Origin of the sequence: Sulfurovum sp. (genome assembly GCF_036568385.1) — a bacterium.
Taxonomy (GTDB): Bacteria; Campylobacterota; Campylobacteria; order Campylobacterales; family Sulfurovaceae; genus Sulfurovum.
This window is the reverse complement of sequence record NZ_DATCSP010000026.1, coordinates 1-55,514: the sequence shown is the minus strand read 5'-3', so window position 1 is coordinate 55,514 and position 55,514 is coordinate 1. Positions and strand designations below refer to the sequence as shown.

The following is a 55,514-nucleotide window of genomic DNA, read 5'->3' as shown; positions in this document are numbered from 1 at the left end:
ATCCACTCTACATCTTTTAGTCTAACTTTCACGTGATCACTTAGTCTGCTTTTGACAGCTTCGATAAAAATATTTCTGTAAATCGTTACATAACCATAAAATATGATCAATAGGAAAAAAGCAAAATAGCTTTCGTACATTAAACTGACTATCGGAGGGAACAGCACGACAAAAGAACCAGATACGATCAAGGTGTACTTTCCGACGCTCTCTGAAACATTGAACGCACGGACAAGTATTTTTATCATTTTTGCTGCAAATTCAGCCAAAGGATCCAACACTTTTTTTGCAACGATCATATTGTTTTTGGAGAGCCTGTCTCTGAATACATAAAAGTATAAATAAAGTCCATATGCTATAGTTGCAAACCCATTTAATACAGTGAATATACTGCTGTAAAATGCAAGATCGACCCATGACGTATATTTGTCTAGAATGATCAACTGATAAGACAATACTGTTATGATGATCCATGCCAGTTGCATGCCCATCAGGATATATAAACCTTTTAGATATTTTCTTTTTGTATTATCCATTGTTTTTCCTCACAAATTTTATTAAAAAATATTAGTATAGCATAGTTAAAGCTATTTGTCTCGTCTTGTTTTTATTCTACTCGTTTCCTCCCGACATTAACAGTTTGGAATGACCCCTCTTTGATGGACACTTATTTAGAACAAACATCAAATCATGCATTTGTTGTAACAAAATTTAAAAAAGTGATTTATATACGGTATATACGGTATATAGGGGATTAAAGTGGCGGACAGTGAGGAATTAACAAGTGGCCACTTGAAGCCCTGTTTTAGGGTATATAGTTCAAACAAAGTCAAAATCAGCCATTTCAGAAGCCACTTTTAATTTTTAAAATTTAGCTCATATAGGTAAAAATCTTTACATAATTTTCTAGCTAGATATTAGTGAACAACTGATGTAAAAATCTAGTATAACCTCGAAAAAGTGTCAAAATATAAATAACAGTTTACTTAATCATCTTTCTTTTTTTTGTCTTTAAAAGCCTTACCAAGTTCTTGGAGTTTCTTTAGATAATCTTCATCAATACTGTATGAGTTATTAACTTTTATATTATAAAAGTCTTTTAATGACTTTAGATAATCTTCATCAATACTGTATGAGTTATTAACATTTAGATCATAAAGGTCTTTAAATAACTTTTGATAAATATCTGAGTCATATATATTATCAAGGTCTTTTTTTAATGACTTTTGATATTCATCAAGACTAGATGTCTTAGAAATATATTTCTCTAATTCAGTATATCTATCAGCAATTTCAGAAATAGTTCTATATTTATCCCTTTCATTTTCAAACTTCTTTTTAGTTTCATTAATAGAGTCACTTGTAATAGTTGTATCTAAAAACTTATTACCATCTTCTAAAAACATTGTTGTATTTAATATTTCAAAATTATTTATATCTGTCTGATTACATATTTCTTCACGTAATTCAGCTCTTGCTCCAATCCTTTTTGTACCATTAGAGTCTATGATGTACCACCAATCTTCCTTTACATCATCTGTAATAAAAATCAAATTTTCATACTCACTGTTTTCAGCTTTTTCTATAATTTGCTTCCAAATAATTAAGTCACCATACATAGGAATATAATTTAATCCGTCATATGAAAAACTTTTATGATCCTTTTTCTCTTTTTCATCTTCATAGCCAGGTGGAAATTTATTAGAATATCTTTTTTCACCTTCTTTATATAGCTTGTCTAACCATTCTTGGTTTTCAGGCTTTTCACCAACTTTTTCTTCAAATAATGTATCTATTACGGTTCTTATCTTATCATGTGATCTAACATCAGGTTGTAATTTATTTACAGATACGACTTCTTTCTTATATATTTTTAAAGTATCATGAATTTTTTTTACCATATTTTCTGTTTCACTTTCTAACTCTGGAAAACGTTGATGTAATTTCAATTCTTTTATTTTCTCAAGTGATGATACTTTTTCAATATTTTCTATATATTTATTTATCTGATTAAAAATACTTTTTTCAATTTTTATAATTGATAGTCTGTTTTTTTGATATTCTAATCCTACATGGTAAGGTAGCCATATACGATCTGATACTTTATCCATAATTTTAAAAAAATCTTTTCTAGTATCCTTTGTATAAGCATAAAGGTTTAATAGTACATTTGTATCAAAGACAAATAAAGTCTTATCAGATTCCCACATACTTTTATAATTATGAGTTGATGGAGAATAAAAACCTTTAAATTGATTTTTCATTACTCTTCCCTTTTTAAATAAATTTAATTAGTTTATCATGTATAGCTTCAATCTTACATTTCTATTTCAATCAATTAGTTGCACCTTATCAATTTTATGGCGGTTAGTTAGGGATAGACATTTGACCACTTATGGGCTTATTCCCTGGGCATCAGTATTAAACAATGCTAATTTCGGCCACTTAATTGGCCAATTATAGTTAAAGTACCTATCTTATGAAACATAAAATATAGTGTTTATGTTGAAAGTGGCCGGAAAAATTATTATCTAAAGTGGCCGGAAAAGTTTAAACTATAAGATCAGCCACTTAATTGGCCACTTTTAGTCTAAATAAGTACAAATATTTAATTAATTATCATTAAATTGCTATTTTCGAAATTTAAATCTAATTAACTTATTTAGTACGATGTCAAGGGAATTTGATATATTATAAGGATTTTTATGAAGAATTATAAGTTTTTTTAATGGCGGACAGTGAGGGATTCGAACCCTCGGTACCCTTACGAGTACGCATCCTTAGCAGGGATGTGGTTTCAGCCAACTCACCCAACTGTCCGTGTGTTTTGTGGATGAGATTATAATAGGAACGGGGTAAATGGAAGCTTAAAATAATATCAATCTTGTCTAAATTGATTTTTTTTCACTTTGATCAATTATTTTTTAGGAAAATCACTGAAAAACTGATTATCATTAGATACTATCTTTTTAAAACAAGGTTCCAACATGTTAAAAAAACTGACACCGATTATCATACTGGCACTCTTTGCTCTGGGCGCGTATTTCATGATGAAGGGGATGGATCAGGCCGTTGATCTGGCCAAACCCCAAAAAGAGATCAATAAGTAGAGATCAAAAAGTAACGATCTCCTTGAGGATCTCTTCTACTTTTTTCTTAGGGTCACTGTCTTTATAGATGGGTCTTCCTACCACAGGAAAGTCTACCCCCTCCTGCTTTGCAAGGTCCAGCGTTGCGACGCGCTGCTGGTCTCCCGCATCTTCGCCGAAGGGCCGGATACCCGGACAGAGCGTCAGGAACTCCTCGGACGTGGCCTTTTTGATGGCCCTGCTCTCATAGGCGGAACACACCACACCGTCCAGACCGTTCTCATAGCTCATCTTCGCGAACTGCTCGGCCTTTTCATCGATGCTTTTTTCGTAGACGCTCTGGAAATTCGCTTCGTCAAAAGAGGTCAGTGCCGTCACTGCCAGCACCAAAGGCCTTTTATCATAGGTGGAGAGACGCTCCATCACCGTTTTCATCGCCACCGCACCTGCAGAGGCATGGATGTTGAACATGTCTACACCCAGTCTGGTGATCTCTTCAGCCGCGTCCGCCATCGTGTTGGGAATGTCGTAGAGTTTGAGGTCTAGAAATATCTTGAAATCAGGGTTGATCGCTTTTAACGCTTCTATAAAAGGTTTGCCGTCACGGATGTAGGCACGGAACCCCACCTTCATCCAGACATTGTACGATTTGAGCGACCGGGCAAGTGCCAGGTTCTCTTCAGCCGACGGCAGATCAAGTGCTACACATAGTTCCATACTTAAAACCTCTAATCTTTTTTATTGAACTTTTTTTAATTGAACTTTCTTTGGGTATAATGATAACCTAATTTAAATATATAAGGACTAAACACTATGTTTGGAAGAGAAACAAAAAGATACGATATCGTACAATCTGTCATGGATACCTACAACTATGCCAAATTCACCACTTCTAAAGGGGTGATCTGGGCTAAACTGTTTAAAGATGAGGCACCGAACACGGTTGCAAACTTCGCGCACCTTGCAGAAACAGGATTCTACAACGGACTGAAGTTCCACAGAGTGATCCCAGGATTCATGGCACAGGGCGGCTGTCCTCACTCTAAAGACAATCCTGCTATGGCAGGTACAGGCGGACCGGGCTGGCAGATAGCCTGTGAAACGGACACCAGCACACACCCGCACAGAAGAGGTGTTCTTTCTATGGCACACGCAGGACCGAACACAGGCGGAAGCCAGTTCTTCATCACGTTTGTAGCAACTCCGCACCTGGATGGTGTACATACGGTATTCGGTGCGATCGAAGAAGATGATACGGATTCTTTCATGGTGCTTGACCAGATCCAGCAGAATGATGACATCCTCAGTATCGAAGTAGTTGAGTCAAGAGACTAATCTTTGTTTGCTTTATTTCCTATCATTTTGACTGAGGCGTTGTTTCTCTCTTCATTTTTTTAGAAAAAACGAAGCAAAAAATCGTCGTGGCTCTCGAATCGCTCCGCTGTCAAGGGCGTTCGCCACGACATATTTTTATTAATTGGAGTGAAAATGTACGGATACTATAGAGTGGCAGCAGCAGTCAACAAGACCATCGTAGCAAATCCGGCTCAGAATGCCGAAGAGATCATAACACTTATCCAGGAAGCACATGCCAAAGAGGTCAGTGTCGTTGTATTTCCAGAACTTACACTGACAGGATACACCGCCAGTGACCTTCACTTGAACCAGACCCTCATCGCATCTCAAAATGACGCACTCGAAACGATTTTGACTGCTACCAAAACCGTCAACACCATCGCCATCGTAGGTGTCGCACTGCTCCAGGCTGACAGGCTCTACAACTGCGCAGCCGTGCTTCAGAACGGAAAGATACTCGGTCTGGTACCCAAATCCTACCTCCCCAACAAAAAAGAGTTCTACGAAAAACGCCAGTTCGTAAGCGGCAGAGATATCAAGCAGACCACAGCCTTTTTACTTGACGAAGAGGTGCCTTTCGGCGTGGACCTTCTTTTTACGGACGCGAAGGACATGACCTTCGCTGTAGAGATCTGCGAAGACCTCTGGGCAGTGACCCCTCCTTCCAACCACATGGCCAGCAACGGTGCCAACCTCCTTTTCAACCTCTCGGCAAGCAACGAGCTGATAGGCAAGGCAGAATACCGTGAAGAGCTGGTGCGTACTCAGAGCGGGCGCTGTATGGCTGCCTATGTCTACGCCTCTGCCGGAGTGGGTGAATCCACGACCGATACGGTCTTTGGAGGGCATGCGCTCATCTGCGAATATGGTGCTACCCTGGCGCAAAACGAGCGTTTCAGTCTCGAGAACAGTATCATTACCGCCGATGTCGACCTGGAACGACTACGCTGGCTCAGGATCAACGAGACAAGCTACTCCGACGGAAGACGCAAAAGCACACGGCTGATCAAAGTCGGAACACTGCCAGACATCACCCGGATCGAGCGCGAGATCAACCCGCTGCCATTCGTTCCTTCACGCTATGCGGAGAAAGAGCACCGCTGTGACGAGATCGTGCATATCCAGGCCCATGGGCTCATCAAGCGTATGCGCCATGCACATATCAAAAAAGCAGTCATCGGCATCTCCGGCGGGCTGGACTCTACCCTTGCCCTGCTCTCTACCCATAAGGCCTTTGAAATGATGGGCTGGGATGTCAAAGACATCATTGCCATCACGATGCCCGGATTCGGTACCACCAGCCGTACGAAGTCCAACGCCGTCAAACTCTGCGAAGCCCTGGGTGTGACCTTCAAGACCATCGATGTGACAGAGATCTCCCACAAAGAGTTCGAAGCCATAGAACACGACGTCAATGAACACACAGTCACCTATGAGAATGTGCAGGCAAGGGCAAGAACCTCTATCCTGATGAACACGGCGAACAAGGAAGGCGGCCTGGTGATCGGTACGGGCGACCTCAGTGAGATCGCTTTGGGCTGGTCCACATACAATGGGGACCATATGAGCATGTATGCGCTCAACTCAGGCATCCCTAAAACACTGATCCAGTATGTGATAGCGTATTTCAAATCCAATGCCGCCATCGCGGAACTCATCGATGATATCCTCAATACCCCTATCAGTCCCGAACTGCTTCCGCATGTGGATGATCAGATCGTCCAGGCAACAGAAGAGATCGTCGGCGCCTATGAGCTGCATGACTTCTTCCTCTACCATTTCGTCAAGTACGGGGCGCATCCGACCAAGATACGCTACCTGGCGCAGCTGGCCTTTGACGGCAAATATGATGAAGAGACCATCACCAAATGGCTCAAACTCTTTTTAAGACGCTTCTTTACCCAGCAGTTCAAACGCTCGTGTATGCCTGACGGTCCGAAAGTCGGTACCATCTCTTTGAGCCCGAGAGCCGACTGGAAGATGGCCAGTGATGCGGATGTAGAGATCTGGCTCAAAAGCTTGGAGTAAAAAGCATATTTATCTCCGGATTGAAGAACTTAACCAAAAATATATTACAATGCGCCCATATCAACAGAAGCGGCCGCTTCAGAAGAAAAAAGGACAATCATGGCAATCATAGATCTAAAAACAGAACATACCCTATATGACGAAAATGCAGCGGATGGCGGTATCAATTACCAGGGTCACGGTGCAGCGTTCCTTAAAAAGGACTTGAGCGAACCCTTACAGTATTGTGAAGACCTGGAGAGAGAAGAGGCACAGGAACTTTTCGATGCACACGAGGATTACTATTTTGGAGATACCTCTTTGTCATGGGAGTTCACTTCCAAACCGCCTATGGGTAAAGGAAAAGTAGCGATGTGGTTTGCGAAGTATTGGAAGAACGGTTACTATGAAGAGCCGTATGAATAATCGGTAACCGATCTCTCCGGCTGCCGTCAAGGCGCTTCCTCCCCAAGACTGATCTTTCCCGTGCACCTCTCTCTTAAAAGGTCACTGGGAACACTTCATCCTGCTTTACCACGCTACTCCTTATGACCAGATACAAGCCAATTTAGTGTAAACTATCTTTCATCACCATCTAAGGAACTCTATCCATGAACTACAAACTGATCAAACACTTTTTACAAACCGCACTTCAGGGTTTTTTCGGACTGCTGCCCGTAATTATCGTCGTCACCGTACTGCTTTGGCTCTATGGCAAGATCGAACTGCTGACAAAATGGATGTTCGAATGGGTCGGCTTTGTACCCGAGAACCATCAGTTCATGTGGATATTGCTGGCCCTGAGCATCTTCCTCTTTCTTCTGTATATCATGGGGCACCTGATGAAGACAAAACTGATCGGATTCTTTGAATCCATACTGAGGAAGATCCCGGGGTACCAGACGATCAAAGACATCATCAATATCTTCAACTCCTCCAAAGATGGAGAAAATAAAGTGCTCGTTGTTGCGATCAGAGGGTTTGCCAATGAAGGCTACAACATAGGTCTGATGTACTCACAGAAAGAGAGCATCATCAAAGACCACTATACCGTGACCCTTTCGATGACCCCTATTCCCAATGGCGGATATATGTTCGAGGTCCACAAGGATAATATCTATGTCATAGATAAAGCCACCTTTGATGACAATCTGCAGTACCTTCTCTCTATGGGTGTCAAAAGTTTAGCCGATGTGTTAAGAACAGAACCGAAACATTTGGATGAACTCGAACCATTGGGCCGATGGCTTGAAAGAGATAAATAGAAGCGCAGCCTCTTAATCGATCACATAAGACCAAATTATCATGCTATAATAATCAAAATGATCACAGCAGAAGGAGTCAGGAATGAAAAAAGAGTTTAAAGCGCTTATCTCAGAGTCTCAAAAGTCACTGGAGAAAGCGGAAGAGAAGATAGAATCGTTCAGTGAAGATCTCAGCGAAGATGCGACCGTGTTTTGGCTTGATCTGAAAAAGCGTCTTTCGCGTGTCAAAGGCAAACTTGAAGATGCCTACGATCATTTTGAAGAGGAAGCCGAGCTCAAAGCGCATTTGGGCGTGATGGAAGCACGAGACCAGATAGAGAAGCTTAAAGGCACCATGGACAATTTCACGCATAAGGTTTCCAATGGTCTGCAGGAAGAGCTGGACATTGCGGCACTGAGAGCACATCTTGCCAAAATGGAAAGCGAAGATCTCTGGTCAGAGAAACAAAAAGATCTTACCCAAATGTATGACAGATCTAAAGATGAGGTCCAGAAACTGGCAAAGAGATCGCTGGAAGAGATGAACCAACTCTTTTTGAAATTGACAGAACTACGATAATGATCACGCAATAAGGGGGCATTTGCCCCTAATCGACCCTATAAAATAAATTTAAATAAATATATTTTTTTATGTAAGCTTATATCTTAAAAAATAAGCTACAATATATTTGATGAAAGATAGGTTCGAGTTCATCTATCGTGTGTTAAGTGTTATTGCTAGACCCCCGAAAGACTCTCTCCGATTTTAGATTCCGCTTGAATAGGGAAACCCTAGAAGTGTAAATTTTACCCAAAGGTATAACAATGGCAGAAACAGTCAACGGTACAGTTAAATGGTTCAATGATGAAAAAGGTTACGGATTCATCCAACAAGAGAATGGTGGAGATGATGTATTTGTACATTTTCGTCAAGTAAACAATCCTAACGGCGGGCGTGTAACACTTGCTGAAGGTCAAGCAGTAACATTTGAAGTTGGTGAAGGTCAAAAAGGCCCACAAGCTGAAAACGTAACTCCACTCTAATAGTGATTTGCAGGCGCTTCGCCTGCAACTATCCCCTTCTATTCCCCTCTTTTAATAATCCACTTTCAACTCTTTATCATGCGATATCTCGAAACGTACCTCTATCACTTTGGTCTCATAGGGTGCCAGCGTAAGTTTCATCTCTATTTTCCCCTCTTCCAGTGACCGATAGTCTACTTTTTTCTCAGAAGTGACAGCCAGCAGTTTTGACCGGATCTCTTCCGTCGTTGAAGTCGGTATGCGTTCTATGACCGTGAAACTTTTTTCTTTATCGGATTTGTTGGTGAGCGTCAGTGTAAAACCGTCTTTTTTACGTACGGTACCGCCAAAAATACCTGTCTCCCGTTCTTTTTCTACTATCTTTTTGCGCACGATCTGGAGATCCTCTTCCGCCTTGGTATAAAGCTGGTATTGCCCCTCCCTGTACTCCCCTGCCGCATTTTCATTGATGACCGCTTCAGCTGATCTCACTTTCCATTCGTGGCGGTCTATCTGATATTTCGGCTGAAAGGAACAGATATGAAAGGCCTTGCTCCTCTCATAGGGATAGGCACGCACTTCACAGGATACAGGTGCTTTCCACTTCAGTACCTCCACCTCGATCGGAACTCCGGTCGAAGGGAGGCTGAGATCGTTGATCCTGTACTCTCTTGCATCTTCATATAGAGCGATCGGTGCCAAACCATACGCTCGATCTTCCGCCATCACTGCCCTTTCCATTTTTGCTTTTTTGGCCAGAGGCGCCGGGGAAGCTGCGTTTGCTGTGGGTTCATACTTTCTGACGATCCAGGGACGGAAATGTACCGGAGACACATATTGACCGGCAGCACGGTAGTAGAACATCGCTGTCTGCGCTTTGATATCGATACCGCTTCTATTGGTGACAGAGAGGTATTGTGTGACCGAGATCTCATTTTGATCCTGGATCATTGCCTCATAGTGTGTAGAGAAAGAGACATACCCGTAAGGGATGACCAGTTCCACCTCCTTGCTGCATGCTTCTTGCATTTCCAGAGCCTGCTTGGCAGGTGCCTGTCTGAGAAAGGCGTTTTCTTTCAGTCGCACCTCCTCTTTCAGCAGGCTTTCCTGCATGGAAAGCCCGGCCTGAGCCTCTCCTATCTCTTTGGCTGCATCGATCATCACCTTCGCATCCAAAGCAGCCGGCCGGGGAATAGAGACAAGCTTTTCCAGGGCTTGACCGTTCGCCTGTACGGCTTTGAGCTTCTGTTCAGATGTTTTCAGCCCGGTCAGAAGTTGGCACAGTCTGTCATCCTGAGGACAACCGAGCTTTGGAGAAAGCGGAACGCTCCTGCCTTCACACCTGACCTGCATTCCCTTGGAAAAACCTATAAAGTTGTCTTTGGGTGTGAAATGATAGAAGGTTCTGTCCTGATAGACAGCAAGAGAGGAGGCATAGGAGACTTCTGCGGTTAAAAGCAGTACGGTAAGAGCTCTGGTAAATTTCATGCGTAACCTTTTTGATATGGAGTATTCAAAAAGATTATAACAAATTATCTATTGTATCGTATCACTTTCTGTGAGCTCTGACAGGTAGACTGTATTTTTCTTCTGCAGGTAGTCATAAATGGCTTTTACCTCTTCCTCTGTCAGATAGTAACGGGGCATCACTTTATGGTAGCTGTTGACCGCATTGATCATCTCGTCCAGCGTATTTAAGCGTATATCTGACCCTCTCAGTGCCTCTTTCCCATTTGTGTCCCTGTATTCAACGATCGTCTGACCTTCACCGCTTTTTCCATGGCACTGCATGCAGCTTATACCTCTGGGATTGGCATAAAGCATTTCACCGTATTCATAGTGTGAGATAAAATCTTCCTCTGCCCATAACATCAGCGGCAATAGCATCCATAAACGTTTCATGATCATATCTGTCTCTAACCCTGTTCCACGGCAAATCGGTCTTGCCTAAAGTATTTTAGATATAATACCCTAAAAACTATAAGGGTACTCTATGCAACTCATCGATGGTAAATCTTTATCCAGAAAAGTGCAGGATACGGTAGCTGCTGAAGTGGCACAACTCAAACAGGAAAAAAATATTGTTCCCGGACTTGCTGTGATCCTCATCGGTGATGATCCTGCAAGCCATGCCTATGTCAAAATGAAAGCAAAGGCGTGCGAAAAAGTCGGTTTTTACTCTATCACGCACCATATGCCCGACACGATCAGCCAGGATGAGATCATCGCTACGATCGAAATGATGAACCAGAACCCCCGCATAGACGGCATCCTGGTGCAGCTTCCTCTGCCCAAACATGTAGAAACGAACAAGATACTTGAAGTGATAGACCCCAAAAAAGATGTGGACGGTTTCCATGCCTACAATGTGGGGCGTCTGGTGACCGGACTTGACAGCTTTGTCGCATGTACACCGCTTGGCGTGATGAAGATGTTCGAAGAGTATGATATAGAACTGAGAGGAAAAGACGTCTGTGTCGTAGGCGCCAGCAACATCGTAGGCAAACCTATGGCTTCCCTGCTTCTCAATGCCGATGCCACTGTGACCATCACGCATATCCATACCAAAGACCTGAAAGCACATACCAGCAAAGCCGATATCGTGGTGGTGGGTGTAGGTGTGCCGGGGCTCATCAAGGAAGATATGGTCAAAGAAGGTGCCATCGTGATCGATATAGGTATCAACCGTATCGAAGACGGTTCGCTCGTAGGGGATGTGGATTTCAAAAACGTCAGTCCCAAATGCTCCTACATCACACCGGTCCCCGGCGGTGTGGGTCCGATGACCATCGCCATGCTTTTAAGCAATACCCTGAAATCTGCGAAAGCGAGAGACTAAATGAAAAAAGTACTACACGGTTTTGGCCGTTTCGCCAACTCGTGGACGGGTACGATCATCATCGTACTTTTCCTTATCTTTTTTGTTGCCCAGTCTTTTGTCATTCCCTCGGGATCGATGAAAAGAACACAGCTGATCGGTGACTTTCTGTTCGCCAAAAAATTCTCCTATGGAATCCCTACCCCTCACCTGCCGTGGCTGGAGATCCCGCTTTTGCCCGACTTTAACGGAAACGGCCACCTGATAGAAGGGCCCAGACCGCAAAGAGAAGATATCGTTATTTTCCGCTATCCCAAGAACAACCAGATACACTATGTCAAACGCTGTGTTGCCGTTGGAGGAGATGAGATCCTCTATGCAGATAAAAAACTGCTGATACACTTTCATGAAGGTGATGCCTATATGAAAGCAAACTATCCTGAAGAGAAGCTGGTCTCGCTTCGCGGAAAACTCTGGGTAGAGAACCCGTATATGGAGAAGTACCCGGGCATCCAGTATGTGCCTGAAACTGTGAATCTCTTTGAAACGCTCTTGAGCTATTATGTCTATAACAAGGATATCGATATGACGCCTGTCTATGTACAGGGCCTTGACGCTCCTACCCACGAGATAGCAGGAAAAGGCATCAATGCACTCTATACCAAAGTAGAGGATGACCACTACTATATGATAGGTGACAATCGTGACAACTCCAATGACAGCCGTTTCTGGGGCGCGATACCCTACAGGCTGATCGTAGGGAAACCCTGGCTGAACTATATGAGCCTCGAGCACCGCTCCTATGAAAGTGTGCTCAATGGCGATGAGTATGGCGGAGGCAGGGACAATGCACAGCTCAGACGCATATGCGGTGATACGCCTATCGACAGCCCTGCCTGTGAGGAACTTTGGAACAAACAGCGCTATACCATACGCTGGGAACGTGTAGGAAGACGTATCGACACGCTCCAGAACGAGCCGCCGACAGAGTAGACCATACGGTTTAAGCAAGCGTATATTTAAGCAAACGTATATTTGAGATAGAAGGGAAAAGAGATGAAAAAGTTTTACATTGCAACGGACCATGCAGGCTATGCACTGAAAGCGTATGTCAAAGAGTTCGTGACCTCTCTGGGTCACGAAATTGTCGACCTTGGTCCGGACTCTGCAGACCGAGTGGACTATCCTGATTTTGCAAAAAAATGCGCCCATGCGGTCCTGAAAGACGAAGGCAGTTTCGGCATTCTGATCTGCGGTACGGGCATCGGCATCAGCATCGCGGCGAACAAAGTACCCGGTATCCGTGCAGCGCTCTGCCATGACCACTACACTGCCAAACTCACCAGACAGCACAACGATGCGAACATCCTTTGTTTTGGTGAACGTGTGGTAGGGAAAGGTGTCATCGAAGACATGATAGAGGTCTTTGCCAACACAGAGTTCGAAGGCGGCAGACATGCAGAACGTGTAGGGAAGATAGAAGGCTGTTCTTATGGGGCTGATCTGGGCTGATCCAACGGCGTCCCCATGAGCTTACAGCCGCACCCACTCCTTTTTTACGCTCAAGGGGTACCTCCTTTTTACCTTCTTGCTATCTGAAAGAAAATAAGCCATCTTTATTATTCTATATATTTATACCAGAACATTAGAAAAATATCTGATACTGTCATTTTTTTAGAAAGAGTTAGATATTCTACTAATAGGAATACTACAACATTTACGGGAAGATCTGTTCCCTTGATAGATCGTTGGACGGATCGAGGAGGAAAGCGTGACGACCGAGCAATTGACCATCTTCGCGATTCTTGCGATAACGCTGGGTCTGTTCGTATGGGGTCGCTGGCGCTACGACATTGTCGCACTTCTCTCCCTGCTGGCCGTTGGGCTGTTCGGACTCATACCTCCCCAGGAAATGTTTGCCGGCCTGGGTCATCCTGCAGTCATTACCGTGGCCGCGGTGCTGGTGGTCAGCCGCGGGTTGCTCAATGCCGGACTGGTGGACACCCTTGCCCGCCATTTGACGCGGGTCGGTGAACAGCCCTGGATCCAAGTGGCGACACTTACGAGCATTGTCGCACTCAGTTCGGGATTCATAAACAATGTAGGAGCGCTGGCGCTGTTCATGCCCGTGGCCATCTGGATGTCGCGTAAGGGCGGAAGTTCACCTTCGCTTCTCTTGATGCCGCTGGCATTCGGTTCATTGCTCGGCGGGATGCTGACGATGATCGGCACACCACCTAACATCATCATCGCAACCTATCGGCAGGAGTCAGGAGGTACGCCGTTCGGGATGTTCGACTTTCTTCCGGTAGGTGCCGCTGTAACGCTGGCGGGACTACTGTTCCTTTCGCTCATCGGCTGGCGTCTCACACCGAAGCGCAAGGAAGAGCAGGATACTTCCAAAGACCTGTTCGAGATCAGCGCCTATTTGACGGAGCTGCGCGTTCCCAAAGAGTGCAAGTTCGCGGGTCGGACCCTGCACGATCTGATGGCCGCCGTCAAAGATGATGCGGACATGTCGGTGGTCGGGCTCGTGCGCAGCGGGAAGCGTAAGGCGCTCCCTTCCATTTTCGAAGTCCTGCAGGAAGAGGACATTCTGCTGGTTGAATCGGATTCGGACAGCCTCAAGACACTGCTGGACGTCACAAGCCTGGTGTTGGCCGCCGGGGAGGATCAGGATCAGGACCAGGACGAAGAGAAGAAGAAAAAGAAGGCAGGTGAGTGGAATCTTACCGAAGCCATCATCACGCACAAGTCGATCCTTGTGGGTAAGACGACAAGCGCACTCTCCGTACGCGAGCGCTACGGACTGAATGTGCTCGCCGTGGCACGTCAGGGACATCGTCTTCGGGAGCGGCTGGGCAAACTCCGCCTCGAAGCGGGTGATGTCCTGCTGGTACAGGGGCAGGAAGAATCACTGCAATCTACGCTGAATGAGCTGGGGTGCCTTCCGCTTGCCTCACGCGGTCTGCGCATCGGCAAGCCGCACAAGGTGCTGCTCTCCGGAGGGATCTTTACCGTCGCGCTGGCGCTGATCGCGCTCGAACTCCTCTCCGCGACTACGGCGCTGGTCGGTGCCGCCCTCGCTATGGTAATGACCGGCCTTGTTGCGAAGGACGAAGTGTACGATAGCGTTGACATGCCGGTGATCATTCTGCTGGCGGCAATGCTTCCCGTCGGTCAGGCGCTGGAAACGACCGGCGCGTCCGATCTCATCGCCCAGGCATTGCTGGAAATAGCACGATCGGCGTCACCGGCGATCGTGCTGGCCCTGCTGATGACCGCAGTGATGCTGCTGTCAAACCTGATCAACAACGCCGCCGCTGCGGTGATCGCTGCACCCATTGCCATCAAGATGGCACAAGGCATGGAAGCCTCTGCCGACCCTTTCCTGATGACGGTCGCGATCGGTGCATCCTGTGCCTTTCTAACGCCTATCGGCCACCAGTCGAACGCATTGGTGATGGTGCCGGGCGGGTACAGGTTCGGCGACTACTGGCGATTGGGCCTGCCGCTGTCGGTGTTGGTATTGGTCGTTGGCGTCCCGATGATCCTGTGGTTCTGGCCTCTTTAGCCGGCGTCGAATGAAGAGAACTCGGTTTCAGAGTGACCGCAGACGGTACTGCACGCCGCAAGTGATGCTATTCTAGTCTTCCACATAATCGATAGTAGTTCCTTAGGCCAGGCCTTTGCCTGCCACGTGCAAAGCGGGAACGGAGAAAAGCAGCTCAAACCGCTTCATGTCCTGCCTCACCTGTCGTCCATCAGATCATTTAACTCCGCATGCGGCAGATAGCTCCGGTAGATCTTTTCGAACGTCCCGTCACGTTTCAGTTCGTTTAGGGTCTCCCGCCACCGTTCGACGGTTTCCGCCGGTGTCCCCCTGGAGATGGCGATATAGAAATCGGACTGGCTGATGGTATATACCGGTTCCAGGTCATCCATGCTGTAGCCGGCTTCTTTCACGATCTCAGGGATCGTGAGGTTGGTAAAGATCGAAAGCTGCACTTCGCCGTTCATCAGTTTTTTGACATTGTCAACGGGTGTCTTGGAGCTGACCAGGTTGGTGAACCCCTCTCGCTTCAGGTATTGTTCCGTGAACCAGTCTGTAGTGGTGGCAATGGCTCCGACCTCCCTCACCTCCTGCAGTGTTCTTATCCTGATCTCCGAACCCTTTTTCGCAAACAGTATCGCGCTGTTCCTGCCAACTGGCCCGACCCAGTGGAACAGATCTTCCCTTTCGGACGTGCGATCGGCGCTGAACAGGACAACATTCGGATGCAGCAGGGCCATGTTGTAGGCGTTCTTCCACGAGGTGAGGCGGACATTATCGGGGATCGCATGGCGCTGCGCTATCTCCCGTACCATATCGGTAACGAACCCGGCAGGTCTGCCGTCGCGCATGAAGGTGATGGGCGGGTACTCCTCGGTGACCAGCTGGACGATCCCCGGTGGGATCTCACCGGGTAGCCATCTTGCATATATTTCGTTGAACTGCCCGTCACGCTTCATCGCATCCAACGCAGCCTGCCAGCGGGCGACCTGTTCGGGTGCGATCTCGCGGGAAAAGGCGAGATAGGTCATATCCGTCGAGACGGTAAAGACGTTCTCAAGCGCATCCATCCGGGCCCCCTGCTTTTCCAGTACCGACGGGAGGGTGATGTTACTGCCTACCAGCAGCTGCGCCTCACCGCGTAACAGGCTTTGTACGGCATCCTTCTCGTTCGCATGGCTTTGAAGGTTGGTGAAACCCTCCTGCTGCAGCATCTGCTCGGAATAGTAATCGGCAACCGTTGCTATCCGATCGACCTGCCTGGCATCTTCCAGTGTGCTAATGCGGATCCCGGAACCGCGAACGGCATAGAGATTGGTATCCAGTACCGTGATGGGACCGACCCACTGCAGCTGTTCCTTGCGTTTTGGCGTCATGGTGGTAGAAAAAAGTGCTACATTAGGCTTCTCATGTACTGCACGGATCCCCTCTTCCCAGGGCAATACCCGGATATCGCCTGTTGTGCCCGTACGTACCATCAGCTCCCGTACCACCTCGGTGGCCTGACCGCTGATATTCCCGTTCTCCGTGAAACTGAGCGGGAAGAATTCTTCCGACAGGATGGTCAGCTCCGCTGTCGCCTCGTCATGGTCTTGCGTCGCACTCGTACAGCCGCCCAGTAGCAGCGACAGCAGAATGTAGATGATCCATAAATGTTTCATAACCAGTCATCTCCTTTGCCTGTTGAGTCACTATCAGTATGTTATACCTTTTTATCTTCAATTACTACAGGTGTGCCTATATAGGTAATGAACAGGAAAGTTCCTTCGGGAAATGTGTGGGTTGCAGTACTGTGTTTCACACCGATGATCGCATTTGCTTCAGCTGGTGCACTCTCGATCAATTTATCAAGTGCTTCCTGATGTTCATCACGCTTTCTTTGTAAAAAGCCTTTGATCAATCCTTTTTGGGATATCTGGATCTTGTGTGTGATCTCTATCATCGAAAACATAGATCTGATCTTCATGTGTTCCGGCAGGGTTTCCGTGGTGGTTACTGTCATGATCAATTGCCTATTCCCCCTTTTTATAAGTATTAACAGTATACAGAAAATGTCCGGCTATTTCAAGAAAGATCACCCTGTCATCTTGAAGCTCTACCTTTATGGGATTCCTTCATTCAATACGTGGGAATCCATGATAGCATGATGAAACCGATCAGATAAGTATATAATAAAAATTTATGTTATCATATTATTTCAATATGTGTTTTTACGCATCGCGTGATAGTACATAAAATCAATACAGGAGTCAAACATGGATATCATGAGTCTTATCATATTTTTAGCGATCGGTGCACTCGTAGGCTGGCTTGCCGGCCTTCTGGTAAAAGGAAGAGGATTTGGTGTCATAGGCAATATCATCGTAGGGATCATTGGTGCTGTATTGGGCGGCTATGTATTCGGTTTGCTTGGTATCACGGCAGGCGGCTTACTGGGGTCGATCGTGATGGCCGTCATCGGTGCTGTGATCCTGTTATATATCATCAGCATACTCAAGAGGGCCTAGCCGGAAAGCGGCCAAAGACAGACCCTCTTTAACGACAGCTTCCGCCTCTCCCGAGGTGGAACGGGAAATTTCACTCTCCTGCATCGATCTCCTCTAAGAACATTCAAACAACCTGTGATAGAATAATCCTCACTACATAATCCAAGGAACGGCCATGACCCTCACATCGGAAGAAAAAGAGATCATACTAAACAGCATCAGAGACATCCCCGACTTCCCGAAACCCGGTATTATCTTCAAAGATATCAGTACCCTCCTCTCCAATCCTGCGGCATTCAATACGCTGATGGACCACCTGACGAACCGCTATTTGGGCTATGAGTTGGACTATATCGCAGGTATCGATGCCAGAGGCTTCATCTTTGGTGCCATCCTTGCAGACAGACTGGGGATCGGTTTTGTGCCGGTACGCAAAAAAGGCAAACTCCCCTATACGACCGTTGCAGAGAAATACTCTCTTGAGTACGGTTTTGATGAAGTGGAGATACATATCGACGCGTTTGTTGCCAAAGATAATCCTGATGGAAAAGGTGCAAAAGTGCTCCTGATAGATGACCTTATTGCCACAGGCGGTACGGCAAAGGCCGCGGCGAACCTTATAGACAGGGTGGGTGCACACTGTGTCGAAGCCTGCTTTGTGATGGAACTGGGGTTCCTTAAAGGGCGTGAAGGTATCAGTGCCCCTGTCTACTCTGTACTGCAGATAGACTGACCCTGCACCTGCTTTGCACAGCCGTCTGCTACAATAAATAAAAAAGTTGGTAATGATATGAGGGTAATGATGTTTTTCTCGATCTTTCTGCTGTTCTTCTTTGCTTTGCACTATCTCTTTTACTCCAGGGTCATCAAAAGGTTCCTGGTATCCGAGACGATCAAAAAAAGATTCACTCTGCTGCTGGCGCTGAACTTCATTTTCAATATACTCTATGTAGCAGGACGCTATACAGACCTTATCAACACGCCTTTGTATTATCTCTTCTCACTCTCCGTAGGTATCTCTTTTGTACTGCTTCTGTACCTGATCGTCCATGAGGTGCTGAATCTGTTCCATAAGACACTCAGGAACGTCGATATGTCAAAAAGAGCATTTATCAAGAACAGCGGAGACGCTGCGCTGATCGCACTCTCGACCTCCTATGTCAGTGCCGGTGCCTATGAAGGGATGAAAGAGCCGGTCGTCAATGTCGTGGAGTTCGACCGTTTTGATTTTTCCATTGTCCAGATCAGTGACCTTCACATAGGCGGCCTGATCGACAGGGAGTTTGTCAAAGCTTCTGTCACCAAAATAAATGCACTGGAGCCGGACATTGTCTGCATCACAGGAGACCTGATAGACACCGCGCTGGAAGAGATAGAGGACATTGTCAGGGAACTCGAAAACATCTCAGCCAAACACGGCATCTACTATGTACTGGGGAATCATGAATACTTCCATGAACCTCTGAAGCTCATAAATTTCATCAAAACCACCAACATGACCCTGCTGCTGAATGAACACATTACGATCGATGCACTGAAGCTCAACATTGTGGGCGTGACAGACCGTGTCGGCTACCGTATGGACCTGCTGGCACCCGATATAGACAAAGCATACAGGGGTGTCAATGAGAACTACAGGACCCTGCTCCTTGCCCACCAGCCGAAATATATAGAAGAGCTCAACACCTATACTCCTGACCTGATACTCAGCGGCCATACGCACGGCGGGCAGATATGGCCTTTTGAGTATCTGGTCAGACTGCAGCAGCCCTATGTGAAAGGGCTCCATAAACTCGCTAACGGCAGCCATCTCTATGTCAACAGCGGCATAGGTTTCTGGGGACCGCCCATGAGACTGGATTCGCAGGCAGAGATCGCCTATATCGTCTGATCTTCACCGCAAAAGGCGAATTCTAACCTCTCATTGGATATAATCCAGCTAATACTATATGAGAGAAACCGATGAACTTACATAATGAAATATACATCCCAAAACACAGCCCCCATGACCCCGATGGGCTAGGCCACTTCGGCAGCATTGAAAAGGGTCAGGTAGGCTATGGCGGCCGTTTTGTACCTGAGACACTGATGCCTGCACTGGAACAGCTTAAAAAAGATTATGAAGCGGTACGTTTTGATGAGGACTTCTGGTCGGAGGTCAACCACTACTACAAGCACTATGTCGGCCGTCCCTCTTCCCTCTACTTTGCTGAGAACCTCTCTAAAGAACTGGATGCGAAGATCTATCTTAAGCGTGAAGACCTGAACCACACAGGCGCGCACAAGATCAACCATACCGTGGCACAGGCGGTCCTTGCAAAAAGACTGGGCAAGACAAAAGTGATCGCCGAGACAGGTGCAGGCCAGCACGGCGTTGCAACCGCTACCGTAGCGGCACTTTTCGGACTTGAATGCGAGATATTCATGGGCGCCAAAGATGCAGCGCGCCAGGAACTGAATGTCTTCCGTATGAAGCTGCTTGGGGCAAAAGTACATGCGGTCGAGTCGGGTAGCAAAACCCTCAAAGATGCCATGAACGAGGCCATCAGACACTGGGTGACCCATGCACGTGACACCTACTATATCATCGGTACGGTGGCGGGGCCGCACCCCTACCCTATGATGATACGTGACATTCAGTCCATCATAGGCTGGGAAGCAAAGAAACAGCTCGATGCAGCAGAAGGATGTCTGCCGGACAAGGTCATTGCCTGCATAGGCGGCGGTTCGAATGCCCTTGGTATTTTCAATCACTTCTTGGAAGATGAGAGCGTAGAGTGTATCGGGATAGAAGCAGGAGGACTGGGACTGGACTCCAAACACGGCTGTTCCCTTGCCAAAGGAAGCCCGGGCGTGCTTCACGGCCAACTGAGCTATCTGCTTCAGGATGAAGACGGCCAGGTCCAGGAAGCACACTCGATCTCTGCAGGTCTTGACTATCCGGGGATAGGCCCCGAGCACTCGTTCCTGAAAGACGAAGGGATCGCGAAGTATGACTATATCACGGATGATGAAGCCCTGGATGCTTTTGTATGGCTTTCACAGGCGGAAGGGATCATCCCTGCTTTTGAAAGCTCGCATGCCATCGCCTACCTCAAAAAGATGAAACCCGAAGAGGTAAAAGGAAAAACGATCCTGATCAATCTTTCAGGACGCGGCGATAAAGATATGATACAGGCAAAAGATATTTTAAAAGACCAATTCAATTAAGACACAAGGAACTAAAATGAATTTCGAACTAACCGCACTTCCCGTAGCCGACCTAAGCAGCGATGTAGAGATCATCATCGTGGTGGACAAAGACACCAAACACCGTTTTGTCCAGGACAAAAAACTCTTAAAGAAAGCAGGTTTTGAGGCAGGACAGGATGAGACCTGTCTGCTTCTGGAGAAGAACAGGCTCTATGTCGGTGCAGAATCCTTGACAAGCAGCTCCATCAGACCGGCAGCTGCTTCGGCGATCAAAGCGTTGCAAGGGACCCAGTACAGATCTATCAAAGTGGCGACCTATACGAACAAGGGATGTACCTATACGCTGCGTGCCATGATCGAGGGATTCATCCTGGGAGCCTACAGTTTCCAAACCTACAAAAGCAAAAAAAAGAAAAACCCTGTGAAGCATATCACCGTATCGCTTGAAGAGTACTCTGAGCTGGAGATCGATATAGAAAAAGCCTCTGAAGCGATCCATAAGGCACAGATCACGGCAGATGCGACGAACTTCACGCGCGACATCGTCAATACCACACCGGATGACTGCTATCCGGAAGTCCTGGCAGGTATCGCGGAAGGTATGGCGGACGACACCGGCCTTGTCTGTAATGTACTCAAACCGAAAGAGCTTCGCAAAGAGAAGATGGAAACCCTGCTGGCTGTTGCACGCGCAAGCCGTCATGCACCGAGGGTCATCCACCTGACCCACAAACCGAAAAACCCTAAATGTGTGGTGACCCTGGTAGGTAAAGGTCTTACCTATGACAGCGGTGGGCTCAGTCTTAAACCTGCTGACTTCATGGTGACCATGAAAGCGGACAAAAGCGGCGGCTCAGCGGTGATCGGTGTCATGAAGGCCATTGCAGAGATGGACCTGCCTGTCGAGGTACACGGTTTCATCGGTGCAGTGGAAAACATGATAGGCGGAGATGCCTACAAACCCGATGACGTACTCGTGGCCAAGAACGGGAAAACGATCGAAGTACGCAATACGGATGCTGAAGGGCGCCTGGTACTTGCCGATACGCTCTGCTACGCACAGCAGGAGGTCAAAGCGGACTATCTCTTTGACCTTGCCACGCTCACTGGTGCCTGTGTCGTCGGTGTAGGAAACTATACATCGGGTGTCATGAGCAACTCTGAAGAACTCAGATCACTTGTCGTCAAAGAGGCAAAGAATGCCGGTGAACTGGCTACCGGACTGGACTTCAACCGTTATCTGAAAAAGACCCTCAAGTCAGAAGTTGCAGATATCTGCAACATCTCCAATACACGCTATGGCGGAGCCATCACCGCAGGTCAGTTCCTTTCTGAATTCATCGATGAGGACCACGCGGACAAATGGGCACACATAGACATCGCGGGTCCGGCCTTTGTAGAGCATGCCTGGGGTGAAAACCCATCCGGTGCTTCCGGTGCCGGTGTAAGAATGATGGTGAAGTTCATCGAAACACTTGCAGAGGATGAGAGCCACCAATAGCGGCTCACCGCTGCTGCAGCGACCACTAACGGCGGGCCGCTCTGCAGCGGAGGATCTGTCTGCTGACCCATGCTCCCGCCTGCCTCTCCCCGCATCTTCGGACTAATCCCTTCTTCACCAATATTCTGGTAAAATCGCGCTAATCATATTATCATATTTAAGGAATACCATGGGACTCAGTATAGGACTCGTAGGACTACCGAATGTAGGAAAATCTACCACTTTCAACGCACTTACCAAAGCACAGAACGCAGAGAGTGCAAACTACCCTTTTTGTACCATAGAGCCCAACAAAGCTGTCGTACCTGTTCCTGACGAAAGACTTGACAAACTTGCTGAGATCGTCAAGCCTGAAAGAATACAGCACTCCACCCTGGACTTCGTGGATATCGCAGGACTGGTCAAAGGTGCCAGCAAAGGGGAAGGTCTGGGGAACAAGTTTCTTTCGAACATCCGTGAGACAGAAGTGATCCTGCATATTGTAAGATGCTTTGACGATACGAACGTCGTGCATGTGGAAGGTTCCATCGATCCGATCAGAGATGTTGAGATCATTGAACAGGAGCTGCTCTTTGCCGACCTGGATGCGGTCGTCAAACGTATAGAGATGCTGAAAAAGAAAGCCCGTGGAAACGACAAGGATGCCAAGGAGCAGCTCGAAGTGGCGGAAGCGCTCCTGGCACATATCGAAGAGGGGCACCCTGTATCTACATTCGCAGACAAGGAGAGTGACGGTTTTCTGGCTATGAACAAAGATCTTCGACTCCTCACCTCCAAAGAGATCATGTACGGTGCCAATGTCGATGAGGACGGCCTTGCCGAAGACAATGACTATGTCAAAGTGCTCAAAGCCTATGCGGCGGAACGCAACAGTGAAGTGATCAAACTCTGCGCGAAGGTCGAGGAAGAGATGGTAGACTTCGAGGAAGAGGAAAAGCAGGAAATGCTCAATGATCTCGGTGTGAAAGAGAGCGGCCTTGACCAGATCATCCACAAAGGATTTGACAAGCTTGGATTGATGAGCTACTTTACAGCAGGTGTCAAAGAGGTACGTGCATGGACGATACGCAAAGGCACGACCGCACCAAAAGCAGCAGCGGTGATACACAATGACTTTGAAAAAGGGTTCATCCGTGCAGAGGTCATAAGCTATGAGGATTATATTACTTATGGCGGTGAGAGCGGAGCCAAAGAAGCCGGTAAAGCCAGACTGGAAGGCAAGGAGTACATCGTACAGGACGGCGATGTGATGCATTTTAGATTTAATGTTTAGTGATGAAAGGATAGTGATGAGAAAGTTGCTTGTACTTGGATTGATCGGTTTTGCCTTGCTTGGCTGTGACGCCAAGAAAGGCACATTTCTTGAAACCGTAGAGAGCGAGAACGACGTGCCTACAGCTGTAGCCAAACTGAAAAAGCTCATCGAAGACCAGGGCTTGACCCATTTCAACACGATAGACCATCAAGCCAATGCGCATGCAGTACAGATGAACCTGAAGCCTGAAACCGTTGTGGTCTTCGGGAATCCGAAAATGGGAACCGTGCTTATGAACTGCAACCCTTCCATAGGCCTGGACCTGCCTCTTCGCATCCTTTTTACGACCAACTATGAAGGTCAGACGACCATTACCTATACCAACCCTGAGTACTGGTCCCTCAAGCATAATGTCAAAGACCCGAAATGTCTCGAGATACTGAAAAAAGCAAAGATAGCTTTGGGTGCCTTGGCGGAAGAAGCAGGTAAAAAGTAAGATGATCATCAGCACGAACGAGATCCTTTACCGTATCAAAAAAGCGTTGAACTTGACCAACGAAGAGATGATAGAAGCCTATAGGCTGGAAGGCTATACGATGGAGATGTCCCGATTGGACGCCCTGCTCAAACGACGCCTGGACAAGGGCTTCCAACTCTGCTCGTATGAAGAGCTGGGGGTATTTCTGGATGGTCTCGTCACACTTAAAAGAGGTCCCTCCCCTAAGAAGAACGAGGAAGCAGAAGACATCGAGCTCACCAACAACCTGATACTCAAAAAACTGCGTATCGCTCTTGAACTCAAAGAGCCAGAGATAGAGATCATCTTTGGCCTCGCAGACGTAGCACTGACAAAGCAGCAGCTGGCCTCTCTCTTCCGTAAAGAAGGGCATAAGAACTTTAAAAAATGTTCCGATGAACTGCTGATGGCCTTTCTGGAAGGGTTGGATGAGTTTTACTATGTGGGGGACATAGACTAAGCGTCTAGTTCTTTACTGCCGTGAACCTGCATTCGTCCCTGCAAACCCTCAAAAACGAACTGGCGAAAAAAGAAGCTGCCTTACAAGCCCTTTATAGCCTCTATCCTGACCTCAGAGGATACTCTGAGTCTCAGCTGTTAGCCTACTTTGAACTGCAGACACGCGAGGCGCTCTACGATCATATTGAAAACATCCAAAGGTCCCTTGCTCCCCATCCCGACACGAGCGATCTGCAAGAGTGCTCAGTATGCAGGTGTACCGATGCCAAAGGAGAACCTAAAGATCTCTATGAGACCCGGGAAGATGCAGAAAAAGCGATCGAAGCGCTTAGGGGACGTACGAAAAAAACACTCTCCGTTTACCCATGTCCGGGCGGCTTCGGATGGCACTTGACCAAAAGATAGGGTTTAAACCTTCAGCACCAGCTTGACAGGACAATGGTCACTGCCCATGATATGATCCAAGATATCTGCATCGACGATCCTCTCCTTGAGGTCATCCGAAACGAAGAAGTAGTCTATTCTCCATCCCACGTTCTTGCCTCTCGCCCCAGCCCTGTAGCTCCACCAGCTGTATCGGTCCGGTTCATCGCCTCTGACATGCCTGAAGGTATCTATGTAGCCGTGGCTCAGGAGTTTGTCTATCCACTCGCGTTCCATCGGTAAAAAACCTGATGTTTTTTCATTGGCCTTGGGACGTGCCAGGTCAAACTCTTTGTGGGCTGTATTGACATCGCCGCATACCACGATCGACTTTCCCTCCTCTCTGAGGGTATTGATATGGTTCAGGAAACGGTCATAGAACTCCATCTTGTATACCAGTCGTTCATCGTCCCGTTGTCCGTTGGGGAAATAGACATTAAAGAACGCGATGTCTCCAAAATGGTACTCATTGATGCGCCCTTCATCCAAAATATCCACATGAGAACAGCAGGATGCTTCCCCTTTGATGTCTGTAAAGAGTGCCACCCCCGACTGTCCTTTTTTGGAAGATGAATTGATGCTCTGGAACTTGTACTCTCTTTCAAAGATACTCTCAGGGATCTGGTCTGCCTCTGCCTTGATCTCCTGAAGACCGAGAAAATCGACATTTTCCTCATCGATCCACTTCAGTGCCTCTTTTTTCTCAACCGCCCGTATGCCGTTGACATTCCATGATATAAAGGTTAGTGTGCTCATAAAAATCCTTGATAATTTAGATAGAATAATACCAAAAGAGACTTCAAACAAAAAAAGGGTATGCGTGGCATTGGAAGACAAGACAAGATGGGATGAAAAATACCAGAACAATCAAATACCCGACACACCCGTCAAACTGATCACGGAGTATGCAAAACTGGCTGGCGGAACACAGGCGCTCGACATTGCATGCGGCATGGGAAGGCATAGCAAATACCTGGCTTCCATGGGCTTTGAAGTGGATGCATTGGACATTTCAGGTGTCGCACTGGCACGGCTCAAAGGGGTAGCACATGTCCATCCGAAGGAGGTCGATCTTGATACCTACAGGCTTCCCAAAGCGCAGTATGACCTGATCGTCTGCACCTACTTCCTTGAACGCAGACTTTTTCCCCAGATGATAGAAGCGCTGAAGCCAGGGGGCATCCTCCTGTTCGAGACATTTTTGGACCATCCGGAGAATGAAAGGGCCCCATCCAACCCTGCTTTTATGCTCCAGGAAGGTGAACTGGAATCAAGCTTTGGTGACAGCTGCGAACTGCTGCACCTTCAGGCGTTCTGGGATGAAGACTACCTGGGATACAGGACGATGAAGGCCTCTATGGCAGCCAGGAAAAAAGCAGATGTTTAAACGAAGGCAATGCCATGTTCGGTTTAGATCAGAAATGCGCTGACCAAACCGATAAGCCCGCCGAACACACCGCCCCAGACGACCAGCCAGCCCAGATGTTCTTTGATGAGCTCCTGCACCAGTGCTTTGACCATTTTGGGGGTCAGCGCTTCAAGGCGGCTCGTGATGAGTGCTTCTACGGTGGCCAGCATATCTTCGCTCAGATCGGAATGCCTGATCTGGTGTTCAAGCTGTGCTTTGAATGCCGAAGAGGAGACGATGGAAGCAACGGCGGATCTGAGCTTTTTTGAGAACGGTTCCCGTAACCCCTCCAGGGCCGCTTCACCGCCGAACATGGAAATGGCCCCGCCGAACTTTGACTCCATGACCGTTTTGGAGAGTGCATCAAATGCAGGAGAGAAGTCGGTGTTTTCGACCAGGGGTCCAAGGTCGATCTTTTTCTCTTCCTTCGCAAAAAAGTCTTCCAACTGTGCTTTGGTGAAAAACTGCTGCATCATCATCTTTTTGATGGAGCTCTTAAAGAGATCGAAGTTCTTTTCTATCACACCGGAACCATAGAGGAGAGGAACCTTTTCAAACAGCATATGAATAGCAAGCTGGTTGGTAATGGCACCGGAAAGTGCAAAAAGTCCTGTGAACAGCAGTGCATGCTGATAGTCAGACGGCACCAGGAAGGATGCACCGATACAAAGGACTGCTAAAAGGTCGGTTAGAAGAGATTTTGACATGGCCTATCCACTTTTGTTTTTCGCGTAATATACCAAAATTCGGATTATATCAGGGCATCAATTCAATACCCGTATATTTAAAAGAAGCTATACTTTCGTTTAAAGACCATTTCTATATAAAGTTTCTTATGCCTAAAACGATCACTAAAAACATCCGGATCTCTCTGTTGCTGATAGCCACCATGGGCGTGATGTCCGGAATTACTGTGGTCTCTTCTCTGCCGCTCATCAGCCAGACATTCCACCATATCCCCAATATCGAATTCCTTTCCAAATTGATGCTGACCATCCCCTCTATCATCATCGCGCTTTTCGCTCCCTTTGCCGGTATCATCGTGGACAGGTTCGGCAGACTGAAACCGCTCTATACAGGCATCATCCTCTTTGTCGCAGGTGGAAGTTCTGGATTCTACCTGCATGACTTCTATGCGATCCTGGCAGGACGCGCCATTCTGGGTATCGCTGTTGCTTTGTTGATGACCAGTTCCACCGCTCTCATCGGCGATTATTTCGATGAGAAGGGACGGCACAAGTTTATGTCCGTACAGGGAATGGCGGTCGCGATAGGGGGGATTCTCTTCATCACTTCGGGCGGTTTTCTTGCAGAGCTGCACTGGTCCTATCCTTTTGCCATGTATATTTTGCCGCTCTTCTTTCTGCCTTTGGTCGTATCCTCATTGTATGAACCTGAAAAACATCACCCTCTCGAACATGAGATCAAGATCGAATCCAATCTCTGGCCTGTCTATCTGACCGCCTATTTCGCGATGGTACTTTTTTATATGATGCCGACTCAGTTGCCCTACCTTATCATTGAGACACTGCATGGAGAGCCAAGTACCATAGGTTTTGTCATCGCTGTGGCCATGTTCTTTAATGCCCTCACATCCAGGCAGTATGCCAGGCTCAAGGCAAGGTTCTCCTACCGGCAGATCTATATCATTACCTTTATCTTTTTTGGCACCGGGCTTTTCATTATCTCACAGGCGGGTTCGATCGCACAGCTTTTTTACAGTACCGTGTTTATAGGGACAGGCTTCGGGCTGATCCTTGTGAATACCAATTCCTGGTTCCTCGCAAAAGTACCGGCACATAAAAGAGGAAAGGCTTCAGGCGTGCTCGCTTCAAGCTTCTTTCTGGGACAGTTCTCTTCCCCGCTTCTCTTTGAACCGATCGTGAAGTACTACGGGATACAGGGATTGTTTTTGATCGTCTCGGGTATAGCAGTGACGATCGCGCTGGGTCTGTTTTTAAAAGGAAAGCTATCGGGGCGCTGAACGGTGCTGCAAGGATAAGCGGGTGGCTCACCCTACCAGCAGTTTATGCAGGTCATCCACGCTTTTTACGGCATCGGTATGGTCGGTGAAACCCCAGTCTACCATGATATAGTCTATCTCTGCTCTTTGACTGGCCACCTCATCACGCGGACCGTCTCCAATGAACAGCGCCTCATGGTTACTGTGCGACAGTTCATCAAGGAGTTTATGAAGCATGTCCGGATGCGGTTTACCCCGGGGAACATCATCGTAACAGGCAATCCCGTCGAAATAATGGTGCACATCCAAATGGGTCAGCGATTCTATGGTGGATCCCCTGTAGGCATTGGTGGCTACAGCCAGCGCATGTCCTCTCTCTTTAAGGGTTTCAAGCAGCTCCCTGATACCCTGATAGAGCACCAGTTCATTTTGATGGTTTTTCGTGTAATACTCTGAAAACCATCTTTCATGATCACGGTCGAACGCTTTGGCATGGTAAAACGTTCGTGCGGGATCGATGGTATGGTCATTGACCAGTCGCAGGATATGTCCCTGTTCCATAGGCTCGAAGCCCAGGTTCTTTCGCACATAGTTGATGGCATTGGCTATGGTGATGGAAGAGTTTATCAGTGTACCATCCATGTCAAAGATAATAAGCTTTTTATCCATCAGTTTTTCTTCTGTGCACTTTTGTCCGATGGATTATTGAACTTGATGTAGACAGAGAGACTCACCAGCAGCACAGCAACCCCTGATATCAGCAGTACGGCATACTCTAGCTGTGCAGGATCGGTGAGTGCGAACTTGAAGACCAGCATCAACGCTTCGATGGAAAGGGCGATGACGATAGAACCCAAAAAACGTATCATCGTCTGATGTCCGCTGCCCGAGCCGTCCTTCTTCTCTTTACCCAGCACTTCCTCGTCGAAGATCGCTTTGACCAGATCAAAAATAGCCAGGGAGAGGGTCAAAAGAATGGTGGCCTTGAACATTTCATTGATATCTATCGCCCTGAGGTCTATACCGAAATGCAGAAACGCAGTGGCACCCTTGACAAAAAGGAGCAAAGAGACCAATGCCAAAGCGATGGAGAATGCAGCATAGGCCAGTTTCGAGAGTTTTCCGAAGATCGAGTCTACAGAACTTGGAGAGACCATACGCAGGATATTTGCCATGGAGATATCCATACATATGATACAAAGAAGATTGTCCTGTTCGTCATAGATAGGAAACGAAGCCGTAATGACCATGGTATTGCTCAGATCTGAAGGGTAAGGCTCGGTCAAGGTACATCGGTGTTCCTTCACTGTCCTGTAAAAGTAGGCCCGGTCAGACCTGTCCACCCCTTTCCCGACACCGCTTAGTTTTTTATTTTTGGAGATGTTCTGGATCATTTGCGTACCGCTTGCATCCAAGGCATAAATGGCTTCTGCTTTTTCAACGCTCTCATTGAGCTTTTCAAGTTTGGCAAGTACCGTATGTATATCACCGTTTTGAATGGTGTCCGTAATGGTTCTTCCCATGATATAGCACAGATAGGCTCTGGCCTTTGCACGTATCTCTGCGTATTCCTGTATTTCTTTGATCTGCATACTGTTTCCTCTTCTTTAAATAGACCCTATAGTTTCTTTTCTTATAATACTTTACCTAAAACATCTGTAAAACTTACTTTCTGATTTATCTCCACATCCGGCAAAATACTTCCCTTTTCAGAAAAAGTGACTATGGTTGAACCCATTTCGAACCACCCGTAAAAGTCGCCCCTCTCCACCCAGAGATCTTCATACTCATAATGGACAGGTTCTCTTATCTCGGAATTGGTTCTCACCTTTTCCTCGAACGTCACCACCATCTGGCCAACGTTCAGGGCAGCGACAAGGACCAGGACATGTATTCTTCCCTTTTCATCCTCGCACTCTATGACCACTCTTTCATTTTCGATAAAGAGGTCCACTTTGTTTCGCAGCAGCGGAAAGTTCACTGGATAGTGTTTGCCCGGAATATGTGTCAATGATCTTACTTTGAGACGCATCGGCATATGATAGCGGTGGTAATCTTTTGGCGAAAGATAGAAGTTGATGTACTCCCCTCCTTCCACTCTGCTGGCTGCATCTTTATGGTGTTCTCCAAAAAGTCTCTCTATACTGTAGCTCATTCCTTTGATCTGGTAGGCTTTCCCCTCTCTGATCGTACCTGCATCTGTGATCAGGGCATCCACACCGGAGATCAGGGCATCCTGTTCTTCAGGCAGGGCTCTGGGGATCTCAAAGGCCCTTGTAAAGAGCTTGTTCAGTGTCGGATAGTCAGCGGGGTCTTTAAATTCGCTCATATCAAGCCCCATCAGTTTGACATAGCCCCTGTTGATAAAGCTTTGTACAGAGGGAGAGAAGGCTTTGGAGGCGAATTTTCCAAACGCGCCGGAGAGGACAGAGGTAAAGTGTTTTTTCATGAGTGTTCCTGTGATTCGGTCAACTGTCCTGCTCTCGGACAGAAGTTCCGTAAATAGATATGCCATTATACCATTTGTCATTTTAGTGTTGGGGTTGTCAGAGAAAATACGCTACCATCTTACTTCATATACTCAAGGATAACAGATGCCAGCATACGTACTTTTTGATACAGAAACCACAGGAAACCAGGAACACGACCGCATTATACAGATAGGGGCAATGATCGTACACAGCAAAGAGGATATCGAGGTCATTGATGAACTCTGCCAGGCACCCGTGCCCATCAGTATAGAGGCGATGGAAGTACACAACATCACCCCTGAGACCATAGCCGACAAGGGAGTGTATGTTCAGACCGATTTTGCGTCAAAAGTGCAGCAGTTCAATGAAAAGGAAAACTTCCTTATCGCGCACAATATCGCTTTTGACCTGGCCATGCTGGAAAAAGAAGGGTTTGAGAACCGCTATACCCTGATCGACACGCTTCGCTGTGCCAGGCACCTGCTCCCGGAAAGTCCCAACCACAGGCTTCAGTACCTACGCTACGCACTTGGTCTCTACCGGACAGAGCAGGCAGAAGCAGACCAGCTGGGTATCACGATCAAAGCACATGATGCCATAGGTGATGTACTGGTGATGAAACTGCTGCTTTCCAAACTGGTACGTCTCATACAGGAAACCTATCCCGGTGTCAACCCCATGCAAAAGCTGGCGGAACTTACCCTGACACCGGTCATGATGAGAACCTTCAAGTTCGGGAAATACAAAGACAGGGAGATCGCTGAAGTGGTCCGTGAGGACATCGGCTACATCCAATGGATGCGAGCCAATCTGGAACTGGATGAAGATATGCGGTTTACGCTGGATAGCTATCTGGCTTCAGCCTAGCACCAGCTGTTTTCCAGCCGTTTGGGTCCCATCAGGACTGTAGCTTCTCGGCTACAAGTTCGTTCACCACTTTCGGGTTGGCTTTTCCCCCTGTGGTTTTCAGTACCTGCCCGACAAAGAAGCCCAGAAGGTTGGTGTTCCCTGCTTTGAACTTGGCGACATTGTCCGGATTTTTGGCAATGATCTCATCTATGATGGGCAAGATCTGTGAAGGGTCACTGATCTGAACCAGTCCCTTGGCTTCAACGATCTTTGCCGGATCCTCTCCTGTTTCAGCCATCTCTTCAAATACCTGTTTGGCGATCTTGCTTGAAATGGTCTCATCATCGATCATTTCTACAAGACGGGCTATCTGTGCTGCACTGAACTTGAGCTGATCGACCTGTTTTTCTTTCAACTCTCTGGCCACTTCATTCGCCACGATGTTTGCGATACTTACAGGGCTGTGAAGTACCGCCAGCGCCTCTTCGTAAAAGTTGGAGAGTTTCTCGTCGCGCGCCAGTGTATTGGCCACTTCGCTGTTGAGTTCAAGTGCACCCGTATATCTGTCAAAGCGTGCCTGTTCCTGCGCGTTCATAGGGGCTACTTCGCCGTCTATCTGTACTTTTTTGGCCTGGGGTTTACGCTCACTTCTTGTTGCGCTCTCTTCCGCTTTGTTCTTTTCATTGGCTTTTGTTTTTTTTGCCCAGGAGTCTTTCAGACCGACGATCTTGTTGAAGACAGGCGCTTCATCGGTGTAGTCCACAGGATCCGCATAGAAATACCCCTGTCTTTCAAACTGGAATCTTTCGTCAGGTTTGTCCGTGATGACAGCAGGCTCTATCAGTGCATTCCTGATCACTTTTAAAGAGTCCGGATTGATATCTTCCAACCCTTCGGGGGCTTCATCTTTGAACAGCCTGTCATAGAGTCTCAGTTCAACGCTTTTGGCCCCGTCTGCATCTACCCACTGGATAGCGCTTTTCACCTTGATCCCGCTTGTATCAGAACCGCTTTTGGAATCCGGATGATAGACGGCTTTTATCTCTGTGATATTGCCATCCGCATCTTTGATCACTTCCTTGCAGGTGATGATATAGGCATGCCTGAGTCTCACCGGCTGTTCCGGTGTAAGACGGTAGTACTCTTTTGGAGGGTTCTCCATAAAGTCATCACGCTCGATGTATATCTCTCTTGAAAAAGGTATCTTTCTCGACCCCTCTTTGGGGACATCATGCGGGTAGTATGGCGCATCCAGTTCTTCTGAACCCTCATAGTTTTCTATGGTCACCTTGAGCGGGTCAAGCACGCACATCACACGCGGTACTTTGGTATTGAGGTCATCCCTGATACAGAATTCAAGTTGTGAGACATCCACCGTAGAGTTCGCTTTGGCTATACCTATCTGGTCGCAGAAGTTCAGAATGGACTCCGGCGTATACCCTCTTCTTCTGTATCCGGCGATCGTAGGCATGCGTGGGTCATCCCAGCCGCTGACCTTTCCTTTTTCAACCAGTTCCAGAAGCTTTCTTTTGCTCATCACCGTATAGTTGATGGCGAGCCTCGCGAACTCATGCTGGTAGGGTCTTGGCGGCTTCAGCCCAAGCGTGTCCAGCACCCAGTCATAAATATCACGGTTGTTCTCGAACTCCAGGGTACAGATGGAATGGGTGATCCCCTCGATATAGTCAGAGAGGCAGTGGCCAAAGTCATACATCGGGTAGACATGCCACTTATCCCCTGCCCGGTAATGGTGCGCGTGTCTGATACGGTATAGAAGCGGATCCCTCATTTTCATATTGGCCGCCGACATATCGATCCTGGCGCGGAGGACATGTTCTCCGTCTTTGAACTCGCCGTTCTTCATTCTCTCAAAAAGGTCCAGGTTCTCTTCCACGCTGCGCTCGGCGTATTTGCTGCGTTTTCCGGGTTCGGTCACCGTTCCGCGATATTCGCGTATCTCCTCTTCGCTGAGGCTGTCAACGTACGCTTTGCCCATTTTGATCAGTGTCACAGCATACTCGTACAGCTCAGGGAAGTAATCGGAAGTATAGCGTACGCTGTTGTCCCACTTGAACCCAAGCCACTGCACGGCATCTTTGAGCGCCTCCACGTATTTCGTGTCTTCTGTAGTGGGGTTCGTATCATCCATTCTGAGGTTGCAGCGGCCGTGGTAATCACGTGCGATACCGAAATTGATAGCGATAGATTTGGCGTGTCCGATGTGCGGGAAACCATTAGGCTCCGGAGGAAACCTTGTATGCACCTCTTTATACTTGCCTGATGCCAAGTCCTCTTCAACTATCGTACGTAAAAAATCTTTGCTATCGCTCATTATTAAACCTTTTGATTTTAAAGTGGTATTTTATCCAATTAGAGCTTATCACATCTTAGCCCATCCGTTTTATCCGGCATCGAAATATCAGGTCAAGAATGGAGAGAAAAAAAAGTATGGTAAAACCCCTTGCGCTTTAACATATTTATAAATTTAACCCACTATAATAGCACTCATATAAACCCACGACCTTTGGAGTAAGATACATGCTTAGATTTGCCCCCTCACCTACCGGTGATATGCATATAGAACAGCTACGCGTAGCACTATTCAACTACATGGTGGCCAAACAGAAAGATGTCAACTTCATAGTGCGTATAGAAGATACGGACAAAGAACGGAATATCACCGGCAAAGATACAGAGATCATGGAGATCCTTGAAAAGTTCGCACTGCCTCATGACAGCGTTTCTCACCAGAGTGAGAACCTCCATATACACCAGACATTGGCGATAAGGCTGCTCGAAGAGAAAAAGGCATTTGTCTGTACCTGTACCCCTGATCAGCTTGCTGCGGACAGGGAAGCGTCAGAACAGAACAAGGCAGATCCTCACTACAGCGGACGGTGTTCCCTGGTAGGTGCTGAAGAACTGAAGAAACTCAAAGAAGAGAAGACCCCTTTTGTCGTGCGTATCAAGGCTCCGGATGCACCGGTGGTTTTCCATGACCTGATCCAGGGTGATATCGAAACCGCACCCAATGAGGTGGACAGTTTTGTCATTTTAAAAACGGACGGCACACCAACCTACAACTTTGCCTGTGCCTGTGATGATATGCTCGCAGGGGTCGATCTCATCATCCGAAGCGAAGAGTACCTCTCGAACACGCCCAGACAAAAGCACATCCAGACACTGCTCGGATATCAGCAGGAGATAACCTATGCACACCTCCCGGCCATTCTCAACGCAGAGGGAGGGAAGATGAATATGTGTGAGGAGACCAGCACGGTCAAATGGCTCTTTGCACAGGGATTCATACCCGATGCGATCGCCAACTACCTGATCCTGCTTGGGAACGACACTCCCGCAGAGGTCTTCACCATGCCCGAGGCACTCGAGTGGTTCGATCTCAGCAGACTTTCCAGATCCCAAGTAACGTTTGACATCGATACACTCCGTTCTCTCAACAGAGAACACCTCAAGCGTATGGATGACAAACGTCTCTCTACCCTCTTTGGTTTTGCAGATGAGGATATCGGGAAACTGGCCAAGCTCTACCTTGGAGAGGCAAGTACGATCAATGAACTTGCATCGAAGATCGAGCCTATCTTTGCACCTAAGGATTTTGAAGGCAAATGGGGTGCCCAGATGCAGACCATGGAAGAGATCATACAGAATGCCCCGATGATGGATGACTATGATGACTTTACGGCACACCTCGTGCATATGACCGGACTGAAAGGAGAGAGCTTCTTTAAACCGCTAAGACTCATCCTCACTGGTGCGGAACACGGACCGGAACTTTCCGAGATCTATCCGCTTATTAAACCTTACCTATTGGAGATCGCCTCATGAATGCCCTTATCTACGCCATCGTTCAAACCCTGCACACAGTGATAAACCTTTATATCTGGATCGTGATCATCGCTGCACTATTGAGTTTTGTACGTCCTGACCCTTATAACCCGATCGTACAGGTACTGAATCGTTTAACGGAACCTGTGATGGGTTTCATCAGACGGAAAATGCCGTTCGTGGTCCTTTCAGGTATCGACCTTTCCCCTTTGGTAGTGATCCTGGGGTTACAGCTGATCGATAATTTTATGATGCGTGCTCTTTTGGGATAGAAATGAACGTAAAGTCCTTTCTCGTTTTGGCACTGCTGGCATTTTTTATGGGCTCCTCGCCGCTTTATGCCAAAAAGTTCACCTATTCACAGGTCCACGAAATGCCGAGAAGCATAGAGAAGGATTACTATATATGGCGTTTTCTTAAACAGATCACTACTACGGCCCCAGAGGCAAAAAGCATTATCCAGGAAGCCACGAGGCTCAACGGAAAACTCCGTACGGCCTACCGGAACAGGACCGGAGAAGAAGCTCCCAAGATCAAACCCTACTATCTGGGAGAGGGGTCCACGAAAGATGCCGTGGACGCCTGGAAAAGAACAAGCCAGGCGCACAAGCATTTTAATCAGGGCCTTGCATTGATGCAGCAGAGAAAACCTGCGCAGGCAGCAGAGTATTTTGAAAGGGCACGCAAAGAATATGCTAAACCCTATGACATAGACAAAACACTCTTCTGGCTCTATCTGAGCACCAAAAATGCTGAATATCTCGATCTTTTGCGTGAAAGCTGCAATGTCAATATCTATACGCTGATGGCGGCGGACACCATCAACGGGAAATACCCGAAAACCATTACCCAGTCGCTTTGGAAAAGCCGTACATGGGGGTTTGATGTCCAAGACCCCATCCACTGGGCCAAGGTAAAACAGAAGATGTTCTCCGCCGGTGCCGACCTGGATGACCTGGCAGATGAGCATAAATCACAGGAGTGTATCGGTATCTATACCTACATCAAGGCCAAGGCATGCAACTATACAGAATCCTACTTTCCTATGCCCTACCGTGATGCGATGAAGCACATGACCCCGGAACGACAGGCGCTCATCTATGCGATCGCCAGACAGGAGAGCCGCTTTGTACCGGCTTCGGTGTCACGTTCTTTTGCCCTGGGAATGATGCAGTTCATGCCGTTCCTTGTCGAGCACGTAGCCAAAGAAAAGGGGGAAAAGATAGACCTGGATGACATGTTCGATCCCTATAAGGCCATAGAGTATGCGGACCATCATCTTGATTATCTGACCAAATACCTCTATCATCCGCTTTTCATAGCCTACGCGTACAACGGAGGTATCGGATTTACACGAAGGCATATACAGAACAGCCGCCATTTCAGAAAAGGTCCCTACGAACCCTATATGAGCATGGAAACAATGGAAAATGAGGAAGCCAGAGAGTATGGGAAAAAAGTGCTTGCCAACTATGTGATCTACTTGAACAAACTGGGTGTCACCACACGCCTCTTCCCTCTTCTAAAGACACTTGCTACGCCTTCCCTCACAGACAGGTTCAGGAAGTAGCGGTCGGAAATCCTGAGATCAGAATATTTCTTTTTTCAGCACATATTTGGCCACTTTGGCAAAGTGAAGCATCCCTTCTCCATAGGCCTTGTGTTTGAAAACAAGTGTAACGCTTTGACTCTCTACATGGGGGAAGGTCACCAGATAGTAGCGGCCCCATTCGGTGACAAGAGAGACCTCTTTCAACCTTTCATCCTCCTCAGCAAGGGGAAGTATCTCTTTTGCTGCCTGGCCGTTCAAGGCCAAAGCGCTCCCTATTTCCGTGAGTCCGATGGGAGCTTCTTCACTTGCGTGCATCCCTACGATGAACACTTCGTCGCGTCTGTCGTTCTTGTCAAAGTTTTGTGTATAGAGATAGGTCGCAGTCAGCAGGCCTTTTGTCATGCCGTCCTGATACAGTTGCAGCTTTTCTGTTTTTTGCAGCTTTTTATGGTACCCGGTCTTCTCATCATATGCGTGCAGCAGAGCACTCTCTTCTTTTGATGTACAGCCCAGAAGGAGTACAATGGCTATAAGTGCTGTGATCGATCTCACCATTGACTCCCCTTAAAATTTTAGAGATTTTAACATAGTTTCAATAAAGATTTATGTATAATCACCCTAAAAGGTTTTTCGTGAGCAAAAGAGTTGCAATAGCATTTACAGGCCCTTCCAACAGTGGTAAAACCACACTGGTTGAAAAGATCGCCAGGGTATTGATACAGGAACGCAAAGTTGCCATCATCAAAAATGACCCCAAGGACAAAGCAGAGTTTGACACTGAAGGCAAAGACAGTTACAAATTCTCGCAAACCGGTGCCGAAGTGGTCGTAACCTCTCCTACCCGTACCACCTATTTCTCGCAAAGAGAAAAAACCCTGGATGAGATCGTGGAGATGATCGCTGACTTTGAGATCCTGCTCGTAGAAGGCCTGAAAACACTCCCCCTGCCCCGTATAGCCGTGTTCAGGAACACCATGGATGAAAGCTATTTTGAGTGCAGCGAAGCCATCGCCATTGATGATACGATAGATCTTTCAGAGTATGCCGTCCCTGACCATATAGATATACTCGACCTCAATGATACGATGCAGATCATCGGGTGGATCGATGCACATGCAAAAAACATATAAAAAGGATAGACTGAATGCTAACTATATTTGACACCATCAAAGATATCGCGATCAAAATAGACCACGAGATCAAAACCGAGGACCTTGGGTACAGCGACAGTTCGAACACCTCAGGGGAAGAACAGCTCAAGCTTGATGTAAAAAGTGACTATATCGTAGAGCAGGCATTTAAAGATGTATCCATTGTGAAGGCACTGGTGAGCGAAGAGAAAGATGGCGTGCTGGAGCTGCATGCGGACGGAAAGTACACGGTCTGCTACGATCCGCTGGATGGGTCAAGCCTTGCAGATGTCAACCTTTCTGTCGGCTCCATCTTCGGTATCTACGAAGGTGAGCTTACAGGCGAGAACCTTGTGGCATCCGCCTATGTCGTCTACGGACCCCGCATCGAACTTGTACTGGCCACCAAAGAGGGCAGGCCCAAACACTACAGAGCACAGGATGGCCTGTTCAACTTCATCTCCGAGATCACGCTGAAAGATAAGGGAAATATCAATGCGCCCGGAGGCACCCAGCAGCACTGGGCCGAATACCACAAACGATATGTGGATGCCCTTTTTAAAGATGGATACCGCCTTCGCTACTCAGGCGGCATGGTACCTGACCTCCACCAGATACTTCTCAAAGGCGGCGGGATCTTCTCTTATCCCGGTACCACAGACAGACCAAAGGGAAAACTGCGACAGCTCTTTGAAGTGCTCCCTTTTGCTTTTATATTCGAACAGGCCGGCGGGCATGCGATCAATGAGCAGGGGATAAGGCTCCTGGACCTTGTCCCTGCACATCCGCATGATACGACGCCCTGTTTTTTTGGTACGACCTACGAAATGGTTGCACTGAAAGCACTCTACAGGATGAAAATATAATGTCTGAACAACAGCTCGATGAGTGGCAGATCACACTGGTACAAAAAAAAGCTGAACTGGAGGCCTGCCAGGCCGAACAGCAGCTCATAAGCTGCATGGGTTGCGAAAAGCTCCTTGACTGTACAGTACGCGATGCCTACGTACAGGCCGTCTATGACAGCATGAGCAAAGGGACAGGTGGCGGATTTGAGTTTTAACCCCTGTGCATCAAATACTTTCCCGGATCTCAGGTCCGCGTACAAAGCAGCCTAGTATGGATATCTACATTTTAAGTGATAAAAAAGTAGCGGGGGCACAGAGCCTTCCTGTCTTCGATATACACCCCATCCGGCAGGATGTCGATCTTTCCGAGTATGATGCCTTGATCTTTACCTCCAAGAATGCGGTCTATTCCCTGGATGCGATGGGTTCCGCCTGGAAAGAGAAACCTGCCTATGTCATTGCCCCGAAAACGGCTGAAGTGGTCAAAACCCTGAACGGGAACCTGACCTTTGTCGGAAAGGAAAAACACGGAAACGGGTTTGCACTGGAACTGTCCCAGAAACTGAAAGGACAAAAAGTGCTCTATGTCAGGGGCCGGGAGGTCGTATCCGACCTGGTAAATATCTTAAAAAGCCATGCTGTCGATTGTCAGGAGCTGATCGTCTATGAAACAAGATGCAAAGAACATGACACGGAGGTCAGTCTGCCTAAAAACGCAACCATCATATTTACTTCCCCGTCGACCATCAAGTGCTTTTTTGACCACATCTCCTGGGATGAAAGTTTTAAAGCCGTTTCCATCGGGCATACCACCGCAGCGTATTTCCCCTCCTATATCACACCGGCCATAGCCGATACCACCTCACTGGAATCCTGTGTCCGAAAAGCCATAGAGATCAACACCGCAGAGTAGATCTCGGCAGCATGACCTAACAGCTCTCTGCTGTGACAGCCTCCTGCTTCGATGCAATCAGTCTGATCTTCTGTGCCTTGCTCATCTTTTTTTTAATGGCATATTCCCGTTTGGAAGCTGCACTTCTGTCAGGATGTTCTTCACTGTAAACCAGCGTGACCGGCCGTCTTGTACGCGTATATTTTGCCCCTTTGTCCAGGCTATTATGTTCATCCAGCCTGCGCTGCAGGTCTTTGGCGATACCCGTGTACAGCGTATCGTCTGCACACCTGACTATATACACATGATACATATGTACTTGCTACTTCTCATCTTCAAGCGCATACTGTTTGTAGTATACACGGATCGGATCATGGGAGATGAAGAATTTGTCTGAATATATCTCTGTTTTCATCAGGACATCCTTCCTTTTCAATTCATCGATCGAATTGTAGTAAAGTCTGATCATCGCCGGCCTGCTGGAGAGCTTCTTCAGATCACTGATCTCGATGAAGTAATCCCGTTCCATTTTGGTAAATTTATAGCACTTTTTGCCGCCAAATGTGTAGATCTTTTTTTTATAGGTGCGGCGCTGTTGGATCTCCTCACGCTTTTGGGTACTGAGTCTTCTTTCATTCAGTTTTTGGAGGATCTTCTTCTTCTCTTCTTCCGTATAGAACCTTTTTTTGCCAGCAGCCTCTTCCGCCGCCCTTTGATGAATGAGTCTTTGCTCGTTCAGTCTATCCATGATGAATTTTTTTTCTTCAGCCGTATACGTCTCTTTCTTAGCAAAACGTTCTAGTTCCACTTTACCGGTTGGATGCTTATCCATACGTATCCTTTTAGAATCTCCCCATCCTTCTCGACCCACATTATAACATCAGAAATATTATTTTATAATATTACCCGTAACACAGCACTTTTTAGTTAGAATGTCTGCTAAAATTACTCTACAAACTCATTTGTTTAAGGAACTGCGAACTATGTCTTGTCACAAAAAATCTTATATTACCACCCCGATCTACTATGTAAATGACATCGCCCATATCGGCCATGCCTATACGACCATCATTGCAGACACACTTGCCCGCTATTCACGTATGTCTGGGCTGGATACTTTCTTTCTTACCGGTACGGATGAACATGGCCAGAAGATCGAAGAAGCTGCAAAGACCAGAGGGAAAACGACACAGGACTATGCCGATGAGATCTCTGCCACCTTTAAAGACCTGTGGGATGATTTCGATATCTCTTATGATAAATTCATCCGAACGACCGATGCAGACCATATGAAAGGGGTGCAGAAAGCCTTTTCCGTCATGTATGAGAATGGGGACATTTACAAAGATACCTACAAGGGACACTACTGTATCTCCTGTGAAACCTTTTTCCCTTCCATACAACTGGTCGATGATGAGTTTTGTCCGGAGTGCGGTAAAAGTACCACCATTGTGGAAGAAGAGAGCTATTTCTTCAGACTCTCCAACTATCAGGACAAACTGCTTCAGTACTATGAGGATCATCCGAACTTCATCCTTCCTAAAAGCAAAAGGAACGAAGTGATCCGTTTCGTGGAGGGCGGACTGCAGGACCTTTCCATTACACGAACGAGTTTTGACTGGGGTGTAAAACTACCGGCTGAGATCGATGACCCCAAACATGTGATGTATGTCTGGCTGGACGCCCTGATGAACTATGTGACAGGGCTCGGCTACGGTACGGACGAGGCAAAAATGGACTACTGGCCTGCGCGCGTACAGCTCATAGGAAAAGACATCTTGCGTTTTCATGCCATCTATTGGCCGGCATTCCTGATGAGTCTTGATCTTCCACTGCCTACGCATATCGCCGCACACGGCTGGTGGACACGCGACGGTGAAAAGATGAGCAAGTCAAAAGGCAACGTAGTGAATCCCAGAGAGGTCGCAGATGCCTATGGACTCGATAACTTCCGTTACTTCATGCTGAGAGAAGTACCCTTCGGCGGTGACGGTGACTTCAGCCAGAAAGCCCTGATTGACCGTATCAACTCTGATCTGGGGAACGACCTGGGGAACCTGCTGAACCGTCTGATAGGAATGAGCGGAAAATACTTTGAGGGGAACGTGGACTCCTCCCATGTAGCAAAATACTATCAGGCCGAACTGGATGAAGTACATGCGGTTCTGAATACTCTGGAACCGCTGCTTTTTGACATGCAGATCCATAGATACCTTGAAGAGCTATGGAAACCGCTCACGGTAGCCAACAAGGCCATCGACAAGTACCAGCCTTGGACACTGATGAAAGAAGGGAAGGAGGAAGAAGCGATGGCACTGAACGGCCTTATCGCCGCGATACTGGCAAAAGTATCCATCATGCTCTCTCCTGTAATGCCTGCGGTAGGTAAAAAGATCTCGGAAGCCTTACACTTCACCATAGACAATGATTCCTGGAACCGCATGATAAAATCGTCAGAGCTTCTGGCACCGTTCGTGCTGGAGAAGATCGACCCTCTTTTCCCTCGTATCGAAGCGCCGCTGCTTGAACAGGCAGAGCCTATAGATGAAACACCGAAAGAGAAGCAGGAAAAGAAACCCGAAGCCAAGGAAGCTGCGAAAGAAGAAGGTGTGGCGCTCATAGGCATAGACCAGTTCTTCCAAACCTCACTGAAGGTAGGTACCGTCGTAAAGGCCGAAGAGGTGCCAAAGAGCAAAAAGCTTCTTCTACTCCAGGTCGATATAGGGGAAGAGCAGCCCAGACAGATCGTTGCGGGGATCAAAGAGTGGTACTCTGCGGAAGCGATGCTGAATACGCAGGTCTGTGTCGTAGCAAATCTCAAACCTGCCAAACTGATGGGTCTCAAAAGTGAAGGCATGCTTCTTGCAGCCAAAGATGAAAACGGTCTCTGTATGATACGTCCTGAAAAGCCTAAAACGGCTGGAACACCAATAGGTTGAAGATGAAAATAGAAGATATTCTGAACCTGACAGAGGGAACACTGGTCAACACGCCTAAAATACAGGCCATAGAGGCCGCTACGGTTTTCTTTTCGAAAGTAGAACACGGGGACCTTTTCTTCTCTTCAAACCAGGAGGAGATAGACCAGGCCATCGCCAACGGTGCCTATGCCATCGTCTATGACGATGAGAACATCGTAAGAAAAGATGATGAAATAGCCTGGATAAAGGTCTCTGACATTCAGCTGGCGGCCTTTAAACTCATCCGCTATGTCACCCTTAAAAAAGAGGCGCAGTTCTTCCTGCTTTCAGAGCATGAACTCACCTTTTTGAAAATGATACTTTTGCACAAGAACAACATTGCTTTCATCTCCAAGGATTGGCGCAAGACATTTGAGATGATACTCAACTCCGACAGTTCTCTCTTTGTAGGTACCGATAAGGAACTGATGCAGCTGATCAAACCCGATGTGCAAAAACTCAGTAAGGAAGTGGACGGCTATCTGATATCCGATACCCTCTTTCGAAGTACCTTCAAGGTAGGCGGCTTTGTCTATCAGGAAAAGGAACTGATCCCTTTTCACCTGGAGTATCTGCTGCGTGTGATAGATTTTTGTGAAACGCATGAGCTTCCGTACTCTGTAGAGCGCCTGAAATATACCAAGCACTTTACCCCTGTTTTCATAGACGGCAAGCTTAAAAGCACCAAGGCGAGCAAAAGCGACAAAGTGGCCATCTTCACAGACAACATCAGCGATATCGCCAAAGCGCGGGAATATGTCATGAGAAGCAATATGTGGGTCAAAAGTATCGTGCTGACGCCGCCCAAGACCAAAATACCGGGTATCGACCATCCCCACTGGTTCAAAACAGAAGATGAAGTGCGTGATCTGCTCAAAAATATGCACTACAACTATGCCTTTATCTACAAAGCGGACAAAAGTATCCTGAACACGATCCAGGAAGAGTATTCGCTTTTCTAGCACTTGGTCTATGCTGAGTGCTGCTGCTTCCTTATGACAACCATATTGGTTCCGTTATCCCCTATGAGCTCACAGCCATAGATCCTGCAAAGCACTTCAAAGGTCCGGACGGTAAAAAATACGATATGCGTAGGGTCCTGATGGTAGTACCATTTCTGGAAGGCTTCTCTGTCATTGGGATGGAACTGCGTTTGCAGGGCCAGGTAGCCCCCCTCTTCCAGACGTTCCAGTAAACTTTCAAAGACCTCTCTCGGCTGGTGCAGATGCTCAAACACTTCCGTGGAGACGATAATGTCATATTTTTTAGTATCAATGAGGGTCTCTGGATGGTAGATCGGATCGAAATAGTCACATGCCATCCCCTCTTTCTCCAGCATCCTGCAGAGCAGAGACGTCGCCCCGCAGCCGAAATCCAAAGCGGTTTTCGGGTCACCCGTCAAAGGCAGGATAAAATCCAGGAAGCGCTGAAAATAGGCCTGATACCCCGCATCGTTCTCGTCATTCTCATGAAGGTTATAGCGCTCCTTTTGTGCAGAGAGCTCCTGGTAGTATTCCGGTGATTTAAAGATATATTCGCAATGGTCGCAGTGATAGTATCTGATCTTTTTTTTCTCATCTATGAACGAGTCGCAACTGTTATGACAAATATGGCACTTCATTTCACCCCTTTAAAACGTACGTTATGTTACTATTAAAGCTATTAATCCAAGGACAATGAAGAGATGAAAAGAAGAGATTTTATAGCAGGTACGGCCATCGGTGCTACCGCTTTGGCACTGGGCGGATGTCACAGGGAAGAGGAAAAGACAGAAGGGGTTGCTTCCCATGTCAACAGAGGGCAGAAAGTGACACTCAAACTGGCTACCTCCTGGCCCGCACACTTTCCGATCATGGGCACAGGCATCGATGCTTTTGCCAAGCGCTGTCTTGAGCTGAGCGGAGGCACGCTTGAGATCAAGGTCTACCCCAAAAACATCCTTGTCCCTGCACTTCAGGTCTTTGACTCCACCTCTGCGGCACAGATAGATGCCTTTCACTCCGGTGTCTACTACTGGAAAGGCAAAAATGCTGCATTCTCCATCTTCGGAGGCATGCCGCTAGGACTGACCAGCGAAGAGATGATCACCTGGATGAAATTCGGCGGTGGATACGAGCTTTGGCGTGAAATGTACGCCAAGTTCAACCTCTATCCTCTGGTAGGCGGGACCACAGGACCCCAGATGGGCGGCTGGTTCAAAAAAGAGATCCACTCCCTGGCCGATCTCAAGGGGCTGAAGATGCGTATTCCCGGCCTCGCGGGAGAGGTGATGGAGAAGCTCGGTGTCAATCCTGTACTGCTGCCTGCGGGCGAGATCTACACCGCCCTTGAGCGCGGCACCATCGATGCGACCGAATGGGTAGGACCTGCACTGGACAGGCTGATGGGCTTCGATAAAGCAGCGCCCTACTACTATACAGGCTGGCATGAGCCGGGCTCTATCCTTGAGATCACCTTCAACAAAGCGCGCTGGGAGAAGCTGAGCAGCGAGCATCAGGCGATCATCACAGCGGCCAGCGAAGAGATGACAAGCAACATCCTGCAGGAGTTCCGCTATGAAAATGCCAAAGCGCTGCAGGAGCTTCCTGAACATGTGCAGATCAGGACCTTCCCTAAAGATATGATGGATGCGGCCAAAGTCGCACTCCGGGAAGTGCTCGAGGCGGAGAGTGCCAAAAGCAGCGATTTCGCGCGTGTGCTGAAAAGCTATCAGGACTTCGTCAGGCTGAACAAACCCTGGGACGACATCAGCACCAAGAACTTTCTGAATATCAGAGGGGAGATCTAGTACTTCTTATTGGTATATGTCAGCAGGTCATTTTCGCTCAGGTCATCCATCAGGCCGGCCAGGTTCCGCAGAGAGAAAAGCTGGAGCTTTTCCCCTTTTTCTTTTTTCAGTTCAGAGGTGAATTTGTTTTTGGAAAAGAGGACAAAGGTGTCCACATCCAGCTGTGCCTGGGCGCATTTCTCCTTGAGTTTGGTCAGTTCGCTTTTGTTCGCTTTTGACTTGGCGTATTTGGTCGAGCCGGCTATCATTTCGCCGGATCGTCTTTTGATCAGAATATCGATCTCGACATTCTTGTCCCAATAGCCGCCAATGCCGATGATGGGATCGCCTTCGAACGCCTCTTTGAAGCCTTTCGTGAGCATTTCCAGAACAAGCTGGTCATAGATCAGTTCAGAAAATCCGGTTTTTGTCTTGGCCCAGTGTGCCTTCATCTCTGAGTAGTCCCCCTCTTTTATCCCCTTGTAGTAAGGCGAAACAGCAGCGAACCAGAAACGCATGAAAGGCTGGACAAAAAGCAGTTTATCCGAATTGCCCTCTTCCTCTTTCAGCGGTTTCTCTACAGACCTGTCAAACATCAGCAGACCGCTTTTCACAAGCCAGTCTATGGCCTCTTCCCCCTCTTCCCTTTTGACATTCGCTTTTTTAAAGGCCGAATGCTCCCGCCTGTCGCCAGAGGCGATGGCAGAAAGCAGTGCATGATAGAGGGGTTTGCTCTTCGTGATGTGCGCGATATCTCCATGGATATACCTGTAATTTTTAAGCACTTTCTCTTCTATCAGCGCTTCGAGAGGTCTGGAAAGGTCAATATGCCATCCTGTACCACCGAAAACGGAAAAGTATTCCACCGCCTGTTCAAGATCCGTGGCACGGTTCTGAAAACAGAAAGAGCGGAAATGTTCCAAGAGTGTCGGGTGATCGGTTGTTTTTTTAGACATAGCATGAGACCTTGTTTTGTTTGAAAGATTATACCAGAATATGGTATCAAACCCTGCCATATCCGTATCATCTTTCAATACAGTATCTGCCGTGATGTGCTTTTTCACCTAGAGTTCACTTAGCTCTATATCAGTTGCTTATGATAAAATTCTTTTTAATTTTACAGATACGTTCAATGCTGTACTGACCCCTAAAGGAACCTGCTATGTGATGCTTCTTAAGAAGACATTGAAACTCTTCCCCTGATTTTTATTTTACTGACACCTTGCGCCTGGAGAGATGACCGGGCAGAACAGAACTTACTTACGTACAAAAACTTACTTACAAAAAGGAATACTATGCTGCTACTTTCTAAAAAAGAGGAATGGCTCGGCAACATACGCGGTGACCTTCTCGCCGGTATCGTCGTGGCCCTCGCACTCATCCCCGAAGCGATCGCCTTCTCGATCATCGCCGGGGTCGATCCCAAGGTCGGGCTTTATGCCTCGTTCTGTATCGCCGTCGTCATCGCCTTCGTTGGCGGACGCGCTGGAATGATCTCCGCTGCAACGGGTTCCATGGCACTGCTCATGGTAACCCTCGTCAGAGAGCACGGGCTGGAGTACCTGCTGGCTGCCACGTTACTGACAGGCGTACTTCAGATCCTTGCAGGCTACCTGAAGCTCGGTGCACTGATGAGCTTCGTATCGCGCACGGTCGTCGTCGGTTTTGTGAATGCTTTGGCGATCCTGATCTTCATGGCGCAGCTGCCTGAACTGACCAATGTCACCTGGCATGTCTATGCGCTTACCGCAGCGGGACTTGCGATCATCTATCTCTTCCCCTATGTTCCCAAGATCGGGACGCTGCTGCCTTCGCCGCTGGTCACCATCCTTCTTCTTACTATTGTCACCGTCTTCATGGGCATTGACGTACGTACGGTCGGTGATATGGGAGAGATGCCGGACACGCTTCCTATCTTCCTCTGGCCTGATGTACCATTGAACTTCGAGACACTGGCCATCATCTTCCCTTACTCTGCGGCACTGGCTGCAGTGGGGCTTTTGGAGTCCTTCATGACAGCGACCATCGTCGACGATATGACCGACACGGACAGCGACAAGAACCGCGAAGCAAAAGGTCAGGGGATCGCCAACATCGCTTCGGGATGTATCGGAGGAATGGCAGGCTGTGCGATGATCGGACAGTCGGTCATCAACGTCAAGTCAGGCGGACGCGGTCGGCTTTCGACCTTTACAGCAGGACTGCTTCTGCTTATCATGGTCGTTTTCCTGAACGACCTTATCGCGCTGATCCCTATGGCGGCACTGGTGGCGGTGATGATCATGGTCTCTATCTCCACTTTTGACTGGGCTTCGGTCAAGGGACTCAAGACCCTGCCGCTTTCGACGAACCTGGTCATGCTGACCACCACCATCGTCGTTGTGTTCACCCACAACCTGGCACTGGGTGTCTTGGCAGGGGTACTGCTGGCATCGCTTTTCTTCGCCAACAAGATCAGCCACTTCATGTACTGGGACAAGATCTGCGACGGCAACGGTGACACCTGCACCTACAAGTTCGTCGGGCAGGTCTTCTTCAACTCTGCCGACCGCTTCGCCGATGCCTTTGACTACAAAGATGATATCAGGAAGGTGGTCATCGATGTGACACGCGCCCACTTCTGGGACATCACGGCGGTTTACGCCCTGGACAAATCGGTCATCAAACTGCGCAAGATGGGCAAAGAGGTGGAAGTGGTCGGAAAGAACGAAGCGAGCAAGACCATCATCGACCGCTTTGGCGTCTACGACAAGCCTGAAGAGATCGAGAAAGTGATGGGCGGACACTAGCATATATCGGACCTGGGGAAATAGAAAGCGTTCTGTTTCCCCTTTCTGGCAGACACAAAACCTCCGGTGCTTGATAAAATATCCGCTACAGACCACATACGCTCCTTCCGTCTGTACCAAGAGAGATATCATCAGAAAATTTTGCTATAATTGCGATTATGCATAACAGAAATAACCTAGACCTACTCATACCAAAATCAATAGACTACTCCAAGAATGAACACCCCTGTTCCTACATTCCTGGCAGACAGACAAGGATGAACTACAAAAAGGTCGAAATGGTCTCCAAAACGTTTGCCACTGCGGTGATCCAAAGAGGCTGGAGACGCTACGGGAAAAACTTTGTCTACCCTGTCTGTTTCGGCTGTACCGAGTGTAAAAGCATGCGTATCGATGTGGCGAACTTCAAGTACTCCAAATCTCAGCGAAAAGCCATCAACAGAAACGAAGAGACAAAGATCGTGATACAGGAACCGAGCATCTCTCAGGAGTATCTTGACCTCTACAACAAATACCATGCCTATAAAGCCAAGCGGGATGGCTGGAACCACCAGGACATCACGATGCAGGAGTATTATGAGAACTTTGTGGACGGGGCGCATGACTTCGGGAAGGAATTGCTCTACTATATCGATGACAAGCTGGTAGCGGTGGACCTGATCGATATCCTGGATGACGGGATCAGTTCTGTCTACTGTTACTATGACCCGAACTACCCACGGAACTCACTGGGTACCTACTCGCTGCTCTATGAGATCAAGCTTGCTGAAATGCTGGGTCTTGACTGGGTCTATCTTGGGTACTGGGTCGAAGGGTGCAAGGCGTTTGAGTATAAAGAGAACTTCCAGCCTATGGAGATACTCGAAGGCTACCCCCGTGTCTTTGAAAAGCCGGAGTGGAAACCCTGGGAGCCTGCCACCACAAATTCCTCTTGCGACCATTGAGTCCTTACAGGGCTCTCTCCTCCTTTATTGACACAAATTCATACTTTATAAGTGACATCAAAGCTTCTCTAGCTAATATGGGCTTATGAAACTGAATGAATTAACATTGACCAATCCCTACCTGCAGCTCCCCGCCGAGTTTTATGACAAGGTGGTACCGACCCCTCTTGCAGACCCCTACCTGATACATGCCAATCCGGATGTGGCAAAGATACTCGATATCGATGAGGAGGAACTTCAGAGCGACACCTTCGTAAAGTTCCTGAACGGTGAGTACCTTGCCCGGGGTTCTGAACCCTTTGCCATGTGCTATGCCGGACATCAGTTCGGGCAGTTTGTTCCCAGGCTCGGAGATGGAAGAGCCATCAATATCGGTACGCTGGGCAAGTATCATCTGCAGTTAAAAGGTGCGGGGATGACCGTGTACTCCCGTCATGGCGACGGACGTGCCGTACTGCGTTCGAGTATCAGGGAGTATCTTATGAGCGAAGCGATGCAGGGTCTGAGCATCCCCACGACACTCTGCCTGGGGCTGATAGGCTCTGAACATCAGGTCAGACGCCAGGAGATAGAAAAAGGGGCGATCGTCTGCCGCGTGAGTTCTTCCTGGGTCCGCTTTGGTACGTTCGAGTATTACGCGCACCAGGGAATGTTCGAGGAACTGAAGGCGCTGGCCGATTATGTGATCGACGAGAACTTCCCCCATATAAAAGGAAGAGAGGACCACTATACTCTGCTCTTCAACGAAGCGATGGTCATCACCGCCAGACTGATGGCACAGTGGATGTCTGTCGGCTTCAACCACGGTGTCATGAACACGGACAATATGTCCATCGCCGGACTGACCATAGACTACGGACCGTATGCTTTTTTGGATGATTTTAGACACGACCATGTATGCAACCAGACGGATGTACACGGACGCTACAGTTTTTCAAACCAGCCCGAGATCGCGAAGTGGAATCTCAAGTCCCTGATGATGGCCCTCAGTCCGTTGACGACGATGGAGAAGCTGGAGAAGAACCTGGCCATCTATGATAAGATCTATATGAGGTATTTTCACTACTATATGTGTAAAAAACTCGGCTTCGAAGGCACCGTAGAGGGAGACCCTGAACTGATAGACGATATGTTGGATATGCTGGAAAGTCTGCAGGTCGACTATACGCTCTTTTTTAGAACACTGAGCCACTATGAGGGTGACCGAAATGCACTGCTGGCAACCGGGCTTTACCATGAACCCATGCATGCATGGCTGGACAGGTATGATGAGCGTATCAAACACATAGATGCCACTGAGAGAAAAGAACAGATGCTCTCTACCAACCCCAAGTATGTACTCAAAAACTATATGCTTCAAGAGGCTATAGATGCCGCGGAACAGGGTGATTTTTCTGTCGTGGACGACCTGTTCAAGATCGCCCAAGACCCCTTCGATGAGCATCCGGAGTTCGAAAGATGGGCGGGCGCCACACCGAAAGAGTTTAAAAACAGAAAACTGAGCTGTTCATCTTAACAAGGAAACCCCATGGATCAAAAAGAATTACTGGATCTCTATCTTGAAAAGCTGCGTCTGTTAGCGCTGGAGAAAATGGAAGAAAACAACCTGAGTGTGATCGAGGCGTTAAAAGCGTCTATACTCTACCTTGAAGGCGAGATGCAGGGATACTAGAACATCCTGCTTCCAGCCTGCTGCAAACCATCGAACATACTTCTTTTTGCCGACATGGCAAGCCCTGCCGTCACAATTTACTGTACAATGCTAAAGATGAAAAGATACAAGGATTGAAGTATGATCATTGACAGACTGGAAAACTGGAAGCATTACCACTTCGGACCTGCATGGACAAAAGCATTTGAATTTCTGCTTGCCTTGTCTCCTGATGCAGAAGAAAAGAAGTATACGATAGAGGGTGATGATATCTTTGCCATCGTTATGAGCTATGATACCTGCACTCCGGAAACATCTTTGTTTGAATCACACCGGAAATATGTGGACATCCAGACCACTCTGACAGGCGCCGAAAGGTTTGAATGCGCTTTTGCAGACACGCTTTCGGTCCAGGTACCCTATGATGCTGCAACGGATGTACAGTGGTACAAGCGAACACTCCCAGGACAGACACGCGTGGATGTCTCTCCGGATATCTTTGTGATGCTCTACCCTCATGATGCTCATATGGCAGCCTTGATGACAGGTGAAAGATCGGAACATGTCAAAAAAGTAGTGGTGAAGATAAAAGCTGAACTCCTGCTCGATACTTAGCCGAACATGCTTCTTGTAAGCAGCAGCGTGGCAAGCCCTGAAATCATAAAGATACTGAAAAACTTCATATAGAACCGGTTGTTTATCATCGTGGAAATGATGGTACCTGCGACTAACGCAACCGCCAGAAGACCATACAGCACGAACATCAGCAGTACCACATGCTGCGGCAGTTCCATCGGCTTTTCATCGGGCAGCACGAAGGTCTGGAGCCCGACAGCTACGATCCAGATATAGAGCATCACAGCAAAGAAAGCTGTCCAGAACAAAAACTGTATCTTCCCGCTTCGTATCAGCATATTTTTCCTTTTTTACATATTATACTTTTCTTACTCTTTCAAGCACTCTAACCATGCAGGGTTAAATTTTGGAATCACGATAAATACACAAATGTTTTATATAGTATAAGAATGATTTATAGCCAAACAGAGTTGGAGATTTAAAAGCATCAGCAAAATATAAAGGATCTAAGATGAAAAATTTATTACTATCTATAGCACTCGGCTCTGCGACCTTACTTTCTGCAGCTCCTATGTCAAATACGGACGAAAACATACGCCAAAAAAGAGACAACATACATCAACGTGCCCAGTCTCAAGAACAAAAAAGACAACCCCAAAGACAAATGAATCAAAAAGATCCTCGAAGGGTTGAAACACAAAGAACCATGAGAAGGCAAGAGCAGCCTCAAAAAACCAGACAGCACCAGGAACAGCAAAGGCAACCTCGAAGACAGACCGATCAAAGAGCTCCTCAACGGGTCGAAACACAAAGAACCAAGAGAATGCAAGAGCAGCCTCAACGAACCAGACAATATCAGGAACAACAAAGACAACCCCAAAGACAGACCGATCAAAGAGCTCCTCAAAGGGTCGAAACACAAAGAACCATGAGAATGCAAGAGCAGCCTCAACGCACTAAACAGTACCAGGAACAGCAAAGACAAAGATCGCAACCTGTTCATCAAAGAGAGTTACAAAGAGAACAGACCAAACGCAGTTTTACACCGCAAGAACGAGAAAGACGGATAACCGAACGTATCAAACAAAGGGACAGCATCCAAAGAACGTTTAGAACTCATGCCGAGTTTAAACATGCGAGACCGCATTTAAGAACCAACTATTATCATATATATCACAAGAGGGACTATATACGTCGTCCTAATATAAGACAGGTAGGAATACTATATTTCATCAGTAACTGGTATTTTATCTATAGAGACAGACATGCACCTTTTTATGATCAATATGGCTATTTCTATGGATTTTTCAATCAATTTGGCTATTTCTTTGAGGGTATCTTCTATGCTTATGACAGATACTACACCTATGAAGACAGATTAAGAGGAAGAGGACTTTTTGATAACAGATATTATGAACCTTATCTTGAGGATGACTATGATGACTGGTACGACATCTATGATGATCCTTATTATTACGATGATCCCTATTATGATTAGGTCAAAAGGATGTCAGAGATACTGGCATCCTCCCCTGATGAATACGTATTTCTGATCAGAGATATTGCCTGACCCAATAAATACCTGAAGCTAAAAGTGTTACACTTGTAGCGATACACTTCTATTATAAGGTTTTTCGGCAATGGCGAGCTATTATCTTCTACTCATACAATTTCTTTTTACGCTTATCGCACTCTTTTTGTTTTGGCAAAGTGTAGGTTACTTTCGTCGTATGTGGAGGTACAAGAGGATCAAAGCCATACCTTTTCCAAGCTCCTATGTGGCCATACTGCAAAACATACACCCGTACCGGACACTCCCACCCGAACAAAAAGAAAAACTCCACTTTATGATACTTCTTTTCATAGATCAAAAAGAGTTCGTCGGTGCCAGAATGAACATCAATGATCAGATAAAGGTCATCATCGCATTTTATGCCTGTTTGATGCGGCTTGGATTTGAACTGGGGGAGCAAGACCATGTCAGTACCATCATAGTCTACCCCGAGCACTTCATTGTAGATGACTCACATGCCCGTGACGGTATATACCATACTTCTACATCCGTCCTCAAAGGCCAATCAGCCAATGGTACTGTAGTCATCTCATGGCAGGATATAGAGCAGCACATAGCTAAGCCGGGGAAAGAGAATGTCATCATCCATGAGTTTGCCCATGAGTTGGATTTTGAAGATGGCCTTGCAGACGGTACACCTCTTTTGGAAACTTCAAACTATCAAAAGTGGTCTGAAGTTTTCTCTAAAGCTTTTACTACATCAAGAAACCTTCAGAAGATGCATAAACATTCAGAAGGACTGAGACTTTTAGGTGACTATGCGCTCACGAATGAAGCTGAGTTTTTTGCAGTGTGCAGCGAGCGCTTTTTTCAGACACCTAAAGCGTTCAAAAAGCATTTTCCTGAAGTTTATGAAGAACTTAAACGTTTTTACAGACTTGATGCAGAAAAGTTATACGCATCGCATCCCGATCATAATGAATGATGTTCTTCTCGTAATTTACTTAATACCATCACCATTTGTTATGATCGGCTATGTTTCCTACTTCGCCTGTTCAATGAACAAAAAGATATAATCTTCCACTCTTGGCAAAAGAACCGTGCCATGACCATCGCCAGAGAGTATAAGCGTGGTACCGTTGATGGCTTTTTTGCCGTACTCTAAGGCATTGGTACTTGCACCTAGCGGATCATTTTTTGTAGCGATGAAGTAGGTTTTGCTCAGGGAACTTGAAAGTGCCATATCGCTTTCGCTGCTCTTTGACTTTCCGGCAGAGAGCGTAATGAGCGCTTTGGCATCATACTCATTGAGTACAGGAACCAACGATGTTCCACCCAGTGATGCACCTATCAGGTAAAGCTTAGACATATCCAGACCCTTGTCCTCTTCTAGCAGCTCCAGCCATGCTATTAGGTCTTGCGGTATGCTGGTAAAACCTACCTTTTGTGCACTTGTATCAAATGCCGTTCTGACTTCACCGGTGTTTTTAGCTGCTTGTACTTTATTTTCTACACCTTTTTGCATGATGGACTTGCCATGACCGCGAAGGTCTACACTGAGCGTCGCCATGCCCTTTTCATGCAGCTTTTCAGTGAGAGCATCCCATGAGTTATGGTCTGCACCAAACTGATGTGCCAAGAGTACGACAGGCGCAGCTTGAGCAGTACTTTGTGGTTTGTCCAGCCAACCGTGAAGTTCATATCCGTCTTCTGTGGTGAGGGTAAGTTCTGTAGCAAAAAGAGGCACTATCAATAAGAGAGCGAGTATAAATTTTTTCATGGGGCATCCTTTTATTTTTTTCATTATACACAAGTATATACTAAATAGGGATTGAAATGCGAAGGAAGCTCTATAGATAACATCGCTATTGAGGGATTTTTTAGAACGCTCAAAGATGGCAGTATGTATATCAGAGATATTGCCTGACCCACTCCTGTATCTGAGAACTGCTGCGTGCTCCAACAAATCTGTCTATCTCTTTTCCCTCTTTAAAGACAAGCACTGCCGGGATAGTTGCGATAAGGTTCTTAGAGCCCAGTGTCTGTTCATCATCGTTATTGATCTTCAAAAATTGTGCCTGCAGCGGCATCGCCATCGCCGCCAGTTCAAAATGTGGTGCCATGGCAATACACGGGCCGCACCAAGGTGCCCAAAAGTCTACGATCACAGGCAGATCAGAGTTAGTTATGAAGTTTTCCAGGATGTTGGCATTTCCATCAATCGGCCTGGAGTCTAAAAGTGACTCTCCGCACTGAGTACAGTGCTCTTCCGAGTATGACTCTTTTTTCTCTATTCTGCTTACTTCAAGACAATGGGGACAAACAACATTTACATTCATAGATCAACACTCCGATATTTTATACATCATTTTATAATTTAGTACGCATTATAGCGAACAAAGCAAACAGTCACACTTCCCTCAACTAAAGAT

General features: G+C 47.2%; 61 protein-coding genes and 1 tRNA gene (1 of these 62 running past the window's edge). 40 read left to right on the top strand and 22 right to left on the bottom strand.

Features of this window, described 5'->3' with window-relative positions; all coding sequences use genetic code 11:
- The 3 genes from VIM88_RS02990 to VIM88_RS02980 all read right to left on the bottom strand — a co-directional run.
- Positions 1-536, bottom strand: partial view of a hypothetical protein gene (locus tag VIM88_RS02990; protein WP_331861398.1) — the 5' portion only. Its footprint begins 4 nt before the window's first position; the window shows 536 of its 540 coding nt (coding positions 1-536); the start codon lies at positions 534-536; the stop codon falls past the left edge of the window.
- 450 nt (positions 537-986) lie between these two features.
- Positions 987-2,264 (bottom strand): PIN-like domain-containing protein, encoded by a 1,278-nt coding sequence (locus VIM88_RS02985; protein WP_331861397.1) that lies wholly within the window; start codon positions 2,262-2,264, stop codon positions 987-989.
- A 465-nt stretch (positions 2,265-2,729) separates the two neighbouring features.
- Positions 2,730-2,820: transfer RNA gene (locus VIM88_RS02980), tRNA-Ser, on the bottom strand.
- A gap of 167 nt (positions 2,821-2,987) precedes the next feature.
- On the opposite strand from VIM88_RS02980, the gene VIM88_RS02975 reads away from it, so the two are divergent.
- Complete coding sequence (locus VIM88_RS02975) at positions 2,988-3,110, top strand: hypothetical protein (RefSeq protein WP_331861396.1); 123 nt, start codon at positions 2,988-2,990, stop codon at positions 3,108-3,110.
- Positions 3,111-3,113: 3 nt separating this feature from the next.
- Here VIM88_RS02975 and pyrF read toward each other — a convergent pair whose 3' ends face one another.
- Complete coding sequence (pyrF, locus tag VIM88_RS02970; RefSeq protein ID WP_331861395.1) at positions 3,114-3,806, bottom strand: orotidine-5'-phosphate decarboxylase; 693 nt, start codon at positions 3,804-3,806, stop codon at positions 3,114-3,116.
- Positions 3,807-3,902: 96 nt separating this feature from the next.
- Between pyrF and VIM88_RS02965 the strand changes: the two genes are divergently transcribed.
- From VIM88_RS02965 to VIM88_RS02940, 6 genes are all read left to right on the top strand, one after another.
- Entirely contained in the window at positions 3,903-4,424 is a 522-nt protein-coding gene (locus VIM88_RS02965; RefSeq protein ID WP_331861394.1) for a peptidylprolyl isomerase, read from the top strand.
- A gap of 153 nt (positions 4,425-4,577) precedes the next feature.
- A complete protein-coding gene (locus VIM88_RS02960) occupies positions 4,578-6,473 on the top strand; it encodes an NAD(+) synthase (RefSeq protein ID WP_331861393.1) in 1,896 nt (631 codons plus the stop codon).
- A 99-nt stretch (positions 6,474-6,572) separates the two neighbouring features.
- Positions 6,573-6,878, top strand: coding sequence for a hypothetical protein (locus VIM88_RS02955; protein ID WP_331861392.1), 306 nt, complete (start codon positions 6,573-6,575; stop codon positions 6,876-6,878).
- Positions 6,879-7,063: 185 nt separating this feature from the next.
- Positions 7,064-7,717 (top strand): DUF502 domain-containing protein, encoded by a 654-nt coding sequence (locus VIM88_RS02950; protein ID WP_331861391.1) that lies wholly within the window; start codon positions 7,064-7,066, stop codon positions 7,715-7,717.
- An 82-nt stretch (positions 7,718-7,799) separates the two neighbouring features.
- Positions 7,800-8,276: a hypothetical protein gene (locus VIM88_RS02945; protein WP_331861390.1), complete on the top strand. Its 477-nt coding sequence runs from the start codon at positions 7,800-7,802 to the stop codon at positions 8,274-8,276.
- A 245-nt stretch (positions 8,277-8,521) separates the two neighbouring features.
- Positions 8,522-8,740 (top strand): cold-shock protein, encoded by a 219-nt coding sequence (locus VIM88_RS02940; protein WP_331861389.1) that lies wholly within the window; start codon positions 8,522-8,524, stop codon positions 8,738-8,740.
- A 51-nt stretch (positions 8,741-8,791) separates the two neighbouring features.
- Here VIM88_RS02940 and VIM88_RS02935 read toward each other — a convergent pair whose 3' ends face one another.
- Both VIM88_RS02935 and VIM88_RS02930 read right to left on the bottom strand, forming a co-directional pair.
- The gene (locus VIM88_RS02935) at positions 8,792-10,207 is read right to left on the bottom strand and encodes a DUF4139 domain-containing protein (RefSeq protein WP_331861388.1); all 1,416 of its coding nucleotides are present in this window, start codon (positions 10,205-10,207) and stop codon (positions 8,792-8,794) included.
- 48 nt (positions 10,208-10,255) lie between these two features.
- Positions 10,256-10,621 carry a cytochrome c gene (locus VIM88_RS02930; protein ID WP_331861387.1) on the bottom strand — a complete coding sequence of 122 codons (366 nt, stop codon included), beginning with the start codon at positions 10,619-10,621 and terminating at the stop codon, positions 10,256-10,258.
- 91 nt (positions 10,622-10,712) lie between these two features.
- Here VIM88_RS02930 and folD point away from each other — a divergent pair, with 91 nt between their 5' ends.
- From folD to VIM88_RS02910, 4 genes are all read left to right on the top strand, one after another.
- On the top strand, positions 10,713-11,558 hold the full coding sequence (folD, locus tag VIM88_RS02925) for a bifunctional methylenetetrahydrofolate dehydrogenase/methenyltetrahydrofolate cyclohydrolase FolD (protein WP_331861386.1): 846 nt from the start codon (positions 10,713-10,715) through the stop codon (positions 11,556-11,558).
- On the top strand, positions 11,559-12,530 hold the full coding sequence (lepB, locus tag VIM88_RS02920) for a signal peptidase I (RefSeq protein ID WP_331861385.1): 972 nt from the start codon (positions 11,559-11,561) through the stop codon (positions 12,528-12,530).
- A 63-nt stretch (positions 12,531-12,593) separates the two neighbouring features.
- A complete protein-coding gene (gene rpiB, locus VIM88_RS02915; protein ID WP_331861384.1) occupies positions 12,594-13,049 on the top strand; it encodes a ribose 5-phosphate isomerase B in 456 nt (151 codons plus the stop codon).
- A gap of 259 nt (positions 13,050-13,308) precedes the next feature.
- Complete coding sequence (locus VIM88_RS02910; protein WP_331861383.1) at positions 13,309-15,111, top strand: SLC13 family permease; 1,803 nt, start codon at positions 13,309-13,311, stop codon at positions 15,109-15,111.
- 176 nt (positions 15,112-15,287) lie between these two features.
- Here VIM88_RS02910 and VIM88_RS02905 read toward each other — a convergent pair whose 3' ends face one another.
- Complete coding sequence (locus tag VIM88_RS02905; RefSeq protein ID WP_331861382.1) at positions 15,288-16,751, bottom strand: substrate-binding periplasmic protein; 1,464 nt, start codon at positions 16,749-16,751, stop codon at positions 15,288-15,290.
- A 41-nt stretch (positions 16,752-16,792) separates the two neighbouring features.
- Positions 16,793-17,092 carry a heavy metal-binding domain-containing protein gene (locus tag VIM88_RS02900; RefSeq protein ID WP_331861381.1) on the bottom strand — a complete coding sequence of 100 codons (300 nt, stop codon included), beginning with the start codon at positions 17,090-17,092 and terminating at the stop codon, positions 16,793-16,795.
- 253 nt (positions 17,093-17,345) lie between these two features.
- Between VIM88_RS02900 and VIM88_RS02895 the strand changes: the two genes are divergently transcribed.
- The 9 genes from VIM88_RS02895 to VIM88_RS02855 all read left to right on the top strand — a co-directional run bounded on the left by VIM88_RS02895 (position 17,346) and on the right by VIM88_RS02855 (position 24,905).
- Positions 17,346-17,597: a GlsB/YeaQ/YmgE family stress response membrane protein gene (locus tag VIM88_RS02895; RefSeq protein ID WP_331861380.1), complete on the top strand. Its 252-nt coding sequence runs from the start codon at positions 17,346-17,348 to the stop codon at positions 17,595-17,597.
- A gap of 154 nt (positions 17,598-17,751) precedes the next feature.
- Positions 17,752-18,309 (top strand): adenine phosphoribosyltransferase, encoded by a 558-nt coding sequence (locus tag VIM88_RS02890; RefSeq protein ID WP_331861379.1) that lies wholly within the window; start codon positions 17,752-17,754, stop codon positions 18,307-18,309.
- Positions 18,310-18,378: 69 nt separating this feature from the next.
- The gene (locus VIM88_RS02885) at positions 18,379-19,467 is read left to right on the top strand and encodes a metallophosphoesterase (RefSeq protein ID WP_331861378.1); all 1,089 of its coding nucleotides are present in this window, start codon (positions 18,379-18,381) and stop codon (positions 19,465-19,467) included.
- 71 nt (positions 19,468-19,538) lie between these two features.
- Positions 19,539-20,786: a tryptophan synthase subunit beta gene (gene trpB, locus VIM88_RS02880; protein WP_331861377.1), complete on the top strand. Its 1,248-nt coding sequence runs from the start codon at positions 19,539-19,541 to the stop codon at positions 20,784-20,786.
- A gap of 16 nt (positions 20,787-20,802) precedes the next feature.
- Complete coding sequence (locus tag VIM88_RS02875) at positions 20,803-22,269, top strand: leucyl aminopeptidase (RefSeq protein WP_331861376.1); 1,467 nt, start codon at positions 20,803-20,805, stop codon at positions 22,267-22,269.
- Positions 22,270-22,438: 169 nt separating this feature from the next.
- The gene (gene ychF, locus VIM88_RS02870; RefSeq protein ID WP_331861375.1) at positions 22,439-23,542 is read left to right on the top strand and encodes a redox-regulated ATPase YchF; all 1,104 of its coding nucleotides are present in this window, start codon (positions 22,439-22,441) and stop codon (positions 23,540-23,542) included.
- 16 nt (positions 23,543-23,558) lie between these two features.
- A complete protein-coding gene (locus VIM88_RS02865; RefSeq protein ID WP_331861374.1) occupies positions 23,559-24,020 on the top strand; it encodes a DUF302 domain-containing protein in 462 nt (153 codons plus the stop codon).
- Position 24,021: 1 nt separating this feature from the next.
- Positions 24,022-24,501, top strand: a complete 480-nt coding sequence (locus tag VIM88_RS02860) for a DUF1456 family protein (RefSeq protein WP_331861373.1) — start codon at positions 24,022-24,024, stop codon at positions 24,499-24,501.
- Positions 24,502-24,521: 20 nt separating this feature from the next.
- Positions 24,522-24,905, top strand: a complete 384-nt coding sequence (locus VIM88_RS02855; RefSeq protein ID WP_331861372.1) for a hypothetical protein — start codon at positions 24,522-24,524, stop codon at positions 24,903-24,905.
- Between the two features lie 3 nt (positions 24,906-24,908).
- Here the strand turns inward: VIM88_RS02855 and VIM88_RS02850 are convergent, their stop codons facing one another.
- Positions 24,909-25,679 (bottom strand): exodeoxyribonuclease III, encoded by a 771-nt coding sequence (locus tag VIM88_RS02850; RefSeq protein WP_331861371.1) that lies wholly within the window; start codon positions 25,677-25,679, stop codon positions 24,909-24,911.
- Between the two features lie 64 nt (positions 25,680-25,743).
- Here VIM88_RS02850 and VIM88_RS02845 point away from each other — a divergent pair, with 64 nt between their 5' ends.
- Entirely contained in the window at positions 25,744-26,310 is a 567-nt protein-coding gene (locus VIM88_RS02845; protein ID WP_331861370.1) for a class I SAM-dependent methyltransferase, read from the top strand.
- Between the two features lie 23 nt (positions 26,311-26,333).
- On the opposite strand, the gene VIM88_RS02840 is transcribed toward VIM88_RS02845, so the two are convergent.
- Positions 26,334-27,038: a DUF445 domain-containing protein gene (locus tag VIM88_RS02840; RefSeq protein ID WP_331861369.1), complete on the bottom strand. Its 705-nt coding sequence runs from the start codon at positions 27,036-27,038 to the stop codon at positions 26,334-26,336.
- A 128-nt stretch (positions 27,039-27,166) separates the two neighbouring features.
- On the opposite strand from VIM88_RS02840, the gene VIM88_RS02835 reads away from it, so the two are divergent.
- Positions 27,167-28,315: an MFS transporter gene (locus VIM88_RS02835; protein ID WP_331861368.1), complete on the top strand. Its 1,149-nt coding sequence runs from the start codon at positions 27,167-27,169 to the stop codon at positions 28,313-28,315.
- A gap of 27 nt (positions 28,316-28,342) precedes the next feature.
- Here VIM88_RS02835 and VIM88_RS02830 read toward each other — a convergent pair whose 3' ends face one another.
- The 3 genes from VIM88_RS02830 to VIM88_RS02820 are packed head-to-tail and all read right to left on the bottom strand — an operon-like array spanning position 28,343 to position 30,743.
- A complete protein-coding gene (locus tag VIM88_RS02830) occupies positions 28,343-28,963 on the bottom strand; it encodes an HAD family hydrolase (RefSeq protein ID WP_331861367.1) in 621 nt (206 codons plus the stop codon).
- Entirely contained in the window at positions 28,963-29,886 is a 924-nt protein-coding gene (locus tag VIM88_RS02825; protein WP_331861366.1) for a PDC sensor domain-containing protein, read from the bottom strand. The genes VIM88_RS02830 and VIM88_RS02825 overlap by 1 nt, the downstream gene beginning before the upstream one ends.
- A gap of 41 nt (positions 29,887-29,927) precedes the next feature.
- Positions 29,928-30,743: a phosphatidylserine decarboxylase gene (locus VIM88_RS02820; RefSeq protein ID WP_331861365.1), complete on the bottom strand. Its 816-nt coding sequence runs from the start codon at positions 30,741-30,743 to the stop codon at positions 29,928-29,930.
- Between the two features lie 145 nt (positions 30,744-30,888).
- Between VIM88_RS02820 and VIM88_RS02815 the strand changes: the two genes are divergently transcribed.
- Positions 30,889-31,632 carry a 3'-5' exonuclease gene (locus VIM88_RS02815; protein ID WP_331861364.1) on the top strand — a complete coding sequence of 248 codons (744 nt, stop codon included), beginning with the start codon at positions 30,889-30,891 and terminating at the stop codon, positions 31,630-31,632.
- A gap of 31 nt (positions 31,633-31,663) precedes the next feature.
- Here VIM88_RS02815 and VIM88_RS02810 read toward each other — a convergent pair whose 3' ends face one another.
- Positions 31,664-33,946, bottom strand: coding sequence for a glutamine--tRNA ligase/YqeY domain fusion protein (locus tag VIM88_RS02810; protein ID WP_331861363.1), 2,283 nt, complete (start codon positions 33,944-33,946; stop codon positions 31,664-31,666).
- Positions 33,947-34,152: 206 nt separating this feature from the next.
- Here VIM88_RS02810 and gltX point away from each other — a divergent pair, with 206 nt between their 5' ends.
- The 3 genes from gltX to VIM88_RS02795 are packed head-to-tail and all read left to right on the top strand — an operon-like array spanning position 34,153 to position 37,030.
- Entirely contained in the window at positions 34,153-35,460 is a 1,308-nt protein-coding gene (gene gltX / locus VIM88_RS02805) for a glutamate--tRNA ligase (RefSeq protein WP_331861362.1), read from the top strand.
- Positions 35,457-35,732: a YggT family protein gene (locus VIM88_RS02800; RefSeq protein ID WP_331861361.1), complete on the top strand. Its 276-nt coding sequence runs from the start codon at positions 35,457-35,459 to the stop codon at positions 35,730-35,732. The genes gltX and VIM88_RS02800 overlap by 4 nt, the downstream gene beginning before the upstream one ends.
- A gap of 2 nt (positions 35,733-35,734) precedes the next feature.
- Positions 35,735-37,030: a lytic transglycosylase domain-containing protein gene (locus tag VIM88_RS02795; protein ID WP_331861360.1), complete on the top strand. Its 1,296-nt coding sequence runs from the start codon at positions 35,735-35,737 to the stop codon at positions 37,028-37,030.
- A gap of 18 nt (positions 37,031-37,048) precedes the next feature.
- On the opposite strand, the gene VIM88_RS02790 is transcribed toward VIM88_RS02795, so the two are convergent.
- A complete protein-coding gene (locus VIM88_RS02790) occupies positions 37,049-37,567 on the bottom strand; it encodes a hypothetical protein (protein ID WP_331861359.1) in 519 nt (172 codons plus the stop codon).
- 77 nt (positions 37,568-37,644) lie between these two features.
- Here VIM88_RS02790 and mobB point away from each other — a divergent pair, with 77 nt between their 5' ends.
- The 4 genes from mobB to VIM88_RS02770 are packed head-to-tail and all read left to right on the top strand — an operon-like array spanning position 37,645 to position 39,903.
- Positions 37,645-38,142, top strand: a complete 498-nt coding sequence (gene mobB / locus VIM88_RS02785) for a molybdopterin-guanine dinucleotide biosynthesis protein B (protein WP_331861358.1) — start codon at positions 37,645-37,647, stop codon at positions 38,140-38,142.
- A gap of 14 nt (positions 38,143-38,156) precedes the next feature.
- Positions 38,157-39,008: a class 1 fructose-bisphosphatase gene (locus VIM88_RS02780; RefSeq protein ID WP_331861357.1), complete on the top strand. Its 852-nt coding sequence runs from the start codon at positions 38,157-38,159 to the stop codon at positions 39,006-39,008.
- Positions 39,008-39,205, top strand: a complete 198-nt coding sequence (locus VIM88_RS02775) for a hypothetical protein (protein ID WP_331861356.1) — start codon at positions 39,008-39,010, stop codon at positions 39,203-39,205. The genes VIM88_RS02780 and VIM88_RS02775 overlap by 1 nt, the downstream gene beginning before the upstream one ends.
- A gap of 56 nt (positions 39,206-39,261) precedes the next feature.
- On the top strand, positions 39,262-39,903 hold the full coding sequence (locus tag VIM88_RS02770; protein ID WP_331861355.1) for a uroporphyrinogen-III synthase: 642 nt from the start codon (positions 39,262-39,264) through the stop codon (positions 39,901-39,903).
- Between the two features lie 16 nt (positions 39,904-39,919).
- Here the strand turns inward: VIM88_RS02770 and VIM88_RS02765 are convergent, their stop codons facing one another.
- Together VIM88_RS02765 and VIM88_RS02760 are read right to left on the bottom strand one after the other, a co-directional pair.
- A complete protein-coding gene (locus tag VIM88_RS02765; RefSeq protein WP_331861354.1) occupies positions 39,920-40,195 on the bottom strand; it encodes a GIY-YIG nuclease family protein in 276 nt (91 codons plus the stop codon).
- A 9-nt stretch (positions 40,196-40,204) separates the two neighbouring features.
- Entirely contained in the window at positions 40,205-40,714 is a 510-nt protein-coding gene (locus VIM88_RS02760) for a hypothetical protein (protein WP_331861353.1), read from the bottom strand.
- Between the two features lie 100 nt (positions 40,715-40,814).
- On the opposite strand from VIM88_RS02760, the gene metG reads away from it, so the two are divergent.
- The gene (gene metG / locus VIM88_RS02755; RefSeq protein WP_331861352.1) at positions 40,815-42,821 is read left to right on the top strand and encodes a methionine--tRNA ligase; all 2,007 of its coding nucleotides are present in this window, start codon (positions 40,815-40,817) and stop codon (positions 42,819-42,821) included.
- A 2-nt stretch (positions 42,822-42,823) separates the two neighbouring features.
- Positions 42,824-43,804 carry a hypothetical protein gene (locus tag VIM88_RS02750; RefSeq protein ID WP_331861351.1) on the top strand — a complete coding sequence of 327 codons (981 nt, stop codon included), beginning with the start codon at positions 42,824-42,826 and terminating at the stop codon, positions 43,802-43,804.
- 8 nt (positions 43,805-43,812) lie between these two features.
- Here the strand turns inward: VIM88_RS02750 and VIM88_RS02745 are convergent, their stop codons facing one another.
- Positions 43,813-44,463, bottom strand: a complete 651-nt coding sequence (locus tag VIM88_RS02745; RefSeq protein ID WP_331861350.1) for a class I SAM-dependent methyltransferase — start codon at positions 44,461-44,463, stop codon at positions 43,813-43,815.
- A gap of 63 nt (positions 44,464-44,526) precedes the next feature.
- Here VIM88_RS02745 and VIM88_RS02740 point away from each other — a divergent pair, with 63 nt between their 5' ends.
- Positions 44,527-45,630: a TRAP transporter substrate-binding protein gene (locus VIM88_RS02740; protein WP_331861349.1), complete on the top strand. Its 1,104-nt coding sequence runs from the start codon at positions 44,527-44,529 to the stop codon at positions 45,628-45,630.
- Here the strand turns inward: VIM88_RS02740 and VIM88_RS02735 are convergent.
- Positions 45,627-46,673, bottom strand: coding sequence for a DUF234 domain-containing protein (locus VIM88_RS02735; RefSeq protein ID WP_331861348.1), 1,047 nt, complete (start codon positions 46,671-46,673; stop codon positions 45,627-45,629). The two genes, VIM88_RS02740 and VIM88_RS02735, sit on opposite strands and share 4 nt — an antisense overlap.
- A 231-nt stretch (positions 46,674-46,904) precedes the next feature.
- On the opposite strand from VIM88_RS02735, the gene VIM88_RS02730 reads away from it, so the two are divergent.
- The 5 genes from VIM88_RS02730 to VIM88_RS02710 all read left to right on the top strand — a co-directional run bounded on the left by VIM88_RS02730 (position 46,905) and on the right by VIM88_RS02710 (position 51,608).
- Positions 46,905-48,398 (top strand): SulP family inorganic anion transporter, encoded by a 1,494-nt coding sequence (locus VIM88_RS02730; RefSeq protein WP_331861347.1) that lies wholly within the window; start codon positions 46,905-46,907, stop codon positions 48,396-48,398.
- A gap of 158 nt (positions 48,399-48,556) precedes the next feature.
- Positions 48,557-49,342, top strand: coding sequence for an arginyltransferase (locus tag VIM88_RS02725; protein ID WP_331861346.1), 786 nt, complete (start codon positions 48,557-48,559; stop codon positions 49,340-49,342).
- 85 nt (positions 49,343-49,427) lie between these two features.
- The gene (locus VIM88_RS02720) at positions 49,428-50,858 is read left to right on the top strand and encodes a protein adenylyltransferase SelO (RefSeq protein WP_331861345.1); all 1,431 of its coding nucleotides are present in this window, start codon (positions 49,428-49,430) and stop codon (positions 50,856-50,858) included.
- 12 nt (positions 50,859-50,870) lie between these two features.
- The gene (locus tag VIM88_RS02715) at positions 50,871-51,014 is read left to right on the top strand and encodes a hypothetical protein (protein ID WP_331861344.1); all 144 of its coding nucleotides are present in this window, start codon (positions 50,871-50,873) and stop codon (positions 51,012-51,014) included.
- 120 nt (positions 51,015-51,134) lie between these two features.
- Complete coding sequence (locus VIM88_RS02710; protein WP_331861343.1) at positions 51,135-51,608, top strand: YhcH/YjgK/YiaL family protein; 474 nt, start codon at positions 51,135-51,137, stop codon at positions 51,606-51,608.
- Here VIM88_RS02710 and VIM88_RS02705 read toward each other — a convergent pair.
- A complete protein-coding gene (locus VIM88_RS02705) occupies positions 51,605-51,907 on the bottom strand; it encodes a hypothetical protein (RefSeq protein ID WP_331861342.1) in 303 nt (100 codons plus the stop codon). The genes VIM88_RS02710 and VIM88_RS02705 overlap by 4 nt on opposite strands.
- A 173-nt stretch (positions 51,908-52,080) precedes the next feature.
- Between VIM88_RS02705 and VIM88_RS02700 the strand changes: the two genes are divergently transcribed.
- Together VIM88_RS02700 and VIM88_RS02695 are read left to right on the top strand one after the other, a co-directional pair.
- Complete coding sequence (locus VIM88_RS02700) at positions 52,081-53,067, top strand: hypothetical protein (protein WP_331861341.1); 987 nt, start codon at positions 52,081-52,083, stop codon at positions 53,065-53,067.
- A 232-nt stretch (positions 53,068-53,299) separates the two neighbouring features.
- Positions 53,300-54,067 carry a M90 family metallopeptidase gene (locus tag VIM88_RS02695; protein WP_331861340.1) on the top strand — a complete coding sequence of 256 codons (768 nt, stop codon included), beginning with the start codon at positions 53,300-53,302 and terminating at the stop codon, positions 54,065-54,067.
- Between the two features lie 57 nt (positions 54,068-54,124).
- Here the strand turns inward: VIM88_RS02695 and VIM88_RS02690 are convergent, their stop codons facing one another.
- Entirely contained in the window at positions 54,125-54,862 is a 738-nt protein-coding gene (locus VIM88_RS02690) for an alpha/beta hydrolase family protein (RefSeq protein ID WP_331861339.1), read from the bottom strand.
- Positions 54,863-54,992: 130 nt separating this feature from the next.
- Positions 54,993-55,421 carry a thioredoxin TrxC gene (gene trxC / locus VIM88_RS02685; protein WP_331861338.1) on the bottom strand — a complete coding sequence of 143 codons (429 nt, stop codon included), beginning with the start codon at positions 55,419-55,421 and terminating at the stop codon, positions 54,993-54,995.
- Between the last annotated feature and the right edge of the window lie 93 nt (positions 55,422-55,514).

What these genes read in the sequence shown, in the direction of transcription:
- VIM88_RS02985 (WP_331861397.1), bottom strand. Translation starts at nt 2,264, where the DNA reads ATGAAAAATCAATTTAAAGGTTTTTATTCTCCATCAACTCATAATTAT.
- VIM88_RS02975 (WP_331861396.1), top strand. Translation starts at nt 2,988, where the DNA reads ATGTTAAAAAAACTGACACCGATTATCATACTGGCACTCTTTGCTCTG.
- pyrF (WP_331861395.1), bottom strand. Translation starts at nt 3,806, where the DNA reads ATGGAACTATGTGTAGCACTTGATCTGCCGTCGGCTGAAGAGAACCTG.
- VIM88_RS02965 (WP_331861394.1), top strand. Translation starts at nt 3,903, where the DNA reads ATGTTTGGAAGAGAAACAAAAAGATACGATATCGTACAATCTGTCATG.
- VIM88_RS02960 (WP_331861393.1), top strand. Translation starts at nt 4,578, where the DNA reads ATGTACGGATACTATAGAGTGGCAGCAGCAGTCAACAAGACCATCGTA.
- VIM88_RS02955 (WP_331861392.1), top strand. Translation starts at nt 6,573, where the DNA reads ATGGCAATCATAGATCTAAAAACAGAACATACCCTATATGACGAAAAT.
- VIM88_RS02950 (WP_331861391.1), top strand. Translation starts at nt 7,064, where the DNA reads ATGAACTACAAACTGATCAAACACTTTTTACAAACCGCACTTCAGGGT.
- VIM88_RS02945 (WP_331861390.1), top strand. Translation starts at nt 7,800, where the DNA reads ATGAAAAAAGAGTTTAAAGCGCTTATCTCAGAGTCTCAAAAGTCACTG.
- VIM88_RS02940 (WP_331861389.1), top strand. Translation starts at nt 8,522, where the DNA reads ATGGCAGAAACAGTCAACGGTACAGTTAAATGGTTCAATGATGAAAAA.
- VIM88_RS02935 (WP_331861388.1), bottom strand. Translation starts at nt 10,207, where the DNA reads ATGAAATTTACCAGAGCTCTTACCGTACTGCTTTTAACCGCAGAAGTC.
- VIM88_RS02930 (WP_331861387.1), bottom strand. Translation starts at nt 10,621, where the DNA reads ATGAAACGTTTATGGATGCTATTGCCGCTGATGTTATGGGCAGAGGAA.
- folD (WP_331861386.1), top strand. Translation starts at nt 10,713, where the DNA reads ATGCAACTCATCGATGGTAAATCTTTATCCAGAAAAGTGCAGGATACG.
- lepB (WP_331861385.1), top strand. Translation starts at nt 11,559, where the DNA reads ATGAAAAAAGTACTACACGGTTTTGGCCGTTTCGCCAACTCGTGGACG.
- rpiB (WP_331861384.1), top strand. Translation starts at nt 12,594, where the DNA reads ATGAAAAAGTTTTACATTGCAACGGACCATGCAGGCTATGCACTGAAA.
- VIM88_RS02905 (WP_331861382.1), bottom strand. Translation starts at nt 16,751, where the DNA reads ATGAAACATTTATGGATCATCTACATTCTGCTGTCGCTGCTACTGGGC.
- VIM88_RS02900 (WP_331861381.1), bottom strand. Translation starts at nt 17,092, where the DNA reads ATGACAGTAACCACCACGGAAACCCTGCCGGAACACATGAAGATCAGA.
- VIM88_RS02895 (WP_331861380.1), top strand. Translation starts at nt 17,346, where the DNA reads ATGGATATCATGAGTCTTATCATATTTTTAGCGATCGGTGCACTCGTA.
- VIM88_RS02890 (WP_331861379.1), top strand. Translation starts at nt 17,752, where the DNA reads ATGACCCTCACATCGGAAGAAAAAGAGATCATACTAAACAGCATCAGA.
- VIM88_RS02885 (WP_331861378.1), top strand. Translation starts at nt 18,379, where the DNA reads ATGTTTTTCTCGATCTTTCTGCTGTTCTTCTTTGCTTTGCACTATCTC.
- trpB (WP_331861377.1), top strand. Translation starts at nt 19,539, where the DNA reads ATGAACTTACATAATGAAATATACATCCCAAAACACAGCCCCCATGAC.
- VIM88_RS02875 (WP_331861376.1), top strand. Translation starts at nt 20,803, where the DNA reads ATGAATTTCGAACTAACCGCACTTCCCGTAGCCGACCTAAGCAGCGAT.
- ychF (WP_331861375.1), top strand. Translation starts at nt 22,439, where the DNA reads ATGGGACTCAGTATAGGACTCGTAGGACTACCGAATGTAGGAAAATCT.
- VIM88_RS02865 (WP_331861374.1), top strand. Translation starts at nt 23,559, where the DNA reads ATGAGAAAGTTGCTTGTACTTGGATTGATCGGTTTTGCCTTGCTTGGC.
- VIM88_RS02860 (WP_331861373.1), top strand. Translation starts at nt 24,022, where the DNA reads ATGATCATCAGCACGAACGAGATCCTTTACCGTATCAAAAAAGCGTTG.
- VIM88_RS02850 (WP_331861371.1), bottom strand. Translation starts at nt 25,679, where the DNA reads ATGAGCACACTAACCTTTATATCATGGAATGTCAACGGCATACGGGCG.
- VIM88_RS02840 (WP_331861369.1), bottom strand. Translation starts at nt 27,038, where the DNA reads ATGTCAAAATCTCTTCTAACCGACCTTTTAGCAGTCCTTTGTATCGGT.
- VIM88_RS02835 (WP_331861368.1), top strand. Translation starts at nt 27,167, where the DNA reads ATGCCTAAAACGATCACTAAAAACATCCGGATCTCTCTGTTGCTGATA.
- VIM88_RS02830 (WP_331861367.1), bottom strand. Translation starts at nt 28,963, where the DNA reads ATGGATAAAAAGCTTATTATCTTTGACATGGATGGTACACTGATAAAC.
- VIM88_RS02825 (WP_331861366.1), bottom strand. Translation starts at nt 29,886, where the DNA reads ATGCAGATCAAAGAAATACAGGAATACGCAGAGATACGTGCAAAGGCC.
- VIM88_RS02820 (WP_331861365.1), bottom strand. Translation starts at nt 30,743, where the DNA reads ATGAAAAAACACTTTACCTCTGTCCTCTCCGGCGCGTTTGGAAAATTC.
- VIM88_RS02815 (WP_331861364.1), top strand. Translation starts at nt 30,889, where the DNA reads ATGCCAGCATACGTACTTTTTGATACAGAAACCACAGGAAACCAGGAA.
- VIM88_RS02810 (WP_331861363.1), bottom strand. Translation starts at nt 33,946, where the DNA reads ATGAGCGATAGCAAAGATTTTTTACGTACGATAGTTGAAGAGGACTTG.
- gltX (WP_331861362.1), top strand. Translation starts at nt 34,153, where the DNA reads ATGCTTAGATTTGCCCCCTCACCTACCGGTGATATGCATATAGAACAG.
- VIM88_RS02800 (WP_331861361.1), top strand. Translation starts at nt 35,457, where the DNA reads ATGAATGCCCTTATCTACGCCATCGTTCAAACCCTGCACACAGTGATA.
- VIM88_RS02795 (WP_331861360.1), top strand. Translation starts at nt 35,735, where the DNA reads ATGAACGTAAAGTCCTTTCTCGTTTTGGCACTGCTGGCATTTTTTATG.
- VIM88_RS02790 (WP_331861359.1), bottom strand. Translation starts at nt 37,567, where the DNA reads ATGGTGAGATCGATCACAGCACTTATAGCCATTGTACTCCTTCTGGGC.
- VIM88_RS02780 (WP_331861357.1), top strand. Translation starts at nt 38,157, where the DNA reads ATGCTAACTATATTTGACACCATCAAAGATATCGCGATCAAAATAGAC.
- VIM88_RS02775 (WP_331861356.1), top strand. Translation starts at nt 39,008, where the DNA reads ATGTCTGAACAACAGCTCGATGAGTGGCAGATCACACTGGTACAAAAA.
- VIM88_RS02770 (WP_331861355.1), top strand. Translation starts at nt 39,262, where the DNA reads ATGGATATCTACATTTTAAGTGATAAAAAAGTAGCGGGGGCACAGAGC.
- VIM88_RS02765 (WP_331861354.1), bottom strand. Translation starts at nt 40,195, where the DNA reads ATGTATCATGTGTATATAGTCAGGTGTGCAGACGATACGCTGTACACG.
- VIM88_RS02760 (WP_331861353.1), bottom strand. Translation starts at nt 40,714, where the DNA reads ATGGATAAGCATCCAACCGGTAAAGTGGAACTAGAACGTTTTGCTAAG.
- metG (WP_331861352.1), top strand. Translation starts at nt 40,815, where the DNA reads ATGTCTGCTAAAATTACTCTACAAACTCATTTGTTTAAGGAACTGCGA.
- VIM88_RS02750 (WP_331861351.1), top strand. Translation starts at nt 42,824, where the DNA reads ATGAAAATAGAAGATATTCTGAACCTGACAGAGGGAACACTGGTCAAC.
- VIM88_RS02745 (WP_331861350.1), bottom strand. Translation starts at nt 44,463, where the DNA reads ATGAAGTGCCATATTTGTCATAACAGTTGCGACTCGTTCATAGATGAG.
- VIM88_RS02740 (WP_331861349.1), top strand. Translation starts at nt 44,527, where the DNA reads ATGAAAAGAAGAGATTTTATAGCAGGTACGGCCATCGGTGCTACCGCT.
- VIM88_RS02730 (WP_331861347.1), top strand. Translation starts at nt 46,905, where the DNA reads ATGCTGCTACTTTCTAAAAAAGAGGAATGGCTCGGCAACATACGCGGT.
- VIM88_RS02725 (WP_331861346.1), top strand. Translation starts at nt 48,557, where the DNA reads ATGCATAACAGAAATAACCTAGACCTACTCATACCAAAATCAATAGAC.
- VIM88_RS02720 (WP_331861345.1), top strand. Translation starts at nt 49,428, where the DNA reads ATGAAACTGAATGAATTAACATTGACCAATCCCTACCTGCAGCTCCCC.
- VIM88_RS02715 (WP_331861344.1), top strand. Translation starts at nt 50,871, where the DNA reads ATGGATCAAAAAGAATTACTGGATCTCTATCTTGAAAAGCTGCGTCTG.
- VIM88_RS02710 (WP_331861343.1), top strand. Translation starts at nt 51,135, where the DNA reads ATGATCATTGACAGACTGGAAAACTGGAAGCATTACCACTTCGGACCT.
- VIM88_RS02705 (WP_331861342.1), bottom strand. Translation starts at nt 51,907, where the DNA reads ATGCTGATACGAAGCGGGAAGATACAGTTTTTGTTCTGGACAGCTTTC.
- VIM88_RS02700 (WP_331861341.1), top strand. Translation starts at nt 52,081, where the DNA reads ATGAAAAATTTATTACTATCTATAGCACTCGGCTCTGCGACCTTACTT.
- VIM88_RS02695 (WP_331861340.1), top strand. Translation starts at nt 53,300, where the DNA reads ATGTGGAGGTACAAGAGGATCAAAGCCATACCTTTTCCAAGCTCCTAT.
- VIM88_RS02690 (WP_331861339.1), bottom strand. Translation starts at nt 54,862, where the DNA reads ATGAAAAAATTTATACTCGCTCTCTTATTGATAGTGCCTCTTTTTGCT.
- trxC (WP_331861338.1), bottom strand. Translation starts at nt 55,421, where the DNA reads ATGAATGTAAATGTTGTTTGTCCCCATTGTCTTGAAGTAAGCAGAATA.